General features: G+C 69.3%; 39 protein-coding genes. 19 read left to right on the forward strand and 20 right to left on the reverse strand.

Annotated features, from left to right (window positions below; genetic code table 11):
• Positions 1-196: 196 nt before the first annotated feature.
• Both D0Z08_RS29695 and D0Z08_RS29700 read left to right on the forward strand, forming a co-directional pair.
• Positions 197-964 carry a PIG-L deacetylase family protein gene (locus D0Z08_RS29695; RefSeq protein ID WP_118928903.1) on the forward strand — a complete coding sequence of 256 codons (768 nt, stop codon included), beginning with the start codon at positions 197-199 and terminating at the stop codon, positions 962-964.
• 33 nt (positions 965-997) lie between these two features.
• On the forward strand, positions 998-1,849 hold the full coding sequence (locus D0Z08_RS29700) for a DUF72 domain-containing protein (RefSeq protein WP_118928904.1): 852 nt from the start codon (positions 998-1,000) through the stop codon (positions 1,847-1,849).
• Here D0Z08_RS29700 and D0Z08_RS29705 read toward each other — a convergent pair.
• The 3 genes from D0Z08_RS29705 to D0Z08_RS29715 all read right to left on the reverse strand — a co-directional run bounded on the left by D0Z08_RS29705 (position 1,827) and on the right by D0Z08_RS29715 (position 5,427).
• A complete protein-coding gene (locus D0Z08_RS29705; protein WP_182481579.1) occupies positions 1,827-2,546 on the reverse strand; it encodes a lysophospholipid acyltransferase family protein in 720 nt (239 codons plus the stop codon). The genes D0Z08_RS29700 and D0Z08_RS29705 overlap by 23 nt on opposite strands.
• Positions 2,547-2,602: 56 nt before the next feature.
• Positions 2,603-4,318, reverse strand: coding sequence for an LCP family protein (locus D0Z08_RS29710; RefSeq protein WP_118928906.1), 1,716 nt, complete (start codon positions 4,316-4,318; stop codon positions 2,603-2,605).
• A 98-nt stretch (positions 4,319-4,416) separates the two neighbouring features.
• On the reverse strand, positions 4,417-5,427 hold the full coding sequence (locus tag D0Z08_RS29715) for a phosphotransferase (protein ID WP_118928907.1): 1,011 nt from the start codon (positions 5,425-5,427) through the stop codon (positions 4,417-4,419).
• A gap of 219 nt (positions 5,428-5,646) precedes the next feature.
• On the opposite strand from D0Z08_RS29715, the gene D0Z08_RS29720 reads away from it, so the two are divergent.
• A complete protein-coding gene (locus tag D0Z08_RS29720) occupies positions 5,647-6,492 on the forward strand; it encodes a pyridoxamine 5'-phosphate oxidase family protein (RefSeq protein WP_118928908.1) in 846 nt (281 codons plus the stop codon).
• A 94-nt stretch (positions 6,493-6,586) separates the two neighbouring features.
• Here D0Z08_RS29720 and D0Z08_RS29725 read toward each other — a convergent pair whose 3' ends face one another.
• A complete protein-coding gene (locus D0Z08_RS29725) occupies positions 6,587-7,846 on the reverse strand; it encodes an esterase-like activity of phytase family protein (protein ID WP_220454449.1) in 1,260 nt (419 codons plus the stop codon).
• A 143-nt stretch (positions 7,847-7,989) separates the two neighbouring features.
• Between D0Z08_RS29725 and D0Z08_RS29730 the strand changes: the two genes are divergently transcribed.
• Together D0Z08_RS29730 and D0Z08_RS29735 are read left to right on the forward strand one after the other, a co-directional pair.
• A complete protein-coding gene (locus D0Z08_RS29730) occupies positions 7,990-8,664 on the forward strand; it encodes an arsenate reductase/protein-tyrosine-phosphatase family protein (protein ID WP_118928909.1) in 675 nt (224 codons plus the stop codon).
• Between the two features lie 33 nt (positions 8,665-8,697).
• Positions 8,698-9,351, forward strand: a complete 654-nt coding sequence (locus D0Z08_RS29735) for an arsenate reductase ArsC (RefSeq protein ID WP_118928910.1) — start codon at positions 8,698-8,700, stop codon at positions 9,349-9,351.
• Positions 9,352-9,420: 69 nt separating this feature from the next.
• Here the strand turns inward: D0Z08_RS29735 and D0Z08_RS29740 are convergent, their stop codons facing one another.
• Complete coding sequence (locus D0Z08_RS29740) at positions 9,421-10,803, reverse strand: alkaline phosphatase PhoX (protein ID WP_118928911.1); 1,383 nt, start codon at positions 10,801-10,803, stop codon at positions 9,421-9,423.
• A 126-nt stretch (positions 10,804-10,929) separates the two neighbouring features.
• On the opposite strand from D0Z08_RS29740, the gene D0Z08_RS29745 reads away from it, so the two are divergent.
• The gene (locus tag D0Z08_RS29745; protein WP_118928912.1) at positions 10,930-11,976 is read left to right on the forward strand and encodes a metallophosphoesterase; all 1,047 of its coding nucleotides are present in this window, start codon (positions 10,930-10,932) and stop codon (positions 11,974-11,976) included.
• 27 nt (positions 11,977-12,003) lie between these two features.
• Here D0Z08_RS29745 and D0Z08_RS33545 read toward each other — a convergent pair whose 3' ends face one another.
• Positions 12,004-12,138, reverse strand: a complete 135-nt coding sequence (locus D0Z08_RS33545) for a hypothetical protein (protein ID WP_281271797.1) — start codon at positions 12,136-12,138, stop codon at positions 12,004-12,006.
• A 40-nt stretch (positions 12,139-12,178) separates the two neighbouring features.
• Here D0Z08_RS33545 and D0Z08_RS29750 point away from each other — a divergent pair, with 40 nt between their 5' ends.
• From D0Z08_RS29750 to D0Z08_RS29760, 3 genes are all read left to right on the forward strand, one after another.
• Complete coding sequence (locus D0Z08_RS29750) at positions 12,179-12,769, forward strand: HD domain-containing protein (RefSeq protein WP_220454450.1); 591 nt, start codon at positions 12,179-12,181, stop codon at positions 12,767-12,769.
• Positions 12,770-12,842: 73 nt separating this feature from the next.
• Entirely contained in the window at positions 12,843-16,700 is a 3,858-nt protein-coding gene (locus D0Z08_RS29755; protein ID WP_118928913.1) for a Pls/PosA family non-ribosomal peptide synthetase, read from the forward strand.
• The gene (locus D0Z08_RS29760; protein WP_118928914.1) at positions 16,701-18,002 is read left to right on the forward strand and encodes a M1 family metallopeptidase; all 1,302 of its coding nucleotides are present in this window, start codon (positions 16,701-16,703) and stop codon (positions 18,000-18,002) included. It begins immediately after the preceding gene.
• A gap of 15 nt (positions 18,003-18,017) precedes the next feature.
• On the opposite strand, the gene D0Z08_RS29765 is transcribed toward D0Z08_RS29760, so the two are convergent.
• Both D0Z08_RS29765 and D0Z08_RS32810 read right to left on the reverse strand, forming a co-directional pair.
• On the reverse strand, positions 18,018-18,521 hold the full coding sequence (locus D0Z08_RS29765) for a 4'-phosphopantetheinyl transferase family protein (RefSeq protein ID WP_220454451.1): 504 nt from the start codon (positions 18,519-18,521) through the stop codon (positions 18,018-18,020).
• A gap of 28 nt (positions 18,522-18,549) precedes the next feature.
• Positions 18,550-19,044, reverse strand: coding sequence for a helix-turn-helix domain-containing protein (locus tag D0Z08_RS32810; RefSeq protein ID WP_220454455.1), 495 nt, complete (start codon positions 19,042-19,044; stop codon positions 18,550-18,552).
• On the opposite strand from D0Z08_RS32810, the gene D0Z08_RS29775 reads away from it, so the two are divergent.
• Positions 19,034-20,290 (forward strand): lipase family protein, encoded by a 1,257-nt coding sequence (locus tag D0Z08_RS29775; RefSeq protein ID WP_182481580.1) that lies wholly within the window; start codon positions 19,034-19,036, stop codon positions 20,288-20,290. The genes D0Z08_RS32810 and D0Z08_RS29775 overlap by 11 nt on opposite strands.
• Positions 20,291-20,427: 137 nt before the next feature.
• Here D0Z08_RS29775 and D0Z08_RS29780 read toward each other — a convergent pair whose 3' ends face one another.
• Positions 20,428-21,948: a CYTH and CHAD domain-containing protein gene (locus tag D0Z08_RS29780; protein ID WP_118928916.1), complete on the reverse strand. Its 1,521-nt coding sequence runs from the start codon at positions 21,946-21,948 to the stop codon at positions 20,428-20,430.
• 889 nt (positions 21,949-22,837) lie between these two features.
• Between D0Z08_RS29780 and D0Z08_RS29790 the strand changes: the two genes are divergently transcribed.
• The 3 genes from D0Z08_RS29790 (at position 22,838) to D0Z08_RS29800 (ending at position 24,754) form a co-directional block, all read left to right on the forward strand.
• Entirely contained in the window at positions 22,838-23,266 is a 429-nt protein-coding gene (locus D0Z08_RS29790; RefSeq protein ID WP_118928918.1) for an NUDIX hydrolase, read from the forward strand.
• Positions 23,267-23,556: 290 nt separating this feature from the next.
• A complete protein-coding gene (locus D0Z08_RS29795) occupies positions 23,557-23,886 on the forward strand; it encodes a hypothetical protein (RefSeq protein ID WP_118928919.1) in 330 nt (109 codons plus the stop codon).
• 433 nt (positions 23,887-24,319) lie between these two features.
• Positions 24,320-24,754, forward strand: coding sequence for a VOC family protein (locus D0Z08_RS29800; protein WP_220454453.1), 435 nt, complete (start codon positions 24,320-24,322; stop codon positions 24,752-24,754).
• 300 nt (positions 24,755-25,054) lie between these two features.
• On the opposite strand, the gene D0Z08_RS29805 is transcribed toward D0Z08_RS29800, so the two are convergent.
• Positions 25,055-26,836 carry a vWA domain-containing protein gene (locus D0Z08_RS29805; RefSeq protein WP_118928920.1) on the reverse strand — a complete coding sequence of 594 codons (1,782 nt, stop codon included), beginning with the start codon at positions 26,834-26,836 and terminating at the stop codon, positions 25,055-25,057.
• A gap of 150 nt (positions 26,837-26,986) precedes the next feature.
• On the opposite strand from D0Z08_RS29805, the gene D0Z08_RS29810 reads away from it, so the two are divergent.
• Positions 26,987-28,207, forward strand: a complete 1,221-nt coding sequence (locus D0Z08_RS29810; RefSeq protein ID WP_182481581.1) for a HupE/UreJ family protein — start codon at positions 26,987-26,989, stop codon at positions 28,205-28,207.
• 52 nt (positions 28,208-28,259) lie between these two features.
• Here D0Z08_RS29810 and D0Z08_RS29815 read toward each other — a convergent pair whose 3' ends face one another.
• Positions 28,260-29,639 (reverse strand): CBM96 family carbohydrate-binding protein, encoded by a 1,380-nt coding sequence (locus D0Z08_RS29815; RefSeq protein WP_118928921.1) that lies wholly within the window; start codon positions 29,637-29,639, stop codon positions 28,260-28,262.
• A gap of 217 nt (positions 29,640-29,856) precedes the next feature.
• Complete coding sequence (locus D0Z08_RS29820; protein ID WP_118928922.1) at positions 29,857-31,251, reverse strand: CBM96 family carbohydrate-binding protein; 1,395 nt, start codon at positions 31,249-31,251, stop codon at positions 29,857-29,859.
• 257 nt (positions 31,252-31,508) lie between these two features.
• Here D0Z08_RS29820 and D0Z08_RS29825 point away from each other — a divergent pair, with 257 nt between their 5' ends.
• Together D0Z08_RS29825 and D0Z08_RS29830 are read left to right on the forward strand one after the other, a co-directional pair.
• Entirely contained in the window at positions 31,509-32,744 is a 1,236-nt protein-coding gene (locus tag D0Z08_RS29825) for an MFS transporter (RefSeq protein ID WP_118928923.1), read from the forward strand.
• On the forward strand, positions 32,741-33,715 hold the full coding sequence (locus D0Z08_RS29830; RefSeq protein WP_118928924.1) for a TolB family protein: 975 nt from the start codon (positions 32,741-32,743) through the stop codon (positions 33,713-33,715). The genes D0Z08_RS29825 and D0Z08_RS29830 overlap by 4 nt, the downstream gene beginning before the upstream one ends.
• Positions 33,716-33,949: 234 nt before the next feature.
• On the opposite strand, the gene D0Z08_RS29835 is transcribed toward D0Z08_RS29830, so the two are convergent.
• Positions 33,950-34,759, reverse strand: a complete 810-nt coding sequence (locus tag D0Z08_RS29835) for an ABC transporter permease (RefSeq protein ID WP_118928925.1) — start codon at positions 34,757-34,759, stop codon at positions 33,950-33,952.
• Positions 34,756-35,775, reverse strand: coding sequence for an ATP-binding cassette domain-containing protein (locus D0Z08_RS29840; protein WP_245994647.1), 1,020 nt, complete (start codon positions 35,773-35,775; stop codon positions 34,756-34,758). The genes D0Z08_RS29835 and D0Z08_RS29840 overlap by 4 nt, the downstream gene beginning before the upstream one ends.
• Before the next feature lie 446 nt (positions 35,776-36,221).
• On the opposite strand from D0Z08_RS29840, the gene D0Z08_RS32480 reads away from it, so the two are divergent.
• Positions 36,222-36,365, forward strand: a complete 144-nt coding sequence (locus tag D0Z08_RS32480) for a hypothetical protein (protein WP_182481582.1) — start codon at positions 36,222-36,224, stop codon at positions 36,363-36,365.
• 3 nt (positions 36,366-36,368) lie between these two features.
• On the forward strand, positions 36,369-37,415 hold the full coding sequence (locus D0Z08_RS29845) for a hypothetical protein (protein ID WP_147381583.1): 1,047 nt from the start codon (positions 36,369-36,371) through the stop codon (positions 37,413-37,415).
• A 392-nt stretch (positions 37,416-37,807) separates the two neighbouring features.
• Here the strand turns inward: D0Z08_RS29845 and D0Z08_RS29850 are convergent, their stop codons facing one another.
• The 6 genes from D0Z08_RS29850 to D0Z08_RS29870 all read right to left on the reverse strand — a co-directional run bounded on the left by D0Z08_RS29850 (position 37,808) and on the right by D0Z08_RS29870 (position 42,068).
• The gene (locus tag D0Z08_RS29850; RefSeq protein WP_118928937.1) at positions 37,808-38,857 is read right to left on the reverse strand and encodes an IS30 family transposase; all 1,050 of its coding nucleotides are present in this window, start codon (positions 38,855-38,857) and stop codon (positions 37,808-37,810) included.
• A complete protein-coding gene (locus D0Z08_RS33840) occupies positions 38,782-39,234 on the reverse strand; it encodes a helix-turn-helix domain-containing protein (RefSeq protein ID WP_484203135.1) in 453 nt (150 codons plus the stop codon). The genes D0Z08_RS29850 and D0Z08_RS33840 overlap by 76 nt, the downstream gene beginning before the upstream one ends.
• Before the next feature lie 18 nt (positions 39,235-39,252).
• A complete protein-coding gene (locus D0Z08_RS29855) occupies positions 39,253-39,990 on the reverse strand; it encodes a PKD domain-containing protein (RefSeq protein ID WP_118928927.1) in 738 nt (245 codons plus the stop codon).
• Between the two features lie 62 nt (positions 39,991-40,052).
• Positions 40,053-40,829 carry a hypothetical protein gene (locus D0Z08_RS29860; RefSeq protein WP_147381584.1) on the reverse strand — a complete coding sequence of 259 codons (777 nt, stop codon included), beginning with the start codon at positions 40,827-40,829 and terminating at the stop codon, positions 40,053-40,055.
• 29 nt (positions 40,830-40,858) lie between these two features.
• The gene (locus D0Z08_RS29865) at positions 40,859-41,038 is read right to left on the reverse strand and encodes a hypothetical protein (protein ID WP_118928929.1); all 180 of its coding nucleotides are present in this window, start codon (positions 41,036-41,038) and stop codon (positions 40,859-40,861) included.
• Between the two features lie 157 nt (positions 41,039-41,195).
• On the reverse strand, positions 41,196-42,068 hold the full coding sequence (locus tag D0Z08_RS29870; protein WP_220454454.1) for an alpha/beta fold hydrolase: 873 nt from the start codon (positions 42,066-42,068) through the stop codon (positions 41,196-41,198).
• Positions 42,069-42,234: 166 nt separating this feature from the next.
• Here D0Z08_RS29870 and D0Z08_RS33550 point away from each other — a divergent pair, with 166 nt between their 5' ends.
• On the forward strand, positions 42,235-45,108 hold the full coding sequence (locus D0Z08_RS33550; protein WP_182481583.1) for a helix-turn-helix transcriptional regulator: 2,874 nt from the start codon (positions 42,235-42,237) through the stop codon (positions 45,106-45,108).
• Positions 45,109-45,849 lie beyond the last annotated feature (741 nt).

Consider the following 45,849-nt stretch of genomic DNA (forward strand, 5'->3'; position numbering starts at 1 on the left):
CCACCAGGGCTACCAGCTACGCCAGCTCGGCCTCGGCACCTACCGGTGGACCACACCCCACGGCCTCGGCCGCCTCGTCACCACCACCGGCACCCGAAGATTCCAACCCCTCCAAGGCCCCGGAGACCTCCTCGGCGAGATCTACTACCCCGACAATTCCGCCGGCCTTCGATAGCAGGCGTGCCATGCTCGGCGCATGGACGAGATGCCTCCCCCGTTGAAGCCGCTCCCCGAGAACTGGGAGCGGGCCCTGGTGATCGTGGCCCATCCCGACGACGTCGAGTACGGCGCAGCCGGCGCGATCGCGCGCTGGACCGGTCAGGGCAAGAAGATCAACTACGTCATGGTGACGAGTGGCGAGGCCGGTATCGACGGCCTGCACCCCGAGGAGTGCCGGGCACTCCGTGAGGCCGAGGAGATCGAGTCCGCGCAGATCGTCGGCGTCGACAAGGTGGAGTTCCTCGGGTTCCCCGACGGAGTCCTGACCTACGGACTCGAGCTGCGCGCCAAGGTGGCGAAGGCCGTGCGGCAGCACCAGCCCGAGATCGTGATCACCATCAACTTCCGCGAGATGTTCGGGCCGGGCGCGCTCAACCAGGCCGACCACATCGTCGTCGGACGGGCCGTGCTCGACGGTGCACGCGACGCCGGCAACCGCTGGATCTTCCCCGAGCAGCTCTCCGACGAACCCGACGGGCTCAAGCCGTGGGGTGGCGTCCGCGCGGTGTGGGCAGCCGGGTCACCGGAGTCCCGTCACGGCGTCGACGTCACCGACACCTTCGACGTCGGCGTCCAGTCCCTCGAGGCGCACGAGGCCTACATCAAGGGCCTCGGCTGGGAGGGCTGGAGCGCGCAGGACTTCCTGGAGGGGATCCTGCGCCAGGGCGGCTCCCGGATGGGTACGACGTACGCCGCGTCGTTCGAGGTCTACTCCCTCGTCTGGGGCGGAACCGACGAGGACTGACTGAGGGCCGCAACCCACGGGTACCGCCCCGGCATGGGTGGTGAGATCCGCGTCGGCATCTCCGGGTGGTCGTACGCCGGCTGGCGGGGCGACTTCTACCCGCGTGGGCTGCCGCAGCGGCAGGAGCTGACCTACGCCGCCGAGCGGATGGGCTCGGTCGAGATCAACGGGTCGTTCTACTCGCTGCAGCGGCCGTCGTCGTACCTCTCCTGGCGCGACGCCACTCCCCCGGCCTTCCTGTTCGCCGTCAAGGGCGGCCGGTTCATCACGCACATGAAGCGGCTCCGCGACATCGAGGCGCCGCTGGCGAACTTCTTCGCCTCCGGCGTCCTCGCCCTCGGCGACAAGCTGGGACCGGTCCTGTGGCAGCTCCCCGAGTCCGTGCAGTACGACGAAGCCGTGCTCGACCGGTTCTACCGACTCCTCCCCGACACCACCGGCGAGGCAGCGGACCTCGCCGAGCGTCACGACGACCGGCTGTCCGGCGACCGGGTGTGGACCGACATCGATGCCGACCGGCGGCTGCGGCACGTGCTGGAGTTCCGGCACCGCAGCTTCTGCACCGACCAGGCGTTCGACCAGATGCGGGAGCACGGCATCGGTTGTGTCATCGCCGACGCCGCCGGCCGCTGGCCGCAGGCAGACGTGGTGACCACCGACGTGGTCTACGTGCGACTGCACGGCCACACCGAGCTCTACCGCAGCGGCTACGCACCGGCCTCGCTCGACAAGTGGGCCGACCGGTGCCGGGACTGGGTCGGCTCCGCCGACGTGTTCGTGTACTTCGACAACGACGCGCGCGGCCACGCGCCGTACGACGCGATGGCGCTAGCGGACCGGCTGGGGTCCCTCGTCACGCTTTCTACCTGTCGAGCCTCTTCTTGACGACCCAGGCACCCAGGCCCAGCGCGGCCGCGCCGGCGGCGACCAGCCCGGCCCGGTTCTGCCAGCGGTGGTACTCCTCGGCGACCTGGGGCCAGGCCTCTCCGATCGCCGCGGCCGCGTCCTCCGGCGTCGCCTCGAGCCCCTCGACCGAGACCGGGGTCCCGAAGACCATCCGGACCTTGCGCGGCAGCGGCCAACGCCGCTTCTCGGTCCCCGTGATGGTGGCGGGCACGAGCGGCGCTCCGGCCTCGATCGCCAGCCGGGCAGCACCCCGCTTCGGCGTACCAAGGCCCTCCTCGCGGACCCGGGTGCCCTCGGGGAAGAGCGCCAGTGCGTCACCACGGGCGAGGATCGCGCGGGCGGTCTCCAGTGCCTCGGCGTCGGACTCGCCGCGCCGGACCGGGAATGCGCCCAGCCGCAGGAAGATCGGTGCCATCGGACCGTCGAAGTGCTCGGCCTTGCCCATGAAGTGAACGGGGCGGCGGAGCACGATGGCGACGAAGAACGGGTCCCAGAAGCTCTTGTGGTTGGGCACGATGACGACCGGGCCCTTCTTCGGGACGTTCTTCGTGCCGGTCGCGGTGAAGCCGCAGACGATCCGGAAGATCAGGGCGGCGGTGTACTTCACGATCAGGTACAGCGGTCCGCTGACCCCCTTCTCGCGCGCGATCCGGTGGGCTTCCTCGTTGGTCGTCACGTCGGCCATCTTGGCGCGCGACCGGCGACGGGGGCTACGAACGCGCCGGGCCGACGTCAGTAGCCGTCGGCGGCGATCGCGTCCTCGACCGTCTCGCCGGTCGGCTGGTAGGAGCAGGCGTCCTCGGGATCGTCAGCCGGGTCCCGCTCACCCGAGCCGTGCTTCTTGGGCGGCGGGTCGAGAGAACGCTCGACGATGTCGTGCATCCACTCGAAGTCGGGGTCGGCCGAGCTGAACTCCTCCGACGAGCGGAACACCACCGACTTCACCTTGGCGTCCTTGACCTTGAGGGCCAGGTCGACGAACGCCGACGCCAGCTCGCGAGGGATGTCGGTGTAGACGATCTCCTCGCCGGCCTTGAGCAGGTCGAGGTACTGCACGAGCAGCGTCGCGGGGTCGGCGGCCTCGACGATCGCGTCGACCATGCAGCGCTGCCGCTCCATCCGCTCGTAGTCGTCGGAGCCCCAGCGCCCGCGGGCGAACCACAGCGCGTGGAAGCCGTCGAGGTGCTGGTCCGGGCCCGGAGCGAGGTAGTCGTCCGGCGGGATCCCCGCGGAGGTGTCGCCACCGATCGCGATCGGCTCGTTGATGTTGACCGTCACGCCGTCCATGGCGTCGACGATCTCCTTGAACCCCTCGAGGTTGACGAGCACGTAGTACTCGACCGGGATCCCGAGGGAGCCCTCCACGGCCTGCTTGATCGCGTCCGCGCCCTCGTTGTGGCTCTTGCCGAGGACACCCGGGTGCAGCGCGGGGATGTTGCGATAGATCGCGTTGAGCATGTACTCGCCGTTGGCGGGGTCGCCGTCGGAGAAGCCGTAGGGGTAGAGCTCCTGCAGCGGGCTGCCCTCGGGGAACTGGGCGTTGGCCATGTTGCGCGGCAGGCTGAACGTGACCGACTTGCCGGTCTCGGTGTCCATGCTGAGCAGGATCATGCTGTCCGTCCGGACGCCGTCGCGGCCCTCGCTGCCGTCGCCGCCGAGGAGCAGCACGTTGACCCGCTCGCGGCCGCCGAACGGGTCCTCCGCCGTCACGTCGTCGGGCGTCGTCGCCACCTCGTTGTCGTCGAAGACGTTGTCGACGAAGTCGGCGGTCGCCAGCGCGTACTGCGCACCTCGCAGCACCGGCGCTGCCACCACCAGGCAGATCACGACGACCGCGACGTTGCCGACGGCGGTGTGCCAGCGCGGGCGGTCGCGGGGTCGCACCAGTCGGTACGACGTCCACACGACAGCGAGCCAGATCAGTAGCAACACCACCACGACCGCAACGATCCGGGGCAGGTTGGCGTCGAAGGCCAGGTCCACCGCGCGGGTGCGGGCTGTGGCCAGGTCCAGGTCACGGCCGAAGTACCAGATCACCCCGCCGAAGATCGCCGCCCAGCCGAGCAGGACGACCCAGCCGGCGAGCCGCCGTCGTGCATAGAGGTAGCCGATGCCCGGGACCACGGCGGTGACGAACGTGATTCCGAGCGTGCCCGGCAGTCCCTTGGTACGACGCTCCGCCGGCCGCAGTGCGCGTCGCCCACCACGCGCGCGCTCACCGGCGGCCCCGCGCTCGACCGGGACGGGCTCCGGGACGCGCTCCGGGACGCGCTCCGGGGCGCGCTCGACGGGGGCGCGAACGACCGGGTTGTTGTCAGGTCGAAGGGCGCGCTTGCCGCCGTACGCGCTGGCGGCGCGCTGCCGGCGACGGTCGCCTCGCGTCTGCCGGACAGACCGGGACGCGCGTCGAGCGCCGCCCGGGCGCCCGGGGCTCGCCGTACCGGCCATCCGTACCTCTCGCAACAGACGCGGGAGAGCCCCCACGCCCTCCGCGACCCGATCCCCACCGAATTCCGACCCAGTATCGCCACGCCGAGCCCGTGACGTCACATCGGTGGCAGGTGTCCCACCGGCGGATCAGCCACGAGGGTACCCAGCCAGTCCGCTGGAGCCGAGCCGTACTCCGACCTCTCGACGGGTGTCATCGTCATGACGCACCGCCGCCACGACTCGATCCGCGCCAGCCGGCCGAGCTGGAGCGCGGCCGGGAGAGCCGCCCGCAGCGCGCGCGCCGGCACCAGGTCGGACCACACCTCGAGCGCCGCGTCGGCGATCCGCCGGAGCCGCAGGTCGTCCGGACCGGCGCCGAACTCGTGCGCGCTCGCGTTGAGCGGGATGAGCAACGCGCCGAGCGGCTCGGCGATGACGGCGTCGCCGAAGTCGAAGAAGCGCAGCGGGATCTCGGGCCCGTTGGTCGCCACCACGTTGGCCGTGTGCAGGTCGTTGTGGTTGAGGGTCAGCGGGAGGTCCAGCTCGGCCACCTGGTCCGACCAGCGCTCGATGGCCGGGAGCAACGCCCGGAGCCGTCCGACGACCTCCTCGGGCACCCGACGCGGGTCGCCCGCCGGCAGCGCCCCGAGGCGCCCGATCGCGTCGCCGACGTACGTCGTCGCGCACTCCGGCAGCATCTGGGTCAGCCCGAGGTCCTCCGAACGCGGCACCACGGCGCGCTGCAGCTGCGCGGCATCGCGGACGATCCGGGACCAGAGGTCGACGTCCTGGTCGACACCGCGCTCGGACAGCGTGTGCCCCAGGTCGGCGGTGAGCAGCAGGTCGCGGCCGGCATCGGCAGCCACCACGGGTACGACGTAGTCCGGTGCGATCTGCGCCAGTGCCGACACGAGCCGGGCCTCGTGCGCCTGGCCCGGGCAGTTCTGCTTCGCGAAGTAGATCCGGCCGTCCGCCTCGGCCCGCCACACGGTGGACCACGGCCGGATCTTCACCGGTTCGAACACCGTGGGCTCGCCGACCGCGGAGACGACGAACTCACGGAGCTCCTCCCGGAACTCCGCGGTCTTCCAGACGGCGCTCGTCCACGCGCGGCCACCGGTCGTCATGGAGCGAAGCCTCCACCCGCCACTCCCCCGAGCGCTACCGGGTTTCGGTGGGGACCACTCGCCCCAGCGACTCCCCCGAGTCCCTGACCCTGCTGCTGGCGCTGCGCTCCAGCCTGGCGCTGTGGCGGGCCGGTCACCTGGAGGAGCGCGCCGACGGGGCGTGACCCAACGCACCTCGGTGGCGGGAACGACACGCCCGACCGGCCCTGTTGCCTCTGCATGACCCGCGCCCGCTCTGACGCCTCCCGCATCCTGTCCCGAGGACGGCTGGCGTACGTCGCCATCGACGTCGGGACCGGGCCACTCGTCACCCCGGTGCTGTACGGCGCCCTCGGGGAGGACCTGTGGTTCGTGACCAACCGTCAGGCGCTCAAGGCGCGGGTGCTCGCTCGGCGGCCGGCGGCCGGCTGGGTGGTCAGCGGCGACGACAGCTCCGTCGTGGCGGCCGGCGAGGCGCAGCTCTTCTCGCTGTCGGACCCGCGCGCGGCACTCGCGCGGGTGGCGGAGCTCGCGCACGCACCGGCGGCGCTGGTGTCCTGGGCGAAGCGGAACCCGCGCCAGGTCGCGGGATTCCTCGGTGACTCAGTGGTGCGCCCGAGCCGGGCGCTGCCGCAGGACGTCGTACTCGTGCGGCTGCGGCCGACGGCGTCGGTGGTCGTCGACCGGCCGGCGCACGTCGAAGACGCGGAGGTCAGCCCGGCGGTGACGTCGGCGCTCCCGGAGGCGCTCGCGCACCTGCCGGCGACCCCGTACGGCGTGCTCGGCCTGGTCACGCCGCAGGGACCGCTCGCCCTTCCGATCGCCTGGGACGGCACGACCGCGACCCTCCCTGACCAGGTCGCCGACCTGGTCCGCGATGCCGGGCCCAGCGTGTGCGTCACCTTCGACGACCCCGTGCGCAACCGACCGACCCAGCAGCGCGGCGTCGTCCTCCGCGGTTCGGGTGGGCCGGTCCTGGCCGGCACGAGCACCGGGTGGGCGGTCGACGCCACCCGCATCACCTACTGGGACGGCTTCGACACCCGCACGGTCACGCTCACGCGCGAGCCGGTGCCGACGCCCTGAAACGGCCCTGATACGACGAACCCCGCCCGATCTCGATGAGGTCGGGCGGGGTTCTGTGGCAGGCTTTGGGACGTTGCGGTCCGGTGTGCGAGCATCAGCCGCTCGGCAGCAGGCGCCGGTCTACCTTGAGCGGCGCGGCGAGCCGGATCTCGAGGTACTCGTTGACGTCCGGTACGTCGGCACCGCGGCCACCGACGGCCGGGAAGTTGTTGTCGTTCATGACCGCGATGGTCTGCGCGTCGACGATCTCGACGTCCTCGATGGTGACGTAGGGGAAGGTGAAGACCTCACCGAAGCCGCCGAGTCGGTCCGGGTTGCGCACATTCATCAGGTCCACCAGCAGAGTCTTCTCGACGTAGCCGTCGCCGTCTTCGTCGGACAGGTCCACCAGGTAGATCCGCTTGAACGCCGCTGTCGAGCCCTGCAGGTTGTCCCGCTCGATCACCAGCGCCTGGTGGCCGTTGATCATGATGAAGTCTCCGAGCGCGTTCGCTGCGGACTCCATGCGGTACCGCAGGAAGCCGTTCTCGAATACTCCGCTCACCACGGTGTAGATCCTCAGGTCTGCGTCTAGTCCGGCGGCCTTGTCCTCCGCGGTTGATCCCTCCAGCATCGGGTGCAGGACCCGACCGTTGGGCGCGATCGCCAGGCCTTCGTAGCCCTTGCTGTTGGCCAGGTTCGGGGTCGCGCCGCCGAGCGTGGGGTTGGACGGCGACATCACACCCGGCGTGGGGACGGGCGGCTGGAGCAGCTCGCCTTGGTCGTTGGTGTGGAGCAGGTAGGGCCCGAACTCCTCGCCGAACCAGAACGTCCCGTCCGCCGCAATCTGCATCGACTCCGGGTCGAAGTCCCAGCCGGTCAGGATCCGGTCGCGCGACGGGCACGCGTAGCCCGCCGGCAGCGAAGCGGCCGACGTACAACCGCCGTCCCGCCAGATTGGCCATGGGATGTGGCGATCGGGGTCGCTGAGGTTGAAGGCGAGGCCCTCGTACGACGTAACGCCGGTCTCCCCGGCTGGCCGGACCCGGTGCACCGCGAGTTCGAAGTCGGCGCTGTTGGCCTTCGCCCCGAAGCCGTTGTCGCTCATCACGAGGTAGCTGCCGTCGGCGAGTGCGTGGGTGCCGGAGAAGCCCTGGACCGGTTGACCCGGGTACGGAGCCGGCACGGCAGCGTTGCCCGTCGTCCAGTGGCCGCTGGACGCGCTGCCGGGGACGTAGGTCTGGGTCGGCAGCATCGACCAGCCGACGAGCGTGGCGTCGGAAGGGTCGGGGCTGGTCGGCGCGGCCGCTCGAGCGGTCGAGACGAGAGCGATCGGCATGAGCGCGGCGGCGATGAGGATCCCGGGCTTGTTCACGTGCGCCACCTCATCGGAGATCGGTGACCTCGGGATGAACGGCGCCTGTCAGGTCGAGGATGTCGTTGTGGCATCCCGCCGGACAGGTGTTGCTCACGGGCGTCATCTTGACGACGCAGAATCACTCAGTCAAACTTGCCTCAATGGACACTGAGGCAATGGGGTCGGTCGAGCATCGTGCAGCGGTACACGCTGCGCTCGCCGACACCACGCGGCTCCGGATTGTCGACTTGATCTCGGTCAGCGACTTGTCGGCCTCCGAGATCGGCGCGCGCGTCGGCGTCGCGTCGAACCTGCTCGCCCACCACCTGCGGGCCCTGGAGGGCGTAGGTCTCATCACTCGGCGCACGTCCGAGGGCGATCGACGGCGCAGCTACCTGCGCCTGGTCCCTGCCGTGCTCGAGTCCCTCGACCCGCGGCCGCTCGCCGTACCCGACCGCGTGGTCTTCGTGTGTACGGCGAACAGCGCCCGTTCACACCTCGCCGCAGCGCTGTGGCGCCGGACCAGCGCGATCCCCGCAGCGAGCGCAGGCACACACCCAGCGGCGGTGATCCACCCGGGTGCGGTCGCGGTGGCCGGCCGGCGTGCGCTTCCGCTCCCTCGTCGTCGACCGCGCGCAGCCGAAGAGGTGCTCGCGGACGGCGACCTCATCGTCACCGTGTGCGATCGCGCGCACGAGGAGCTCAGTGGCGTCGCCGGCCTGCACTGGTCGGTGCCCGACCCGGTCGCTCCGGGCACCGAGGCGGCGTTCGATGCGGCCTTCGACGAACTCGCAGAACGGGTCGCGGCTCTCGAGCCACACCTCCGAACAGCCTGACCAACCTCCACCTCATCCGGAAGGGGCTCACCGATGAGCACCGAGCAGCACGAGATCAGCCTCGACCAACAGGTCGCGCTCAAGGGCGCCGCGCAGCGGCTTGCGGAACACTTCAGCGGGACGTTCAACAAGGAGACGATCGAGCGGTTCCTCGTCTCGTCCTACGACGAGTTCGCCGACCGCGCAACGCTCACCAACTTCCTGCCGCTCCTGGCCGAGCGGTTCGCCAAGCAGCGACTCCAGGCCCTCGCCAGGGTGGAGGGCCATGGTAGTGACGGCAAGCCGATCGTCCTGTTCCTGTGCGTCCACAACGCCGGCCGGTCCCAGATGGCACTCGGCTTCTTCAACCACCACGCTCGGGACCGGGCGGTCGCGTGGTCCGGCGGCTCGGAGCCAGGCACCCAGATCAATCCCTCCGCGATCGAGGCGATGGCCGAGCGCGGCATCGACATCACCGAGGAGTACCCCAAGCCCTGGACCGAAGAGATCGTCAGCGCCGCGGACGTGGTGGTCACGATGGGCTGCGGCGACGCCTGCCCCTACTACCCCGGCAAGCGATACGAGGACTGGGAGCTCGACGACCCCGCCGGCAAGAGCGTCGAAGACGTCCGGCCCGTGCGCGACGAGATCGAACGACGGGTCCTGGAGCTGCTCGATGAACTCGTGGCCGTCTCCGCAAAAGGGTGATTGCGTCCCGGTTCAGACCCGCAGGCTCACCGGCGTCAGCGAGCGCTCGGCGCGGCCACTATCGGCGCGTCAGAGGGCTCCCGTCCGCCACGGTCCGGTGATAGCGAGCGTGATTCCCGGGCTTTGAAGGTTCACGAAGAGCCAGCTGCCGTTGGTCGGTTCGAACACAGCCCCCGCCCACTCGGAGCCGCGGTAGTCCCGCGGCGCGACGTTCTTGCCCGCAGTACCGCCGCGGAGGTCGGCGATGTTGGCGGCGAAGCGGAAGATCTCCCCGTCGGTGGTCAGGCCGTGGACGTACTCCATGCCGCCGCCGTCCTCGCAGAGGACGAGGCCGCCGCGGGGGCTGACGCACATGTTGTCCGGTGCGTTGAGCACCTCTGCGCTGGGTGAGGCGAACAGCACCTGGAGCTCGTCGGTGGCCGGGTCGAGCTCGAAGACCTGGCCCTCGCCGGCCGGGCCGCCGTTGGTGGTGAGCACGTAGATCCGGTCGTTGCCGTACCAGGCGCCCTCGAGGCGGCCGAAGACCGCGGCGCCGTTGGCCTGGGCCTGGTAGCGCACCGTGTCGTCGGCGGGGTCGGGCTCGTCGACCGGCACCCAGCTGACCTTGCCGTACGACATCGCTCCGTGAGGACGGGTGTCGAGCGTGGTCTCGCCGATCCTCATCGCCTCCAGGCGGCCACCCTGGGCCAGGTCACCAGGCACCGTGGGCACGAAGCGGTAGAGGCAGGCGTCGCCGCGGTCCTCGGTCTCGTAAACGATTCCGGTCGCCGGATCGATCGCCGCCGCCTCGTGGTTGAACCGCCCCATGGCCTTGTAAGGAACCGGGTTGCCCTTGCCCTCCGACGCGACCTCGAAGACGTAGCCGTGGCGCAGTCCGGCCGTCAGCCCGAATGTCTCTTCGCAGGTGAGCCAGGTGCCCCACGGGGTCGGTCCGCCCGCGCAGTTGCGCATCGTGCCGCCGAGGCTTCCGTAGGACTCCAGGAACTGCCCGGCCTCCGGGTCGAACACCATCGTGCTGGTGCCGCCGCCAGCCGCCGGGTTGTACGCCGGGTCGGTGAACGCCGGAGCAGCGCTGCGCTCGTGGTTGCGCACGATGTGGACCCGGTCGCCGTACCGGAAAGCGCCCATGCCGTCGTGTGCGTCGGGGGTGGGTACGCCGTCGCTCATCGGGTCGTTGGTCCAGCCGTAGGAGAGGTACTCGAACCCACGCGGCAGCTGCAGCAGCGTCAGGCCGGTTGCCTGATCCTTCACCGGCGCCAGCGGCCCGTACCCGGCGCCGAAGTCGAACTTGACGGTTTCCGCCGCGGCGGTCCTCGCCGTGAGGGCCTGGAACGGGATGCTGCCGGCCGCAGCGCCGAGCGCCGCGACGCCCGTGCCACGCAGGAAGGAGCGGCGGCCAAGGCTGGAACCTGCCGTCGAGCTGGTGGGGGTGGAGGAGGTCGTGTCGGTCATCGAAGGTCCTTAAGGAGGTCGGGAACCGCAGCGCGGGCGCTTGCTCTGCGCCGATCGCGAGAAGGCTCCCGTGCGCCGCACCCCGGCCACAACGGGTGCCGCACTGTTGTCGACGAGCCTTGGCCGATGCGACACCACGAGTTCACCGGGTCCGGCAAGCCTCGCGTCATCCCCAGCCGTCGCCGAGACCAGGAGTACCGCGTGAACCGCCTCTCGATATCCGCAGTCGTCGCCCTGTTCGCCCTTCCCGCGTTCGCGGTCGCACCCGGAGGGGCAACTGCGGCACCCGGCGGGCCGGCCGGCCCCGGCCCGACGACCTTCGCCCTCATCGGTGACACGCCGTACGGCGACGCGCAAAGGGTCCAGCTTCCCGCCCTGGTGAAGCAGGTCAACCTCGACCCGAAGGTACGGATGGTTCTGCACGCGGGCGACGTCAAGAGCGGCTCCTCCACTTGCGACGACGCACGGTTCGCGGACCTGGCCTCGCTCTTCAACACGTTCGCGGACCCGTTCGTCATCACCCCGGGGGACAACGAGTGGACCGATTGCCACCGCACCGCCGCCGGCGGCTACCTGCCGACTGAGCGACTGGCCGCTTTCCGTGAGCTGTTCTATCCCGAGGTCGGCCGGTCCCTGGGAAGCCGCACGATGACCATGACGGCCCAGCCGGTCGCCCAGCCGGAGCACGCGGACTACGTCGAGAACGTGCGATTCGTACGAAGCGGCGTCGTCTTCGCCACCGTGCACGTCGTGGGGAGCGAGAACGACCTGGCGCCGTGGAGCCAGCTTCCCGGCGGCGATCGCCCCGCCGAGCGGATTGCCGAGTTCGAGGCACGACAGGCCGCGAACCTGGCGTGGATCGACGCTGCGTTCGAGCAGGCGCGCGCCGTCGACGCTGCCGGAGTCGTGCTGATGATGCAGGCCGAGCCGGTGGAGAGTCCCGGGTTCACGGTGGAACGGGCGCGCATCGTCGAGCAGTCGCGCGACCTTGGCCGCCCAGTGCTGCTGGTGCACGGTGACGAGCACCTCTACGAGGTGGAGCGGGAGTACGCCGGCGTGCCGAACCTGACGCGTCTGGAGACCTTCGGGGATACTGCGACCCAGTGGCTGGCCGTGACCGTTGACCCGCGCACGCGCGACGTCTTCAGCTGGGAGCCCCGCTCGGTGGACTGACCGTCGGGCGGCGGTAACCGCGGTGGGTCAGAGCGCCGCGGGTGATTCCGCGTTGTCGACGACCAGCTCGGGCGTGCCGGTGCCGTCGGCGAGCGTGGCCCAGACCGACGGCGTCCCCTCGCTGTCCCACAGGGTGTAGGCGACCCGGCTGTCGGTCGGCAAGCGTGGCGTCGTTCGGTTGAAAGTTCTATCATCGTCCGGGATGGCGCCGATGCGCACCGATGAGGGTGCTGAGCTCGCCTTGGCCGACGACATCGTCGGCCAGGCCAGGGCGCTTTCTGCCCGGCTTCTGGTCGGCCTGCCGGATCGTTGGCGGCACACGATCGCGGTGGCCGAACGCGCAAGGGAGCTGACCGGTGCCGTGAATCCAGCGGACTGCGAGATTCTCTGCGCTGCGGCCTGGCTGCACGACGTGGGATATGCGCCGCTGATCGTCGACACCGGGTTCCACCCACTGGACGGTGCCAGGTATCTCGACGGGGAGGGGTGGCCGAGCCGGCTCTGCGGCCTGGTCGCTCACCACTCCGGTGCCCTGTTCGTGGCCCGAACGCTCGACCTGGGCGACCAGATGGCCGCCTATCCCGATGAACGGTCCCCCGTCACCGATGCCCTCGCGTACGCCGACCAGACCGTCGGCTTTCGAGGAGAGCCGTTGCCGATCGAAGAGCGCATGGCCGACATGCTCCGTCGTCACGGATCAGGCTCGGCCAATGCCACCGCGCACCGCTTCCGTGCCCCCTACCTGCTCGCCGCCGCGCACCGGGTACAGCAACGCCTGACACTCGCGACCTGACCCACGTTCCCTGGCGGCGTGGCCGGCCTCGACGACGCTTGTTGTTCATCTGGGTGCCCGAAACTCTGCGCCCGTGACGGTCAGCGCCCAGCCAAACCTGCAGAGATCCCCATGGGCGGCTGCCCCTCGAACACTCCTGGACGTCTTCGCTGAGGCGGCCCAGGCCTGCCCGGAGGCGCTCGCGCTGGACAGCGGCGTGGAGGTGCTGACGTACGCCGAGCTCGCTGAAGCCGCCTGGGAGCTGGCTGGCCGGCTGGCGGAGGCCGGTGTGGTCCGCGGCGACAAGGTGGGGGTGCGGATCAGGTCGGGCACCACCGAGCTGTACGTCGGGATTCTCGGCGCGCTCCACGCCGGAGCCGCCTACGTCCCCGTCGACGCAGACGACCCGGACGAGCGCGCGCGGATGGTGTTCGCCGAGGCGCGCGTGGCGGCGGTGATCGGCAACGGCCTCGCGATCGAGACGACGCCCCACCTCAGCCGAACCCTGAGCGAGGACGGCGCCGACCACAGGCCGCCGACCGACGACGATGCCTGGGTCATCTTCACCTCCGGCTCCACGGGCACTCCGAAAGGTGTCGCCGTCACCCACCGCAACGCTGCTGCCTTTGTCGATGCCGAGGCCCGGCTGTTCCTCCAGCAGGACCCGATCGGCTCATCCGACCGGGTGATGGCCGGTCTCTCCGTGGCGTTCGACGCGAGCTGCGAGGAGATGTGGCTGGCCTGGGCCTACGGCGCCTGTCTGGTGCCCGCGCCGCGCTCACTGGTCCGCTCCGGCGTCGACGTCGGGCCCTGGCTGGTGGCCAACGACATCACCGTTGTGTCCACGGTGCCGACCCTGGTGTCGTTGTGGCCACCGGAGAGCCTGGCCCGGGTCCGGCTCCTCATCCTGGGCGGGGAGGCGTGCCCGCCCGAGCTCGCCGAGCGCCTGCAGGCTCCCGGCCGTGAGGTCTGGAACACCTACGGTCCGACCGAGGCCACCGTGGTGGCCTGCGGTGCACTGCTCGACGGCACCAGCCCGGTCCGGATCGGGCTGCCCCTGGACGGGTGGGACCTTGCGGTCGTCGACGCCGACGGCGTCCCGGTGGCGGAGGGTGAGACGGGTGAGCTGATCATCGGCGGTGTCGGCTTGGCGCGCTACCTGGATCCTGCCAAGGATGCCGAGAAGTACGCCCCGATGCCGACGCTCGGTTGGTCTCGTGCCTACCGGTCGGGCGATCTGGTCCGCAACGACGCCGCTGGCCTGGTCTTCCTCGGGCGCGCGGACGACCAGATCAAGCTTGGCGGCCGGCGGATCGAGCTCGGCGAGATCGACGAGCAGCTGCTGCGCCTGCCCGGGGTGGTCGGTGGGGCCACCGCGGTGCGGGCGAGCAAGTCGGGCAACCGGCTCCTCGTCGGCTACCTCACGGTCGGCGAGGAGTACGACGGCCAGGTCGCGCTCGAGCTGTTGCGCCATCGGCTCCCCGCGGCCCTGGTGCCGCGACTTGCCGTCCTCGAGACGCTGCCGACGCGCACGTCGGGCAAGGTCGACCGTGACGCACTGCCGTGGCCGCTGCCCAAGGACCGGGTCAGCGTGGGCCTGCACGGCGTGCATGCCTGGATAGCAGAGATCTGGCACGACGTGCTCGGCGCTGACGTCACCCGGCCCTCCGACGACTTCTTCGACTTCGGGGGCGGCTCGCTGACCGGGGCCCAGGTGGTCGGCCGGCTGCGGGAGCGGTATCCCGAGATCACCGTGGGTGACCTCTACGAGCACCCGACCGTCGCAACCCTGGCCGCCGTGCTGGAGCAGCGCGGCGGCTCGGGGTCCCGCAGCGTCCGCGAGGTGATGCCGATCCCACGCAAGACGCAGGCCGGTCAACTGTTCGCCCTGGTGCCGCTGCGAGCCTTGGCCGCTGCCCGTTGGGCGACCTGGCTCATGCTGGGCAGCAACCTCGCCGAACCGTGGCTCCCCTATCTGGCGACCTACCCGTGGTGGCTGGTCCTCCCCCTCGCGGCGGCGCTGCTCCTTCCGCCGGGACGGATGACCGTGGCCGCTGTCCTGGCCCGGGCAGTGCTGCGTGGCCTCGAGCCCGGCACCTACCCGCGGGGTGGGAAGGTGCATCTGCGGATCTGGCTGGCGGAGCGGATCCAGGACGAGCTGGCAGCCGCCGGTCTCGGTGGCGCGCCGTGGTTCCGCTACTACGCGCGGCTCCTCGGGGCCGACGTCGCGAAGGGCGTGGACCTGCACACCCTTCCGCCGGTCACCGGCTTCCTGGAGGTCGGCGAGGGCGCGGCCGTGGAGCCCGAGGTCGACCTCCGCGGGTTCTGGATCGACGGCGACCGTGTCCACGTGGGCCGTCTGCGTGTCGGCGCCGGTGCCCGGATCGGTGCCCGCAGCACCTTGGCGCCGGGCGCGTCCGTCGGCCGCGAGGCCGAGGTCGCTCCCGGATCGCTGGTGACCGGAGAGATCCCCGGCGAGGAGTTCTGGTCCGGGGCTCCTGCCGAGCGGGTCCACCGCCACGCACGTGGTCCGTGGTCCGCCGTACCGCCGCCGCGGGCGTCGCTCTGGTTCGGCATGTACGCAGTGATGTCGCTGCTGGTCGCTTCGCTGCCCGGGCTCGGTCTGCTGGCCGGGCTCGGCGTGCTGTTCACGGTCGTGGACGATGCGGGCTCACTGGGGGAAGCCGTGAGGACGGCCCTGCCATGGATCCCGGCAGCCGCGATCGTCGGCTACCTGGTCCTCGGCATGCTGGTGCTGACGCTGGTGCGGCTGCTCGCGCTCGGCATGCAGTCGGGGCCCCACCCGGTGCGGTCGGCGCAGGGCGTGAGGATCTGGGGAACGCTGCGCGTCCTCGATGAGGCACGGACCTGGCTGTTCCCGCTCTACTCCAGCGCGCTGACCCCGTGGTGGCTTCGGCTGCTGGGCGCCGACATCGGCAAGGGCGTCGAAGCCTCGACGGTGCTGCTGATCCCGAAGTTCACCCGCGTCAACGACCATGCGTTCCTCGCTGACGACACTCTCATCGGCTGCTACGAGCTCGGGGGCGGTTGGATCCGCGTGGAGCAGGTGAAGATCGGCAAGCGCGCCTTCATCGGCAACTCGGGGATGGCAGCTCCCGGGCGAAAGGTGCCCAAGGCGTCGCTGGTGGCCGTCCTGTCCGCGGTGCCTGCCCGGGCCAAGGCCAAAGCCGGTGTGTCGTGGGTGGGGAGCCCGCCGACCAGCCTGCGGCGCAACGCGGGAGACGCCGAGGACACCCGCACCTATCACCCGTCCAAGCGGCTGCACGCGCTGCGCGGGCTCGTGGAGACCGGCCGGCTGGTGCCGATGCTGCTCGGAGTCCTGCTCGGCGCGACTGTCGCGGTGTCTCTCTTGGCGCTGCTCGCGATCCATCCGCTGGCCGCTCTCGCGTTGGGCGGTCCGGTGATGCTCGCTGCAGGCGTGGTTGCGGCGCTGGTCACCGTGGCAGCGAAGTGGCTGCTGGTGGGTCGACATCGGCGCGGCGAGCACCCGCTGTGGTCGGGCTTCGTGTGGCGCAACGAGCTGGCCGACACCTTCACCGAGGTGATCGCCGCCCCTTGGTTCGCCTCCATCACCCAGGGAACGGTCGCGCTCAACGTGTGGCTGCGGCTGCTCGGGGCTCGTATCGGCCACGGCGTGTGGTGCGACACCTACTGGCTCCCGGAAACCGACCTGGTCGTCCTCGAGGACGGCGCCACCGTCAACACCGGCTGCGTGGTCCAGACCCACCTCTTCCACGACCGCGTGCTCAGCCTGGACACCGTGGCGCTGAAGGCCGGCGCCACCCTGGGACCGAACAGCGTTATCCTGCCGGCCGCGACGATCGGTCCCCATGCCACAGTGGGCCCGGCGTCCTTGGTGATGCGTGGGGAGGCCGTCCCCAGCAGGACCCGCTGGCTGGGGAACCCGATCGGGCCCTGGGAGGAGAACTGAGTGCGAGGCACCGATCCCTACGTCCCGGGCCATGGCGACGGGTCCTACGGCGTCACCCACTATGACCTCACGCTGAGCTACCGGCCCGCCGGGAACCGGATCGATGGACTGGCCGTGCTCGCCTGCGTCGCCCACGAGGAGGTCACCGCGCTCTCCTTAGACCTGCATCACCTGCGAGTCGCGAAGGTGTCGGTGAGCCGTGGCGGAGCCGTCCGCTCCACCCACCGGTCCGGCGCCGTTCGTGTCACCCTGTCGAGCCCGATCGCCGCCGGTGAGGAGTTCACGGTCACGGTCAAGTACTCCGGCAGCCCAGTCCCCGTCCCGTCCCCATCGCTCGGCGAGGCAGGTTGGGAGGAGCTCGAGGACGGCGCCATCGTGGCCGCCCAGCCCCACGGCGCTCCGAGCTGGTTCCCCTGCAATGACCGCCCCGACGACAAGGCGACGTACTCCATCACCGTCTCGGCGCCGCAGGAGTACCACGTCGCCGTCAGCGGGGAGCTTGTCTCCAGCACGCGCGGTGGTTCGACGGTGACCTGGGCCTACGAGCAGCGTTCGCCGATGGCGACCTACCTCGCAACGGTGCAGATCGGCCGGTACGTCGTCAGGCAACAGCCTGCGGAGGTGCCGATGCGGGTCGTCATACCGCCGGACCTGCGCGGCGCTGGTTTTGATGCGTCCTTCGGTCGGCAACCGGAGATGATGGCCTTCTTCGTCGACCGGTTCGGGCCCTACCCCTTCCCGTCCTACACCGTGGTGATCACCGACGACGACCTGGAGATCCCGCTGGAGTCTCAGTCGTTGTCGACGTTCGGGCGCAATTTCGCGCGGGACGACTGGGACGCGATCCGTCTGGTCGCCCACGAGCTTGCGCATCAGTGGTTCGGCAACGCGGTCACCCTCCGCCAGTGGCGGGACATCTGGCTGCACGAGGGCTTCGCGTGCTACGCAGAGTGGCTGTGGTCCGAGGAGTCCGGCGGACAGACGGCTGCGGAGTGGGCCGAGCACCACCACCAGAAGCTGTCCGATCTCCCCCAGGACCTCCTGCTCGGTGATCCGGGCCCCGATCTGATGTTCGACGACCGGGTCTACAAGCGCGGGGCGCTCACCCTCCATGCGCTGCGCCTGCGGATCGGCGAGGACGCGTTCTTCGACGTGCTCCGGGCCTGGGTGGCCAGGCACAAGGGCGGGAGCGTGGACACCGCGGACTTCGTGAGCCTCTGCGACCGAATCAGTGGAGAATCGCTCATCGACTTGTTCGAGAGCTGGCTGGGCAAGGCGGAGCTGCCTTCCCTGTCGGCCTGAGCGCGCCGCCCGGCGCTACAGCAGGGCCAGCGCCGCGACCAGTCCCCGGGGCGCCTCCAGCTCACGGAGATCACCCTCGAACTCCGCCAGTCGCAGGCCGCTCATCGGTTCGGCGAGTCCCACGCCGTGGGCCTTGAGGATCGCTTCCTTCGCCACCCAGAGTCGGACGAATTCCGCCGCCGACGTGACGACCTCGCCCATTGCCAGCGCGTCTGCCAGCGGCCACGCGGGGACAGCCACCTCGAGCGATTCCACGTCCACCCCCACCGGACGTGAGAATGACATCGCTGTGAGCAGATGTCCGGCGGAACGCGACCACGAAACATGCACGGGCTGATCGCCGACCCGGGCCCATGGCCGACCATGCCCACTACCGCCGCACTGACCACAGAGCCGACCGACCATGACATTCCGTACGCCGTACAGTCGGCGCAACTCCTCCCGCACAAGCGAGGCGGCGTCAAAGACGTCGCTGTGCCAACGGACCACCAGCCCGGGCGAAGCCACCGCTGCGTCCACGAGCCAAGGCTAGTCACGGGGCGGCACGTCAGGGTAGGGCGGTCGAGCGCCGAACCGAGGGGATCGGAGGCAACGCACGCTCGATATCCTCAACACGGATCCGGATCACTCGTCGCCCGCAACGGTAGCCGGGGATGGTGCCGTCGGCGATCCTGCGGCGGAGCGTCTTGACTGACACCGCCATCAGCTCCTGCTCCTGAAGCCCCCGCGGACCAATCCGGGTCGTGGCGTGCTGGGCCACCCAGCCGATGATCTGCTCCGCCGCCCGAGTCTGCGCTTCGTCGTACGCCGCCGAGATCTCCGGATCTAGCGCCGCCGCGAGCGGCCAAGTCTTCGGACCCGTCGCGGCCGTCGGTCGCCGATTGAGGACCGCGGCCAGGATCAACGAGGAAATGCCGAGCTCAGGGTGCTGCGCCCGGCGGCGTCGCGTCGAGGTGACCGGGGGGCGAACAGTTCGCAGATTGATCGACGCGGGTGCTGCGCGGACGACATCAACGCGCAAGCCTGGAGGCATGGTCTTCATCAACAGCAGCGTCGGCCCGTCCTTCGAGGCCGTGCACCCCACTCGCGCCGCGGCACCCGGCATCCGCTTCCCCGTGTACGACGACCTCACCGACCGGCTGGTCAAACCCGAGACCGACCCCGCGACGGGTGAGCCGGACCCGTTGACCGCGCACGTCCTCGCCGTGGCCGCGGGCTACGCGTACTCCGATGGCCAGACGGTCGCGGAGATGATGACCCGGCTCGGCATGGAGAAGTGCACGTGCCTGACGGTCACGTTCCGCAACGACACGATGTTCGTGGCGGCGACCGCCCACGTCATCCAAAGCGAGGACGGCCGGGTGGTCGTGGTCGCCTTCCGCGGCACCGAGCCGGTCAACCTGATCAACTGGCTCACCGACGTCGACACTGCCCAGCAGAAGGTGCGGTTGGACGAGGACGCGCCGATCGACGTACACCCCGGCTTCTATCGCAACATCCGCGCGATCCGTTACAAGCTCCGCAAGGCATTGCTCCTGGCGCTCGCGGGCAAGCCGGTCGACGGCAACCTCGACACGCCCACGGACCGGGCGCCGATGGAGGCGCTGTACCTGACCGGGCACAGCCTCGGCGGAGCAATGGCGGCGCTGCTGGCGCTCCTGGTGCGGCGTGACGAGGAAGACGAGGCGTCGTTCGGCGGGGTGCTCTCGGCGGTCTACACCTACGGCCAACCGATGGTCGGCTCTCCCGCCCTGGCCGCCGCATGCGATGCCGACCCGCGGCTCGGCGGACGGTTGTTCCGCTACGTCTACGAGGGTGACCCGATCCCGGGAATGCCATCGCGCGACACCGGCCGCTGGGGCCACTTCGGGCGGGAGCGCCAGCACGTCACCGGCCTCGGCGACGCGGGGTGGCAGCAGAGCACCTCCAACGTCGGCCAGATCCGGTTCGCCGGGCAGATGGCAGTCGCGTTCGGCTCGCTCGCGCTCTCCCAACTGCTGGTGCTGCAGCGGATCCCGGTCCTGTACCGGATCGACGACCACCGGCCGCAGCACTACATCGAGAAACTGGCCCCCGAGGGGGCGGTCAGCGAGTTCGGCGACCGCGTGTACGCCCTTGCTCCGACGCCGGCTCTCCGGCTGCGCCGCACCATTGAGCACTGGGGCCGTCGGCTGACCTCGGTCCGCCCGCCCAGCCGGCTCACCAACGCCCAGCCCCCTGCGGACCAGACCTCGTCCAACCACCGGCTTGACCAGCCCGAAGAACGCGGGATCGAGGCAGCCCAGTAACACGGCGTCGCCGGCGGGCGACGTCCACACCGGCGCCACAGATGTCAACCTTGCCGGCCTGGATGACGCATGAGCGCGTCCAGGTCAGGGCGCTTGAGCACACGTGCGCCACTGATCAGCGCAAGGGCGCTCGAGGTTCAGGCCAGCCACCGGAGCACCTTCTTGCGCCTGGCCTTCCGCCAAACTTTCTCGAATCGTGCCTCGCTCTCGTCGGCTGCTTCCTGTTCGCGGGAGTGGATGACACCGAGTGTGAAGGCGTTGTGCCCACGTGTCGTCTCGTTTGCAGCGAGCTGCTGGAGTTCGTCCATGCTGACGATCGCGTCGTTCAGGTTGCCCAGCGTCGTCTGGACCTTCTTGACGGCTTTGACGAAGCGCTTCGCGTCGGTCCCGTAGATCGGTATCAGTGGCTCCGCGGCGTACCGGGCGCGCTTGGCCGCCTTCCGCGCGTCGTGCAGGCCGCGCTGCCGGGCCTCGGCGTCGGGAGCACCTTCGGCGCTGGCGACCGCGGCTCCCAGGCGCTTCCAGTCGTGCCGCACCCGTTTGCGGAGCGCATCCACTTTGCGGTCGTCGTCGCCCGGAGCCCAAGCAGGCTCGGCGGCGAGAAGGTCCATCTCGTCCACCAGCGCGGCGTACCTCGTGGACCTCAACTCCAGCACCAGACGGTCGTGGTTATCGCGGTAGCGAGTCGCCAGCTGGTCCTGGGTCGAGGCGATAGTGGCTTGATCGAGAAGGCGCGGGTCTTCGCCTTCGGCCAGGTCCCCGATCCGATCGTGCAGGACCTCAGCATCCCGGGCGTCGCCCAGGAGGGATCCCAGCCACTTCAGCTCGGCTCTCAACGGCTCGGTCCGGTCGCGGTCGAACATCGGCCGGAACGTCGCCAGCGCGCTCCGCAGCCGCCGTCCGGCGACCCGCATCTGGTGGACCGAGTCGTCGACGTCTCGTCGCACCAGGACGTCCCACCGCAACAACTGGGTGACCTGATCTTGGAGGCGAGCCCGTACGACGTCGCGGGCGGGGTGAGGTGTCCCGCCCTCGTCGGCGGGTTCGCCCACGCCGGCGAGTCCGCGCTCCCCAAGCGCCCGGGCCAGCTTCGAAGCGTTGGCCGCGGCCAGGGCTCCCGCGGTCTCGAACCTCCGGGAGACCCGCTGCAGCAGAGCCGGCTCACCACCGACCAGCTCGACCTCCCACTCGCGCCATGCCGTCGCACGGTCACCGGGTGTCCGCCGCTCGGCGAGCACCCGGTCGTCGGCGATTTCGGCGAGCACCGAACCCCCAGCATCGCGCAACCGATGCACCACACGACTGGTCCGGATCGTGACTAGCGGCGCCAGTTGTTGTCCTCGCACGACACCTGCGAGCGCATCCATGAGGGCTCCGGGTGGTGCTTGGTCGGGCGTGGACGGCTCGTGCGCCTCGTGCCGCGCCCCGACCACGGGCACTTTCAGGTGCCACCCGGCGTCATCGCCACCGGCGCGCCGCCGCAAGGTGATGCCCAGCCGAGCCAGCCGCAGGTCGTCGGTGTCGAAGTAGTCCGCCACGAGGTCCTGACTCACCGGCGGATCGACAGTATCGACCCCCGCGAGGTCCTCGAACGACGGCAGCGCCGACTCCGCCGAGACGGAGTACTTGGCCTCGATCTCCACGTGGTCGCGCCCCACGTCTCACTTTGTACTCCTTCATGGTGAACGTCGACTTGCTCCGGGACGCGGGCGGAAGGCGGGTGGGGAGCCCGGGCGGGTGAAACGAGGGTGGTTGCCCGCCTTACCGTCGTCGAAGCGCTCGGTGAGGCAGCGCACCCCGGTTGATCCGACCAAGAGCGCGGCATCAATGGCCGACCTGCAGCAGCGACGCCGTTGCGGGCGATCGTGCCGTGCCTGCACCCCCGGCCGGACCCGGAGGAGACGCCGATGGCGCCGCCGCGGCTCTATTGTCTGGTCGCTGAGCACTCCGGCGCCCGGTTCGTGGCTCGGATCCCCGGCCTCGATGACCAGCTGGGCATCTATCCCGACGAACTTTCCCGGTCACCCTCGCCGACGCCGACGGTCCGGCCGGATCGCCCGCGGCCGCTTTAGGTGTCCACCCGTTCCATGCGCAACGCGGCTTCGTCGAGTATCGCGACGGCCCGATGCCGGGCCGACCACGATTCTGCGTCCACCTCGACGGGGGAGTGCTGTATGGCGACTCCGATGATCCGCAACCCCGTCGAGTTGTCCAGGCCATGCCTCTTGAGGAACGGCCAAATACTCCGGATTAGGTCTTCCGGCGTGGCGCCGGAGTCCGCTTGCGCGACAGCCAGGACCGCGACCGCGGTCGCTACTTGCTCGATGGGCGCCGGGCCTCCCGTCATGTCGGCCACCCTGACCAATGCCAGCCAACCAAGTGCTCAACCGAACTGACGCGATGGACATATCACGATGAACACTTAGGTCGCCGCCAGTCGAGGAACATCCGAGCTTCGGCGTCAGCATCATGCACGTTCGCCCGGTGTTCGCGCGACGTTCGGCGTGGCGAAACCGATGTCCTCCGTGCAGGTGTTAGCCAAGAAGCATGGCCCAAGGAATACAGGCAGCCGGTGGGGTTGTCTGGCGCCCGGCAAACACGTCGGCCGGTGTGGAGATCGCATTGATCCACCGCACGCGGCAGCGTGACTGGAGCCTGCCCAAGGGCAAGGCACACGCCGGCGAGCTGCCCGTCGAGACCGCGCTGCGCGAGGTCCTGGAGGAGACCGGTCACCACGCCGAGGTCGGTCCATTCCTGGGTGCCGTCACCTATCACAAGCGAGGGATGCTGAAGGTGGTCCGGTACTGGTCCATGGAGGCCACCGGCGGGTCTTTCGTCGCCAACCGTGAGACCGATGACCTCCTGTGGCTCCCTCCCAAGGCTGCATGTCGACTGATGTCGGCGCGCAACACCGAGGTCGTCGGCTGGTTCCGTCGGCTCCGGCTCGCCGAGCGGAAGGTTCAGGTCACCACGTAAGCGCGGAACCTCGACCTTCAGTACAGGGCGAGCTCGACCAGCGTGGTCGGCACTCCGGTCTGATCCACGTCCTCACCGTCGACGTACGCCCTGGGCACGAAGCCGAAGTCGCGGCAACGTAGGAGGTGACCTACGCGCCGTCAGGGTCGACTGGGCAAGCGCCCGATTAAATCGCCGGAGACGAACCGGGGCACCGCTTTCAACCGAGACCGCAGACCACGCAAGAGCGACAGACAGCCCTGGGGCGACTAGTAGTTGAGAGTTCAATTTTTGCTCGCTATCCTCACGCCGTGTACGAGGACGAGGTCTTGGCCCGCATCTTCCGCCGACTCCTCTCCGACACCGAGGTCGTCTGCGAGGTTCGCGGGGATCTGTTGAGCATCCGAGGCGAGCTCAAGCTCGACCCCGACGAGCGCCGGGCGCTCCCCAGCACCGTCGGCAACCTCGCCGTGGCTCGACAAGCCGATCAGTTGCGCGCCAAGATCACCAGTCTCCAGCGGACTGCCGACCACCTCCGTGCCGGCCGCTCGAGCCGATGGCGAGCCGACGCGGACAAGCTCGAGGAGAAGGCACAGCAGCACCAGGCTGAACTCGACCGGTTGCTCGACGACCTGAAGTAGGTCTCCCGCAGCCTTCTGTCCGCTTGGCTGACAGGCTCGAGCGGCAGCACGTGGGCCACGAGTGCTGGCCGGAGGTTATGGGTCGAAGTTGGATTCGCCGACGTGGGATCACTTGAAGTTGCCGTTTCAAGCATCGTTGTGCGCGGGGCGAGCCTTCGCTAGACATAGATCTGACGAGGCGCCCGGAGGTACTCGCTTACGCAGCCGAGTGCTCCCGCGCGCCTCGTCATTCCGCGGAGGCGACGGCCCGCGCCACGCACGGGCCGAGGTGCGTCCGTCGCGACCGGGCCCGTGTTGAAGGCGACGCCGTTGGTGCTCGGTCAGACGCTTTGCGTGTTGCGTGGCGGCTTTGGCGGAGGACGCGCGGGCGGGACCGAATCCCTCGAAGGCGCGTCCTGTCTCCGCGAGCCAAGTTGCTTGGGTTGAGGAGGCCATGCCGCTGGCCGGGCAAGATGAACTCATGGAGGTCCTCAGCAGCCGAATTCTCCTACGCCCGTCAGACCTCGCACGCAGTCACCGGTTCTACCGAGACACGCTGGGTCTGGCCATCTATCGGGAGTTTGGCAGCCCGGACGCCCCCGGCCTGGTGTTCTTCGTCGGCAACAGCCTCCTCGAGGTCAGCGGTCAGACAATGGACCCGCGCGGACAAGGGATCGCGTTGTGGATGCAGATCCGTAATGTGCACGCGCAGCATCGGCGTCTGTTGGATGCCGGTGTGTCCATTCTCCGCGAACCTCGACGAGAGCCGTGGGGACTCCTGGAGCTGTGGATCGAGGACCCGGACCAGATTCCTATCGTCATGGTCGAGATCCCCGAGGACCATCCGCTCCGGCGAGACCAACGCAGCATTCCCGCCCACGAGGAATGAGTGCTCCTCGGGGTGCAGCCTCCTGTCCGACGTTCGGATCGATTCGCAATTCTGGTCCCTTGGGACTGCTGCACGGATCGGTGCCATCTGACCTACATCGACAAACGGGCACCCAACAGGGGCAGTGTGCAGGTTCACGCTCAAACCGCATCTGCGGACCTCGCCCGCAATGTGGCACAGGGAGGGTGCAAGCAGGCAAACACTCGGCGGCGCTACGCACCTGGGTCTCAGATCAGAAGAGGTGCCCGCCGCCGGGGCCAGCGGACAGCACGGCAAGTCCCGTACCCCCGGGTCCCCCGGTCACGCATCGGTGGCATCGGAATGGCGGGTCGCGAACCAGGCGCCCGCACCGACAGCGAGGCCCGCGATCAGGGCCAATGTCGCGATCCACCAGGGGAAGCCACTGTCGCCGGTCTCATCGGCAGCGCTCGTGGGGGAATCGTCGCCAGCCAGTTCCCCGCGGTACCCGGGCCGAGGCTGCTCCGTGCCGGGCACATCGACGCCGAGCACGAAGGGTACGTCCACCCGCGGCACGTCGTAGCCGGCATCAACACTGACCACGACGAAGTAGTCGCCGGCGACGTTGGCCGCTGCGACCGCCGCGTCGGTCGAACTCCGGTTGCCGTAGGCGACGGGCGCGGTGTCTGCGTCGATGAGAGCCTCACTTCGTGCTCCGAAGTCTGCACCCTGCGGTGCGACCACCGTGGCCCGGTTGGGGCTGATGACGCTGATCCGTGCTGTCATCCGGCCATCGACCGATTTCGGGAAACGCGCTGCGGCGCTCAGGCGCTGACCCCAGCCGACGGGAACGCGGAAGATCTGCGTCTCACCGGGGACGATCGCGACCTTGTGGGTGCCGACGGCCAGTTGCGGGGCGAGGCTGAACGCGGGCGCCCCGATCTGGAGATCGCCGGTGGGCGACGACAGGTCAGGCGGAGGCAGGTCGTCCTTTGACGCGATCGGCGTCAGGTGCTCGTCGGGGGCCGGGGCCTCCTCGGCGGCGTAGATCTCCACTTGTGCAGCCGGCAGGTCCTGGTCGCCGATGCGCCGGACCACGAAGGTGACCGTATCTGCGTCGAGGCACTCCAGATCGGGCTTGGTGAGAGCGGGAACGGGCGCGTACGCAGACAGGACTGCATCGGTGCCGGTCTCGCCGTGGTCCTCGCCAGCCCCGCAGGACTTGTCGCCGACGAACGCCTCGATCTGCAGCCCATCGCTGCGTGTGGGAGCGTCGGCGCCGCCGCGGACTCGAAGCGACGCGTGCAGATGGAGCGTCGACGAGGCCAGGACGCGCTCGAAGGTGTACCAGTGCTCGTCACTGTCGGAGCCGGGCCCGCCGAGGGTGTCGAACCACGTGCCGGAACGGACCTCCGTCGCCTGGTCGCGCTCGTCGCCGCCGGCGACCGCACTGCCGCCGCCCAGGTAGATCTGAGTGGCGCGGCTGACCGTCGTGCCGAGTGCTGTCTCGAGCTGGTCGGCGCCGTGGGCGTCGCGGTAGGTGCCACCGCCCGCGTCGGCGATGCGCATGAGGGTACGACGGTGCGTGCCGGCAACGTCGAGGCCGACGACGTGCACCCGGAGATCGGGATCGCCCTGGGTGATCCGCGCCGCTACGGCGTAGGGGTCGACATCGCAGGTCGGCGCCGCGTGCGTCACCAGGATGATCGCGCGCGGCCCCGTGGGCCCGAGCTCGTCGCGCGCCTGCTCGAGTGCAGGTCCGATCGGGCTGGCGCCACGCGAGGGCGGCAGGTCAAGCGCCGTACTTAGCTGCTCGTGGTTGCCGACCTTCGGCTCGACGAGCACACGAGAGTCGTCGCAGCGTCGCGCCGCGTCCCGGGAACCACTGGAGCCGTAGACCTGGACGCCGACCTCCTCGCGCGGGCCGAGGGTCGCCGCTGCGGCGCGGACGGCACGATGCGCTGCCTCCATGCGCGTGACTCCCCCGTCGGTCGTCTCGAACATCGACGCCGAGGCGTCGACCACGAGCATCACCTTGGTGGAGTGGTCGCCGTCCGCCTGGGCCGCCGGAACGTCGGCGACGACCGCGAGGGCGAGGAGGGCAAGGGCAATCAGTCGACGCATGGGAACTCCCAGGGTTGGCTGGCTAGCGCGGACACTATGGCAGGCACCAAGCGGGCTCCACCGGCCGGGTCGACAGGCGCATCCGACGGTCGCGCGCCGTTGGCCGACTGGTCATTCGGCGGCCAGGTGGCGGCCTTAGCGTGCGCCGCGATGCGCACTCTCGTGAGGGTCTTCGCCCTGGCCGTCCTTGTCCTCGCGCTCGCCCCGTCCGCGGCGAGTGCGCACGCGATGGACCTCAGCAAGGTCCGACTCGTGCTCGAGGGCGGCACCGTCCACGGCACCACGGAGATCGCCGTCCCGGCGTTGCAGCAGGTGCTGGGCAGTGACTTCACCGCCGCCGACCACGACGAACTGGCGTCGTACCTGCGCGAGCACATCGCTGCGGGCACCGACGCCGGCGCGTGGCCGCTGACCATCGGTGCGATGACCACCCGCGAGGCCGACGGCATGACCTGGGTCACGACGGCGTTCGCCTTCGATACGGGCTCCGCCGGCACCGGCGACTTCCTGTTCGAGTACGACGCGGTGATCGAGGCCGTCGCCAAGCACGAGGCCGAGGTCGTGGTGACTGATGGCTCCGGCGACACCGTCGTGGCCGGCGTGATCACCGACATGATCCCCGCCGTCACCATCCACCACGAGGCCTCGACCGGCATCGGCGCGATGATCGGCCAGGGGTTTCGGCACGTGCTCGAGGGTGCCGACCACCTGCTCTTCCTGATGACGCTGTTGATAACCGCGCCGTTGATCGCGGTGGGTCGTCGCTGGGCGGGCCGACGCGCGCTGCGCGGATCACTGTGGGCGGTGCTCCGCGTGGCCACGGCGTTCACGATCGGGCACTCGCTCACGCTGATCGCCGCAGCCATGCAGTGGGTCCAGCTTCCCTCGCGCCCCATCGAGGTGCTGATCGCGGTCTCGGTCGGCATTGCCGCAGTCCATGCGATCCGACCGCTGGCCCGCGGCGGCGAGGACCTCATCGCAGCAGGGTTTGGCCTGGTACACGGGCTCGCGTTTGCCGGGATCCTCGCGGACCTCGGCCTCGACGGGTCGGCGTCGTGGCCGGCGCTGCTGGGGTTCAACCTCGGCATCGAGCTGGCTCAGCTGACGGTGATCGCTCTGGTCTTCCCGTCGCTGTACGCGATCTCGACGACCCGGTGGTACCCGACGGTCCGGAGCGTCGGCGCCGCGTGCATCCTGGTCGCTGCGCTCGGGTGGGCGCTCGACCGGCTGGGGGTGCTGGTTAACCCGCTGGCGCCGCTGGAGACCGCCGCAGTGACGCACCCGTGGGCCCTCGTGGCCGCCCTCGCGACACTGGCCGTCGCCGCGGTCGGCCGGGAGCGTCTGGCACCCGAGGCGATCCCCGCCGCCTGACAAATGCCGAGGGCCCCGGCTGGATGCCGGGACCCTCTGGGTCGTGCGGGTGTCAGTGGCAGGCCGTCGTACCGCTGTCGCGGAAGGTCTTGCCTGCCTCCGGGATGAACTCCCAGTCGTAGCTGGAGGCCTTCAGGGTGAACTTCAGGACGCCGTACGTGTCGCTGTTGCGGGCCTCGCTGTTGGCCGCGATCGACGTGAAGTTGTAGTGGCTGCGGCCACCGGCACCGTTCACGAAGTGGCGGATGCCGCGGGCCGTGTCGACCTGACCGCTCGGGTTCATCGGGGCGAACCGCTCGTAGTTGTGGTTGTGGCCCGTGATCACGACGTCGGCGTTGTAGTCGTACAGCGCCTGGAACAGCGGGCGCATCGCGGTGTCGGGCGAGTGGCTGCCCGACGTGAACAGCGGGCTGTGCCACATCGCGATCGTGCACAGCTTCGTGTTCGCGGCCAGGTCCTGGCGCAGCCAGGTCTCCTGCGGCGACCCCGCCGAGGTGCTGACCTCGGAGTTCAGCGAGATGACGTGCCAGTCGCCGATGTCCTTGGAGAACCAGCCGTTGCGGTTCGGGCCGGCCAGTGCCCCGAAGTAGTCGAAGTAGCCCGAGGCACCGCTGGTGCCGTACTCGTGGTTGCCCGGCGCCGGGATGGTGCGGTTCTTGAACTGGCCCCAGGTCGGGTGGTACCAGGTGTTGTACTCGGTCAGCGTGCCGCTGTCGTAGGCATTGTCACCGGCCGCCCACACCGTGGCGGTGCTGGGGAGCGCGCTGATCAGCGCCGCGGTGGCGCTGTCGCCCGAGCCCGAGCCCGCGATGTCACCGGCACCGACGAAGATCTCGCCACTCGGGTCCGGGGGCGGGGTCGTCGAGGTGGTGATCACCAGCTGCGGGGGGTTGGCCGACTCGCGCGAGTCGAAGATGGCGTCGTCGGCGTTGTTCGAGATGCCGGCGATCGAGTAGGTCCCGTTGCCGGTGATGCCGGCCGTCACGTCGAGCTCGACCCAGGTGTTGGCCGTGACCTTGCCGACGCTGGCGATGACGGCGCCATCGATGGCCGGCTGGTTGCTCCAGGTCAGGCCGGTCTCGCTCCAGGCCGTGTTCGAGGTGAGCTGGAGGGAACCTGCGTTCTTCGAGCCGCCGTTGCTGGCGACGTGCAGGCGCAGGGTGGCGCTGGCGACGGGCTCGGTCAGGCCCGAGACGGTGAACTTGGTGAAGGAACGAGCCGCCGGTGTGCGGTCCACGGTGACCGTCGTGGCCGTGCCGTAGTTGGTCCTCGGGTTGGTCTCCGTGACGTAGGTGTCGGACGCCGGAGCGACGGTGACAACGGCAGCGGTGGCGCCGGGGGCCGTGTACGTGACGAGCGCAGCGGTGACGAGCGCGCCGGTGACGATTGCGGCGCCGCCGGACACGGCAAGACGTTTGTGACGAGACTGCATGCTTTCCTGCCTATCGGGTGAGTTCCGGACCTGGACGAAGAAGCAGTGGCGAACTGAGCCGCCGGTGACGCTAGGGGATCCGGGGCGCGCGGCGGCCCACCCCCGAATGAACGCGCAGTGACCATCGCCCCTGTCGTCGTGAACCCCCGTCGCAGCACGCAACTGGCCCCGGCCGCATCAGCGACCGGGGCCAGTTGGCAGGTGGATCAGCGATGGATCAGTGGCATGCGGTGGTGCCGCTGTCGGTGTACGTCTTGCCCGCCTCGGGGACGAACTGCCAGTCGTAGCTGTTCGAGTGCAGCGTGAACTTCAGGACGCCGTAGGTGTCGCTGTTACGTGCCTGGCTGTTGGCAGCCGTGGTGGTGAAGTTGTAGTGGCTCGAACCACCGGCACCGTTGACGAAGTGACGGATACCGCGGACGTTGTCGACCGCACCGCTCGGCGTCATCGGGGCGAACCGCTCGTAGTTGTGGTTGTGACCCGTTACGACCACGTCAGCGTTGTAGTCGTACAGCGCCTGGAACAGCGGCCTGACCGAGCTGTCCGGACCGTGGCTGCCGGAGGTGAACAGCGGGCTGTGCCACATCGCCAGGGTGCACGGCTTGGTGTTCGCGGCGAGGTCCTGGCGAAGCCAGGTCTCCTGCGGCGAACCGGCGGCCATGTTGACCTCGGAGTTCAGTGAGATGATGTGCCAGTTGCCGAGGTCCTTGGAGAACCAGCCGTTCCGGTTCGGGCCGGCCAGCGCACCGAAGTAGTCGAAGTAACCCGAGGCGCCGGTGGTGTGGTACTCGTGATTGCCCGGTGCCGGGATCGTGCGGCTCTTGAACGCGCCCCACGACGGGTGGTAGTTCGTGTTGTAGTTCGCCAGGGTGCCGTCCGGGTACGCGTTGTCGCCAGCGGCGAACACCGTCGCGCTGGAGGGCATGGCGCTGATCAGCGCCGCGGTGGCGTTGTCGCCCGAACCGGTGCTCGCGATGTCGCCGGCGCCGACGAGGATCGGGTCCGTGCCCGGGGGCGGCGGCGGGGGCGGCTCGGTGCCCGTGGTGATCACCAGCTGCGGGTCGAGCGAGGTCTCGCGTGAGTCGAAGTCGGCGCCATTGCTGCTGGCCGAGAGGCCGCCGATCGAGATGACCCCACTCGCCGGGATCAGCCCCGTGACGTCGATCTCGTACCACGTGTTGATGGCGACCGAGCCGAGCGTGCCCAGAGTCGCGCCGTCGATGGCCGGCTTGTTGTTGTAGGTCACGCCGGTCTCGGACCAGCTCGTGTTCGACATCAGCTTCCAGGTGCCGCCGCTGGTCGACTCGGCGCCGGCCGCGTTCTTGACGTGGAGACGGAGCTTGGCGCTGGTGATGGTGCCGCTGACGCCGGTGATGTTGAACTTCATGAAGGTCTGCTGGACCTCCGAGGCATCCACGCCGAGGGTCGAGCTGGTGCCGTAGTTGGTGCTCGCGGCGTTGCTCTGGACGCGCGCGTCGGCGGTGGGCGTGAGGGTGACGGTGGCGGCGGACGCGCTGGGCGCCGTGAGGGCCATGAGGCCGCCGGCGGCAAGCGCCGCGGTGACGAGTGAGGCGCCGGCGGTAAGGGCCAGACGCTGGATACGAGACTCCATGGGTTTCCTGTCGTGAGTGCCGAGGAGTGGAACCGATGAGGAGGCTAGGGCGGGGCGGGGTGGCGATGGTCGTCTGCGCCGTGAACGCGGGGTGATGTTCTTGCGCCGATGCGTGAACCGTCGGACCGCGGCGTGAGCGCGACCTCGGCCGGGTCGACCTGGTCGACGTACGTGGGTCCTGCTGTTCACTCGCCGGACGTTGCTCCGCCAGGGTCAGGCCGCGCGCAGGTCGCCGGTCAGCGACACGGTCAAGCCCCGTGTACCTGACCACGGTGACCAAGCCGACCAACGTCGACCCGGTTCGTGGCCGGGTCGCGGGGAACGTGGTGGCGCTCGGCGCCGTCAGCCTGATCACGGACATCTCCTCGGAGATGGTCGCGGCGATCCTGCCCGTCTTCCTCTTCCTCAACCTGCACCTGTCGCCGGCGGCCTTCGGCGCGATCGACGGGATCTACACCGGCGCGACGGCCCTGTTGCGGCTGGTGGGCGGATACATCGCCGACCGCACCCAGCAGCGCAAGCTGGTCGCCGGCATCGGTTACGGCCTCTCGGCACTGATGAAGCCCGCCCTGCTGCTGGCCGGGCGTTCCGCGGCCGCGATCGGTGCGGTGATCGCGATCGACCGCGCGGGCAAGGGACTGCGCACCGCTCCCCGGGATGCGTTGATCACGCTGTCGTCCCCGCCCGAGTCGCTGGGTCGCGCGTTCGGCGTACACCGCGCGATGGACAGCACCGGCGCCTTCCTCGGGCCCTTGGTCGCGATGGCGGTGCTGGCGCTGACCGCCGAGTCCTTCGACGCCGTATTCGTCAGCAGCTTCTGCATCGCGATGTTCGGCGTCCTGGTGCTCGTGCTGTTCGTCCGCGACCACCGCGATCGCCTGGACGACGCACCGCGGGTGGACTTCAGCCAGGTGGGAGGAATGGTCGCCTCGCCGGCGATCCTGCGCCTGCTGATCGCCTCGTGCATCCTCGGTCTGGTCACGATCGGTGACGGCTTCGTCTACCTCGTGCTGCAGGGCCGGGAAGACCTGAGCATCGCCTGGTTCCCGATGCTCTCGGTCGGCACGATGGTCGTGTACATGCTGCTGGCCGTCCCGCTCGGCTCGCTGGGCGACCGGATCGGGCTCCGCACTGTGATGATGGGTGGCTACGTCGCGCTCGGACTGGTCTACCTGCTGCTGGTCGGGCCGATCCACGGCGTACTCTCCCTCGTCCTGGCGGTCGTCCTGTACGGCACCTTCTACGCCGCGACGAACGGCGTGCTGATCGCGCTCGCCGGCCCGGTCATCCCCGAGCACCTGCGCACCACGGGCATCGCCTTGATCCAGACCGGTCAGGCGCTGGCCTACCTGGTCTCCTCCATCGCGTTCGGTGTGGCCTGGGGCGTGTGGGGTCCGGTGGCCGCCTGCAAAGTGTCCGCGGCAGCCGTGGTACTCGCGATCGCAGCCAGCCTGTTCCTGCTCCGCCGTACTCCGGAAAGGGTCTCTGCATGATCGACCGACTCAGCCTTCGGGCACGCATGCTGATCGCGGCCGCCGGCGCCGTGCTGCTCGTCATCGCTGCCGTCGCGTACATCGTGGCGGTACGCGACGCGGACGAGCTGGCGCCCACGTCCGGCCAGCCAATGATCGACGGGCCGCGGATGCTGGTCGTCTCGGAGCGGAAGCTGGCGACGATCTCGGCCACGGACATGACGTCCTCCCGCCACATCCACGACGTCGACTGCGTCCGGTCGTACGCCGCCGCGGACACCAGCGTCTGCATGCGCCCCAAGGACGCCTGGACGCACACGCTGGTCACGATGACCGGACAGCTCGAGGACACCCACGAGTACAAGCTGCCCGGCGTGCCGAGCCGAGCGAGGGTCTCCGACTCAGGCCGCATGGTCTCGTGGACGACGTTCGTCGGCGGAGACTCGTACACGAGCAGCGGGATGTCGACCCGCACCGGCGTCATCGACACCCAGACGGGCGACTACCTGCCGAGCATCGAGCACTTCAGCGTCACGCTCGACGGCAAGCCCTACCAGGCGGCCGACGTCAACTACTGGGGTGTCTCGTTCGCCGACGACGACAACACTTTCTACGCGACCCTGGCCACCGGCGGTGAGCGCTACCTGGTTCGCGGCGACTTCAACGCCGAGACCGTCGAGACCCTCGCGACCAACGTCGAATGCCCCTCGATCTCCCCCGACGGCACACGACTCGCGTTCAAGCAGGCCATCGACAACGACCCGCAGAAGGGCTGGCGCATCTCAGTGCTCGAGCTGAGCACGATGGAGATCACGAACCTCAGCGAGACACGCAGCATCGACGACCAGCCCGCGTGGCTCGACAACGAGACAGTGGCCTACACGTTCCGCGCTGCTGACGGCGTGCCGTCCGTATGGTCCGTCCCGGCCAACGGCACCGGCACCCCCAGGAAGCTCGCCGACAACGCCGAGTCGCCAGCGCCGCTGCCGTGATCAGCGCGGACCAGGTTGAGATACGAGCCTCGCCGCGCGCGCGCGCACACAGGATCTGCGTTGCCCCTCCGCATCTGCGTGGCCGCCATGCCCACCACATCTCCATAGTCGAAACACATTCGCCTCCTGGCCGAGACCCGCGATGGTCCAAGCCGATAGATATGAGTACCAACGACAACGACAACGACCACGTCCACCTGCGCCGTGTTCATCGAGGGCGAGGCTGCGATTGGCTCACGTCCGTGTTCGGTAGAGGTGCGTCGTGAGTGGCGCGAACAAGGCCGTGAGCAGCGCGGCCGTTCCCAGCACCACGGCTATGTCGGCCGACTCGACATTGCCCTCCATCAACCCGCGTGAGGCGGAGGCGAGGATGGAGATCGGGTTCGCGTCGACGAACGCCTTCAGCGGACCGGGCAGCGTCTCCGGGTCGACGAACACGTTGCTGAGGAACGTCAGCGGAAAGATGCCCGTGAAGCCCGCGTTCATGACCGCGTTGGGCGACCGAAGCAGCAGACCGAGCGTCGTGAACACCCACGAGAGTGCGAACGCGAACACGATCACCAGGGCCAGGGCCAGGACCACGCCGCCGACGCCAGCGCCGGGGCGGTAGCCGAGGGCCACGCCCAGCACGACGATGACCGTGCCGGCGACCAGGTAGCGCAGGCTGTCGCCGAGCAGCGCACCCACCAGCGGCGCGGGCCGCCAGATCGGGAGCGAACGGAACCGGTCGACCACTCCCTTGGTCAGGTCCGTGTTCAGCGACACTCCCGAGTACACGGTGGTGAACAGCACCGACATGACGAGGATGCCGGGCAGGATGTAGTCGAGGTACTCGGCGGTCGACCCGGCGATGGCCCCGCCGAACAGGTACGTGAACATCAGCACGAACAGCACGGGCGTCAGCGTGACGTCCATCAGTTGCTCCGGTACGTGCTTGACCTTGAGCATCCCCCGCCAGCCGAAGGTAAGCGATGCAGACAGCGCACTGGGGCGCCGGGGACGCGGCGCCGTGGCAAGAACGTTGTGCAGCCTGGCCTCGGTCATGCCAGTTCCTCCTCCGCGATCTCGGCTTCCTCCGTCTGGTCATCGGCCGGGTGACCCGTGAGCGCGAGGAACACCTCGTCGAGGCTCGGCTGGCCCAGCGAGAACGACGCGACGCGGACCCCGGCGCGCGACAGTTCCGCGACCGCCTCGGCCGCGCGGTTACCGTCAGCGCACGGCGCGGACAGCGCGGCAGGGTCGGGCTCCAGGTGGACCGTCGACAACTCGCGCGCGAGCAATCGCTCGGCCACCGGCCGCTGGTCCGGGTCGAGCAGTCGTACGTGAAGCGCGCCCGAGCCGATCGAGGCCTTGAGCTGGCTCGGCGTGCCCTCGGCGATCACCCGTCCGTGGTCGATGACCGCGATCCCGTCGGCAAGCTGGTCGGCCTCGTCCAGGTACTGCGTGCACAACAGGATCGTGGTTCCCTCCGCGGCGAGTGCCCGTACGATGTCCCACACCTGGTTGCGGGAGCGCGGGTCCAGCCCGGTCGTCGGCTCGTCGAGGAACATCACCTCCCGGGTGACCACGATGCTGGCCGCGATATCGAGCCTGCGGCGCATCCCCCCGGAGTAATGCTTGACCAGCCGGCCGGATGCATCGGCGAGGCCGAAGGCGTCCAGCAGGTCGGCGGCGCGGTCCTTGGCGACACGCCACTTCAGCCCGAGGAGTCGGCCGAGCAGGACCAGGTTCTCCCGACCAGTCAGCTCCTCGTCGACGGACGCCATCTGCCCGGTGAGGCTCACCAGCCCACGCACTTCGTCGGCCTCGGCCACGACGTCGTGGCCGAGCACCCGCGCCGACCCAGCATCCGGGCGGAGCAACGTCGCCAGCATGCGAATCGTGGTCGTCTTCCCGGCGCCGTTCGGCCCGAGCACGCCGTAGACCGACCCGGCGCGCACGGCCAGGTCCACGCCGTCCACGGCGCGGGTGCCCCCGAAGGACTTGACCAGGCCCGACGTCTCGATCGCCAGGTCGGTTCGACTCATGCTGGTGAGACCGCGTGGCTGCTCGAAACTCATCGCTCCATCTCCTGTTTCGTGCCTACCCACCGAGGACCGCCACCTTCCACTCGTCCGCACGTGACCCGGTCTGCCACCAACCGTAGGAGTTGAAGGCCGCTTGAAGTCAACACCCCAGCAAGCCGCGGCAGGCGGGCGCACCCGTCAGCCGATCATGGGCCGGCCACGAACTCAGCACACGCTGGAGCAAGGTCCGGTCCTCCTGTGACCGGTTGAGTCGGCCCAGCCCAATTGCCGCGAGACCGACAGGGGTCACATCTACACTTCCGCGCCCAAACGCCGCCTATGACCTGTCAAGTCGTTGGCCTCCGCCCCAGGGTCAACTGACGGGTCCTCGGACGACCAACACGGGCAGTGCGCATTTCTAGGCTCAAACCGCGTCTGCGGCTCTCGCCGGACAACTTGCAATAGGGAGAGGGCAAGCCGCAGCCGAGTGAGAACTCGAAGTGGATCGGCTCGGAGCCGACGACTTCTCCAACCTCGTCCTGCTGCGCGCCGCCGGAGTGATGGGCATCGTCTTGGGGGCCGACGGTGGCTACCTGGCCGAGCGGCTGCAGGCCTACGCCGCCACCGGCGGCCTGCCCGTCTGACCGATGCCGGCACCCGTGGCGATCGTGGCCCGCTGGCGCCCGGTCACGATCGCGTGGGGCCGCTACTTCCTGTACTCCTCGTGTCACAGACGCAGTGATGCGATGCTGTGCGGCGTGGCACTGCACGACGAGCTCGCGGCCCTCCGGGCCCAGGTCGGGCCCCAGGTATTCGACGATCCGGTCGCGTTCCGCGCGGCGTTCGACGACTTCGTCCCCGAGGGCTCGGCGTCGACCGGCGAGATCAGCCTGCTCGTCGGCGCGGTCGCGACCGGCGCATTGCAGCGGCTCTCCGAGCAGATCGCCCTCGGCGCGGACCCGGAGACGTCGATCGCGAGCCAGGGCGACCTGTTGGCCCGGGATCGCGGCACCACCGAGTCCGCGGGCGCCCGCTGGGCCCTCTCCGTCCTCGCCCATGCGACGGGCGCGATCCCGGCCGAGATGGTGCCCATCCTGCCGAGACCTGCCCCCGACGCGGCGGCCGACCCCGGGCCGACCCAGGGTCTCGCCGATGTGACACGCGTCGTCAGCACGGAGCCGCCCGACCGACCGTCCCCACCGACCGCGCCGTCCGAGCCGTCCCGGCGCGGCGTCAACCCCCTGCTCGTCGCGGCCGTCGTGGTGCTGGCGCTCGTCGCGGGCACCGCCGTCGCGCTGCTGTTCCTCCGCGACGACGTCCCGGACGACGCCGCCGACGACCGCTCCGACACGTCCAGCGAGGCCGCCGGCCCGGACGGGGAGGTGCTCGACCAGATCGACCTCACCGAAGCCGGGAGGATGGCGCAGGTCCAGCTGGTGCGGAGCGGAACGGAGGTCGACCTGGTGCTGCTCGTGGAAGCCGACGGCGCGTACACCGAGGTCGACCGCAAGGAAGCTGCCTGCCCCTACACCGACGATGCCTACAACCCACGGATCGAGAACGTAGGCGACCAGGAGATCGTCTGGGCATGGCAGATTCGAGGCAGCGACAGTGGCTTCAGCGAGGAGGGCCGGGTACAGGTCGCCGAGGAGCTGCTCATCCCGTTCGGGATCGGCGAGGAGCCTTGCCCCTAGTAACGTCGAGTTGTGAGCGACACCGGCGAATTCCGCGGTGCACCGAGAGCCGCGTCCTTCGCAGCGTCACCACCCAACACTGCAGCGCATCGGATTCGGGCTCGGCAGCCACGCTCGGCCCCCGAGCCTGTCTGGACCTGAAGGCGCGCCGTGCCGTGGACAGAGGTCGGACAGTCCCGGGCAAGCCCGCTGTCCGAAGGTCGTGACATCGCAAGAGACCACGACCACGGAGGCGGTGAGAGCGATGAACTCGATCCCGACGACCATCAACAAGGCTTCGCAGAGGCGCGCGCGCCGGGACGACGCCCCGCCGGTCTGCTGGTGCGGACAGACCCTCGAGTACGCTGTCGGCGGCGCTCGAAAACTGAACAGTTTCGGCGGGCGGGATCTAGTCAACGTCGCAACACCGGCTGGTTTCCGCAGGCTAGCAGCGCGGTGAATAGGTCGATGGGAGCGCGATCGTGGAGGACGCGTCGGGGGCGTCGATTGAGCTCGTCCTCGACGGCGAGAAGGTGCTCGGGCAGGTGCACGCTCAGGTCGGTGCCCTTGGGAAAGTACTGGCGTAGCAGCCCGTTGGTGTTCTCGTTCGATGGCCGTTGCCAGGGCGAGTGGGAGTCGCAGAAGTAGATCTTGGTTCGCAGCGTTGCCGCAATCTCGTTGTGCCGGGCCATCTCCGTTCCTTGGTCCCATGTGATCGATCTGAGCAAGTGCGGTGGCAGGTCGCTCATGCGATCCCTCAGCGCAGCGTGCAGCGAGTCACCGTGACGCGTGGGCAGGTGAAGCAGTCGGACGGTGCGTGTCTGTCGTTCCACCATGGTTCCGATCGCCGACTTCTGGTCCTTGCCGATGATGAGGTCGCCCTCCCAGTGCCCAGCCTCGCTCCGGTCCGAGGGCGAGAAGGGTCGCTGGTGGATGGTGAGCATCGGCTCGACGAACCGCGGCCGGCGCCGTTCGGCACTTTGGTGTGCTCGACGATGGTCTCGCCCAGTGCGCAGCGGGGATCTGTGTTGAGGAGCAACACGGGACGGTCGTCGCAGCGGAGAACCGGGGAGGTAGACAGCTTGGTAGATGCTCTCGTGCGAGAGCCACATCGACCGGTCGTTGGGGAACCGTGCTCGCAGGTGCCGGCTGATCTGTCCTGGGCTCCAGCGCTCGGCCAGTAGCTCTGCGATCAGGTCTTGTAGCTCGTAGTTGGTTTCCCATCGCCGCCGGTGGTTGCGTGACCTACGTGCCGTCGCTTGCCGCTGTGCCTCGAAGGGCCTGTAGCCGCCAGCGCGGCTGGCGTTGCGTCGCAACTCGCGCGAGATTGTCGACGGAGCTCGACCCAGGCGGTCTGCGATCGCGCGGACGCTCAGTCCGGCCTTCTTCAGGTCACCGATCTCGATGCGCTCGTCCTGGGAGAGGAAGCGCGGGCTGATCTCCCGGACGGCAAGCCGCTCCAGTGGCGGGACGAAGCCGACCGCAACACCTTGGCGATAGGTCTTGTACCCCGCGCCCAGTTGCTGCCGGTGGTTCTTGAGACGCCAACCTCTCGAGTGGCAGCCAGCACGCTCCACCCACGTGCCCGCAGGTCCATGAACTGCTGGCGCTTCGCCGACTGCGGACGCCGCCCCGGCCCCTTCTTCACACGACGGATATATGTCAACACGACCTCCAAGGATGGCGGAGGTGTTGCGACGGTCGCTGGAAACCGCCCTCCCCGAAACCGACCACTTTTCAAGCGCCGGTATCGACCAGCTTTCGAGCGCCGTCCACAGCCGCGAAGTCCATCAACGGGAGGTGTGCACCGAAGTCCACGTTTGGGTCCTCTCGGAATCATCGGCGACAGGGCCTTGGGTCAGTCTGGGCTCTGGTCGAAGTACGCCATCTCGATTGTGTCGGAGTCGGTTCGCCCGCCGGAGTCGGTGACGGTCAGGGTTATGTGGCAGCGGGTGAAGCACGGGGACAGGCTGGCGTACGCGTGCGTCACCTCGGTGGGTGGCGTTGCGGTCCAGTCGCCGGTCGCGACGGTGCCGTCGCCGAAGTCGATCGACCAGGTGGTGAGGTCGTTGTCGGGGTCGGCGCTGCTGGAGCCGCGGAAGGTGATCGGCAGACACTGGGCGAGCACCTCAGGCAGGCAGCCCATGTCGATCTTCAGGTCGCCCGGGTCGACGAAAACGGTCCGCTCGTCGTTCGTCTCGCCGCCGACACACCAGTAGAACGGGCCTCCGCCGTTGTCGTAGGGCAGGCAGTAGGGGGACAGCCTGATCTCCAGGACGGCGACGGGCGGGCTGCCGCTCTGGCAGGTGAATGCTTGCGCCGTGGTGCCGGACTTGACGGTCACGGACGTGACCTCGTCGCCGGCCCCGCCGTCGAGCGCGTAGTCCGGGCTGGTCGGGGTCTCGTCCTTGACCGCCCGCCCGTCGAGGTAGGCGACGAGGACGTGGGAGATGTCGTTGCTGGAGTGGGCGGTGAAGTCGCGGCACGAGTCGCTGAAGGTGCCGGTGATAGTGGCGCGCGGCGTGGCGTGAGCGGCGGCAGGGGCCAGCATCGTCGCCAGCAGTGCGGCAGCGGCGATCGGATGTGTGATTCTCATGTCGGTTCGTCCTCAGGTTGCGGTGACGGTGAACGAGGCGTGGGTGTCGACCTCGTGGCCGATCAGCTGCCCGAGATCAGGACCACGGTTGCCGAGACCTCCCGGTAGTTGATCGAGCCGCCGGCAATCTGGTTGCAGTCGATCCCGAAGTCCGTCGGGCCGGCAGGCAACGGCGGCGTTACGCCGATCAGGGTGGCCATCTCAAATTCCAAGAAGTCCCCAAGGACGAAGGAGTAGCCCGTGTTGGGGACGGTGCCGATCGAGCTCGTGCCGAGTCGACACTCGCCGTTCCCCGAGTCGTCGGTGCCCTCGGTGCTTGCGCGCACGCGCGCGAGGAGCAGCGCCCGCGCCCCGGGCGGAACATTGATCACCCCCGTGGCGGCGCAGGTGATGTGTGTCGTGGTCTCCGGGTCGCAGTTCGACTCCGCTCCTGTGCGTCCGAAGCCGCCGAGCAGAGCTGAGGGCACCTCGGCGAGTGTGGACTCTTTGATGTCGACGCCCTCGAGTGCGTTGTCGACGACTTCTTCGCTGCCGATGATGTTGTTGGCGAGGTCTTCGGCGGTGAGGGCGTCGGGGCCGACCTCTGAGGTTCCGATCGAGTTCGGTCCGAGGTCGACCGCCCTGAGCCCGCCGGCGGTGAGAGTGTCGTCGCGGACGTCGGCGCTACGGACCTGGTCGTTGCCGATGTCCACGCTCCTGACCTCCCCGTCGACGATGTCGCTGGAGCGGACGACCAGGTGGGTGGCGTACGCCGTTGCCGGCGCCAGGGTGAACGCCGCGATCAAGGCTAGGTAGCCGATCATATTGCTGCGCACGTGATTGCCGATTCTGAGTGCCATGAGCTTCCTCCTTCAGGAAACCTGCGTGGCTAGTCGGGTGGTTCGGGTATCACCTCGGTGACGCGCTCGAACGCCACGCTCGTGCGTCGGGCGGCCTCGTGGACGGCGTCGACGGAGTCGGCCGGTGGGCACAGCAGGCAGGTCTCGTCCTCAGGCAACGAAGACTTGCCGCAGACGTGCGCGCCGGTTCCTTCCGGGTGCAGTTCCATACCAACTCGCTGTGCCCGCTGAGTGGAGATGGCAGGAGCTTCGATCGCACGGAGAGCGGGTGTGGCGACGAACGTTCGTCTGCGGCGAGCACCGCGTATCGCCCGGCCGCACCGCTCGGCGACTTGTTTTGCCGCCATGGTGTGTCTCCTTCTGCGATCAGGTCTGGACGCGTCGGGTCAGCGCGGTCAGCTCGCGGTTGAAGCGCTCGGGTTCTTCCAGGTGCGGCACGTGACCGACGCCCTCGTACCAGGACGCCTCGGCGACCGGGCAGGTGGCGAGGACGTGCTCGGCCATCGCTGGCAGCACCACCGAGTCCGCCCGGCCTTGCGTGACGAGCAACGGCACCTCGAGAGCACTGAGTACGTCGTCGCAGTCGATCTCGCGGGCCGCCAGATTCGCCCGGATCGCGGCTGGTACGACGACGTTCCAGCACACCGCCGACTCGATGTCGTCGTCGGATACCGGCTTCACTACGCACGCCCGCACGAAGGAGCGCATCGCCTGGATGCTCGTCGGCAGGTCGTCCGCAGTAGCGTCGACGAAATGGTCGAGAAAGCCGGGGCCGATCAGGTTGCCGAAGGCCGCCTCGCCCAGTTTGACCGCGCCCTCAACGAAGTTGATCGCAGCGATTCGATCCTGGCCGTACGTACGCACGTAGTCGCAGATGACGTAGCCGCCGTAGGACCAGCCGACGAGCACCGGCCGGTCGAGACGCAGTTCGTCGATGATCGCTGCTACGTCGTCGGCCCAGAGCTTGCCGTCTGTGTAGTGCTCGGGCTCAAGCGGCGCCTCGGACATGCCGTGACCGCGGAGGTCGTAGGCGACGACTCGGAACTCGTCGGCGAGCGCGCTGTCGCATTGTCTCACCCAGCAGAGGTGGTTCTGCGACCAGCCATGAATGAACAGGATCGGCGGTCCGTCCGCTGGTCCCCACTCACGCACGTGCAGCCGTAGGCCGCCGCCGCCCAGCACCGTATGCACTTGCATCCGCCCGATCGGCTCGTGCTGGTCTTGCGCAACCGCTGTCATCTCTTGCCTCCTCGGCGGGTGTATCAAGAGGAGCGTGGCCCTTTGAGGTGCTCGAGCGAATCAGGCGGAGAGCCTTATCCTTCGTCCACGGCCTGCGTATCTTCAGAAGCTGCGGTGCTTACGAGGGCCTTCCCCGTCGTGAGGTGGGTGCGGAATACTTGCCCGAGTGGAGGCTCGCGCGAGCGGGGTATTCGTCGGCCGTTTACGCGAGCGCGCAGAGTTCGAGCGTGCGATGGACGCAACCCGCGACGGGAGCGGCGCAACCGTCGTCGTCTCCGGCGAAGCGGGCATCGGCAAGACCCGGCTCGCGTCCGAGTTCGCGCGTGGCGCCCGCGACGCGGGGTTCGAGGTCTTGTTGGGGCGCTCGATCGACCTCGTCGGCACAGAACTGCCCTACCAGCCGTTTGTCGAGGCACTGCGTCCACTCGGCGACCCTCGGCAGGTGGACGGGCGGTCGCCCGGCTCGCAGCTCAACGTCTTCGAGAACGCGCTCACGATGCTCGAGGAACGGGCAGCCGCCACACCGGTGCTGCTGGTTCTCGAGGATCTGCACTGGGCCGATACCTCGACACTCGATCTCGTCGTCTTCCTCGCACACAACGTGGCCGAGCGACCGCTACTGATGCTGACGACCTACCGCGCAGACGAGCCCTCGTCAGCCGAGCGGATGCGGAGGCTCGAGGACGGCGTCCGTCGCTCCGGCTCGGCCATCGTTCTCGAGGTCGGTGCACTCGACCGCGACGAGCTCGCAGCGCTCGTCGCGGCTCAAGCTGACACTCTCGTGCCCGCGGCCGTGACGGACACGATCATTGTCCGTTCGGAGGGCAACCCCTTCTTCGCCGAGGAGCTGCTCGCCGCAGTGGGTGACGGGGGCGAGCTCACCCGTCGCCTGCGCGATCTCCTCTTACAGCGCGTCGCGCGCCTCGACTACCCGGCGCAGGGTGTGATGCGCCTGGCCGCGGTAGCCGGACGTGAAATCAGGTATCCCCTGCTCCACGCAACTGTGGAGTTGCCGGAGGGCGACCTGCGCGACTCCCTCCGCCAGGCGGTGGACCACGGAGTCCTGGTGGCCGAGCCGGAGACGGGCAGCTTCCGCTTCCGCCACGCCCTCCTGGCGGCGGCTGTCTACGCGACGATTCTCCCGGGAGAGCGCGAGGAGCTGCACGCGCGAATTGCCGAGGGGCTCGCGCGCAGCACCGCAGCCGCGCCGGCGGAGCTCGCGCCACACTGGGAGGCGGCGGGGCGAAGCGCAGAGGCGCTCGCCGCGTCCGTCGACGCGGCACGCGAGGCGGAGGCCGTCTTCGGCCTCGCCGAAGCCCACGCGCACCTCGAGCGGGCGCTCGGGCTCTGGCACGGGGTGCCGGACGCGGCCGAGCTCAGCGGGCTAGACCTCGCCGAGCTTTGCGCCCGGACCGCCGAGCTTGCCAGCCAGGTCGGCGCCGCCCAGCGCGCGCTCGGGCTCGGGCGGCGAGCGATCGAGCTCGTCAGCGACGACGATCCGCACCGAGCGGCGCTCCTCCACGTGCGTGTGGCTGAATACCTCTACGCGACCGGCAGCAACGACGATGCCCTCGCCGCACTCGAACGCGCGGTCGAGCTTGCGCCGGTGGAGCCGCCCTCGCCGGAGCGCGCATACTCGCTGGGGTCACTCGCCGGGGGGTTGATGATGGGCTGGCGCCACGCGGAGTCGTTGCCGATCGCCGAAGAGGCGCTCGCGCACGCCCGGAGCGTCGGCGCGCGCGAGGCAGAGGTCCGGGCGCTCACGGTCCTCGGCGCCGACCTCGCCTACCTCGGCCGCACCGGGGAGGGTATCGCCCGCTCTCGTGAAGCCCTGCAGCTCGCGGAGAGGATCGGCGATCACATCGGCCTGGAACGGGCGTACGTCAACTTCACCGACGCGCTGACGATGCTGGGACGGCACCGAGAGTCGGTGCGACTGGGGCAGTCGGGGCTCGAGGCGATGCGCCGGTACGGAATCGACAGCACGGTGCTGGTCTCGAACCAGATCGAGGCGCTGCTAGCGATCGGCGACTGGGACGAAGCCGAGAGGCTGAGCGCGGCCGCGCTCCGGGCCACCACCTCGAGCTTCCCCGATGTGCTTTCCATCGTCCGCGCCGACCTCGAGATCGGCCGCGGCCAGTTCGACACCGCGAGGGCGCACCTCGAGGCCGCGTGCGCGAGCCTGCACGAGAACGGCGGGCCTGGCCGACACGCCGGATACCTCGCGGAGCTCGCGCTGTGGGAGCGCCGCTGGACGGACGCCGACGCGGCCATCCACGCTGGCCTGGCTCGGGCACACCAGCGTGAGGCTGCGCAGATCCGCGTCCAACTCTGCGCCAAAGGACTGCGCGCAGAGGGAGAGCTGGCAGCGCTCGCGCGCGCCCGCCGCGATGCGGACGGCGTTCAAACCTGGCTCGCTCGGACGCAGAAGCTCATCGGCGTCGCCCGACGAGCGGCTGCGGAAGCCTCAGCGGTCACGCCCAACGCCCACGGCTGGCTGACGCTGGCCGAGGCCGAGTACCAGCGCGCGGGCGGCGCCGCGCGGCCTGAGTCGTGGTCGGAGGCCGCGGCCGGCTGGCAGCGGCTCGAACGCCCGCCCCTGGCGGCGTACTGCCGCTGGCGTCAGGCCGAGGCGCTCGTCGCGGTCGGTGCGTCCCGCATCGAGACGAGCGTGACGCTCCGGGAGGCGCACGCCGTCGCGACTCGGCTCAGATGTAAGCCCCTCCTTCGGGAGCTCGAACTCCTAGCCCTACGCGCGCGGCTCGATCTCGCGTCACCGGAGGCCGCGCTCTCCAACGGCAAGCAGGGGCTTGAGGACATCCTCGGGCTAACTCCACGCGAGGCGGAGGTACTGGCTCTCGTCGCCCGCGGATACACCAACCGTGAGATCGCTGCGGCGCTCGTGATCAGCGTCAAGACGGCAAGCGTGCACGTCTCGCGGATCCTGCGAAAGCTCGACGCGCCGAACAGGCTCGAGGCCGCCACGATCGCGCACCGCCTCGCTCCACCGCACCGCGGACCAGCCGAGAACGACGCCTGAGGCGTTGCCCGCGCGAGGGGTCCCGCGGGATGCTGGCCGCCTCCCGTGTTGCTGTGGCCGGAGTTCCGCAATTGACCGGGTGGCCAGGGACCTGAATGTGGGCGTTGACCGCAGTGAAGAAACCACTGCACACTGACCTGGGCAAACGCGCGTTCAACTGCATCAGATACGGGATCAGCAGCCACGTCGGCCCCCGAGCTGCCTCATCCTGTCACCGAGTCGGCCCCGCGCGACGACGCCCGGGGCTACCCGCGCTACCGGCAACTCCGCGGCCCCTGCTACGTGTGTCACAGCGCCCACTATGGGCGCCCACTTCGCCCACTGTGACGCACTCGCTTTCGCGCACTATGGGCGCCATCGCGGCGGCCCCAACGCGACTGGTGTCCCTGATTCCTGGTGATGCCCGAGCCAAACGCCACCGCGGTCGAACGCCGGTTCGTGTCGGTGGTGGATCGCAACCTGCTTGCTGCAGCGCGGCAAAGCGTGACGCAGTGCGTGCGATGGCGTCGGAGGCAACGGGCCAGCGCCCTTCGGAAGTGTCCGTGGCCATGAAAAAGTCCCCACTGGTGGCCAAGTCGAGGTCCCCACTGGTGGCCAGATAGAAGTCCCCACCTTTCGCGTCGTGTCGTAACCGACGGAGGGCCCTGCGTGGTGACGGTGGCGGTGCCAACCAGACCATCGAGCACCACGCAGGGGCTTCCATTGAAGAACGCGAAGGAACGAATGGACGTGATTGCCGCC

This window comes from Nocardioides immobilis, from assembly GCF_003515065.1.
Taxonomy (GTDB): Bacteria; Actinomycetota; Actinomycetes; order Propionibacteriales; family Nocardioidaceae; genus Nocardioides; species Nocardioides immobilis.

Coding starts and splice junctions, on each gene's coding strand:
- D0Z08_RS29860 (WP_147381584.1), bottom strand. CDS start 40,829: ATGGCACTCAGAATCGGCAATCACGTGCGCAGCAATATGATCGGCTAC.
- D0Z08_RS29715 (WP_118928907.1), bottom strand. CDS start 5,427: ATGACGACCGGTGGCCGCGCGTGGACGAGCGCCGTCTGGAAGACCGCG.
- D0Z08_RS29865 (WP_118928929.1), bottom strand. CDS start 41,038: ATGGAACTGCACCCGGAAGGAACCGGCGCGCACGTCTGCGGCAAGTCT.
- D0Z08_RS29775 (WP_182481580.1), top strand. CDS start 19,034: ATGGTCTTCATCAACAGCAGCGTCGGCCCGTCCTTCGAGGCCGTGCAC.
- D0Z08_RS29730 (WP_118928909.1), top strand. CDS start 7,990: ATGGACACTGAGGCAATGGGGTCGGTCGAGCATCGTGCAGCGGTACAC.
- D0Z08_RS29710 (WP_118928906.1), bottom strand. CDS start 4,318: ATGGCCGGTACGGCGAGCCCCGGGCGCCCGGGCGGCGCTCGACGCGCG.
- D0Z08_RS29870 (WP_220454454.1), bottom strand. CDS start 42,068: ATGACAGCGGTTGCGCAAGACCAGCACGAGCCGATCGGGCGGATGCAA.
- D0Z08_RS29820 (WP_118928922.1), bottom strand. CDS start 31,251: ATGGAGTCTCGTATCCAGCGTCTGGCCCTTACCGCCGGCGCCTCACTC.
- D0Z08_RS29720 (WP_118928908.1), top strand. CDS start 5,647: ATGACCCGCGCCCGCTCTGACGCCTCCCGCATCCTGTCCCGAGGACGG.
- D0Z08_RS29745 (WP_118928912.1), top strand. CDS start 10,930: ATGCGACACCACGAGTTCACCGGGTCCGGCAAGCCTCGCGTCATCCCC.
- D0Z08_RS29700 (WP_118928904.1), top strand. CDS start 998: ATGGGTGGTGAGATCCGCGTCGGCATCTCCGGGTGGTCGTACGCCGGC.
- D0Z08_RS33840 (WP_484203135.1), bottom strand. CDS start 39,234: ATGATTCCGAGAGGACCCAAACGTGGACTTCGGTGCACACCTCCCGTT.
- D0Z08_RS29840 (WP_245994647.1), bottom strand. CDS start 35,775: ATGAGTTTCGAGCAGCCACGCGGTCTCACCAGCATGAGTCGAACCGAC.
- D0Z08_RS29790 (WP_118928918.1), top strand. CDS start 22,838: ATGGCCCAAGGAATACAGGCAGCCGGTGGGGTTGTCTGGCGCCCGGCA.
- D0Z08_RS29750 (WP_220454450.1), top strand. CDS start 12,179: ATGGCGCCGATGCGCACCGATGAGGGTGCTGAGCTCGCCTTGGCCGAC.
- D0Z08_RS29735 (WP_118928910.1), top strand. CDS start 8,698: ATGAGCACCGAGCAGCACGAGATCAGCCTCGACCAACAGGTCGCGCTC.
- D0Z08_RS29815 (WP_118928921.1), bottom strand. CDS start 29,639: ATGCAGTCTCGTCACAAACGTCTTGCCGTGTCCGGCGGCGCCGCAATC.
- D0Z08_RS29695 (WP_118928903.1), top strand. CDS start 197: ATGGACGAGATGCCTCCCCCGTTGAAGCCGCTCCCCGAGAACTGGGAG.
- D0Z08_RS29830 (WP_118928924.1), top strand. CDS start 32,741: ATGATCGACCGACTCAGCCTTCGGGCACGCATGCTGATCGCGGCCGCC.
- D0Z08_RS29855 (WP_118928927.1), bottom strand. CDS start 39,990: ATGAGAATCACACATCCGATCGCCGCTGCCGCACTGCTGGCGACGATG.
- D0Z08_RS29800 (WP_220454453.1), top strand. CDS start 24,320: ATGCCGCTGGCCGGGCAAGATGAACTCATGGAGGTCCTCAGCAGCCGA.
- D0Z08_RS29805 (WP_118928920.1), bottom strand. CDS start 26,836: ATGCGTCGACTGATTGCCCTTGCCCTCCTCGCCCTCGCGGTCGTCGCC.
- D0Z08_RS32810 (WP_220454455.1), bottom strand. CDS start 19,044: ATGAAGACCATGCCTCCAGGCTTGCGCGTTGATGTCGTCCGCGCAGCA.
- D0Z08_RS29835 (WP_118928925.1), bottom strand. CDS start 34,759: ATGACCGAGGCCAGGCTGCACAACGTTCTTGCCACGGCGCCGCGTCCC.
- D0Z08_RS29845 (WP_147381583.1), top strand. CDS start 36,369: ATGCCGGCACCCGTGGCGATCGTGGCCCGCTGGCGCCCGGTCACGATC.
- D0Z08_RS29740 (WP_118928911.1), bottom strand. CDS start 10,803: ATGACCGACACGACCTCCTCCACCCCCACCAGCTCGACGGCAGGTTCC.
- D0Z08_RS29810 (WP_182481581.1), top strand. CDS start 26,987: ATGCGCACTCTCGTGAGGGTCTTCGCCCTGGCCGTCCTTGTCCTCGCG.